The organism is Priestia endophytica (assembly GCF_026790145.1).
Taxonomy (GTDB): Bacteria; Bacillota; Bacilli; order Bacillales; family Bacillaceae_H; genus Bacillus_I; species Bacillus_I endophytica_A.
This window is the reverse complement of the sequence record NZ_JALAMS010000030.1, coordinates 1-52,484: the sequence shown is the minus strand read 5'-3', so window position 1 is coordinate 52,484 and position 52,484 is coordinate 1. Positions and strand designations below refer to the sequence as shown.

Below are 52,484 nucleotides of genomic sequence, written 5' to 3'. Positions count from 1 at the left end.
ATGGGTTGTGGTGACTTAATTCTACAAGAAAAGGTCTTCCTTTTTGTATTTATTCATTTACACAAGATATTTTACGCTCTCGTATAGTAAGGAATAAATATAAAACATTCATAAAACTAATGTAATAATAGTTTTAATATTTATAATTTTTTGATAGTTTTTATTCTAAAATACTATTTCATCTATCTAAGAAACATAAAAAATGTTGGCAGAAGTAAAAAAGCGAAAACCGTTCAATAACAACGCGTTCTCGCTTTTTCTTTACCCTGAGGTATCCTTTTAAGGGTGGTCCTTTCTTAACATCAAGAAAGAATATAGTTCAGAAAGTACTCTAGATGTAAAATCTATATTTGGCTCTCTTATAACAAAACAAATCCATAAAAATCAAGTTTAAGAAATAGATAAAAAGCATTTTAACTTACCTTCCTATAACGTAACTATACTTACTAAAGGAAAAGGAGAGATTACTTAGTATAGTCATCTCTTTTTATTCTAAGAATTACTTATTATAATGTAGGATCTTTTGTGGTTGGAGTTACTGGCATATGAACCTGTTGTCCTGGCTTTACAAATATCATAGATACCATTCCAACTATCACAGCAAAAGCAGCAGCAGTAAACATAGCATTATATCCGTGAGATGCAACGAGACTGCCTGTTAACGTCGGGGCAATAATAGTAGCTAAATTTGCAATAAAGTGAGTTACCCCACCAAAAGTTCCTGCTTTATTTGGCTCTGTATCAAGAATAACTGTCCAATATATAGAGTTTGGTAGGTAATTAAATGCGTTACCTATACACATTAATGAAAGTACTGCTGTAGCACTTTCAACTGTTGGAATTAACATAAAACAAATGGCTGTACAAAACAAGCAAACTACCGTAAACCAAGATCTAGCTATGCGCAAATTTCCAGTTTTTTCACGCAACTTATCTGAAATTTTACCACCTAACAGTCCCGTAATAATAGCTCCTATCCATGGAATCATACCTATATATGAAAGAGATGCTAAGGAATAATTAAATTCATCCTGTAAATATTTTGGGGTCCAAGTAAGTAATAAGATATTCACATATAAAAATGCAAAATATCCGATAGCATTCATTGTTAAGGTAAAATTTTTAAAAAAATAGTACCATGGTACATTGTTTGATATTGTTTCTTCTAATTTTGTTTCACCTTTTAGTAAATCATTCGTACTTCGAATTTTCTGAAGTTCAATTTTCGAGACTTTTGGATGGTCTTCAGGTAAATTTGTAAATACTTTTCTCCATATTAATACCCAAATAAAACCTAGTAAGCCAAGAATAACAAATGTTACTTTCCAATTAGTGAATGTTAAAAGACCCACTACGACGGGGGCGGTAATTAATGCTCCAATGGGAGTACCAACTAAACCAAGTGCTACTGAGAAACCTTTTTCCTTTGGGGACACCCAGTTTGCCATTGTTCGGTTCATTGTAGATAATGTAGGACCTTCAGCTAACCCAAATAAAACACGAAATACCGCAAAACCTGCCAACGCAGAACCACCAAAAAATGTTGCACCTAAGTGACCAGCGAATATCGTTCCTATTTCAAAAATAGACCATGTGGTTCCCGCAAGAATCCACATAAATTTAGGTCCTTTCTTATCTGCTAAAGCACCACCAAATAGTGCTCCAAAAATATAGCCATATCCAAAATAACCTAGAATTGCTCCCCAGCTTATTGGATCTAAATTGAATTCTTGTATAATCTCAGCTTGTGCATATGATAGGGCACCTCTATCTATGTAATTTATAACTGTTATAATAACAATCATGAAGATAATAAAGTAACGATAATTATTTTTCATTAATTATCTCTCTCCTCGCTCTCATAATCTAATTTTTCCTGCTGAGATAGAAATCTTATAATAAACTACTACGTGTTTTTTACTTTCAAAAGGATAGGAAAAAGTGGATGATTACCATTTTATTTTCTTTCTACAAGGCGAACGGAAAGTTTCCAGATTACATGAACTCCTGATTTAACAGTGATACTAGATCTATTACGTAAAGAATCTAAACATACAATATCTATTGCCTGTACTAAAGAATATGAATCTGTAATGTATACGCATTCAAATAATTCATCTGTTCTTATTAATCCTGTGTTTTTTGCCGGAACTTTAGGTACATAAGCACTATCAAGAACATCCATATCTACTGTCAGATAGGTAACATCTATTTTTTTAGCTAAATCATCCAAGGCTCTTTCAACTGTAGCAGAAATTCCTTCTTTTCTTGAAATAAGGTCATATAATTAACTTTGCATCAGAGCCGGGAATTTTGCATTTTATACCCATCCTCGGAAATGCGAGGCTTCAGCCGATTTTCTGATTCCGACCATATATGCAGCTAAACGCATATCAACTTCATGGGTCTGTGACATTTGATAAATAGTTTCAAAGGAATTGATCATTACTTTTCGCAACTTTTTAGCTACTTCTTCTTCTGACCAATAATATCCTTGATTGTTTTGGACCCATTCAAAGTACGAAACAGTCACACCACCTGCACTAGCCAGTATATCTGGCACAAGGAGGATACCTCTTTCATCTAAAATTTTGGTAGCTTCTAGGGTTGTAGGTCCATTTGCTGCTTCTACCACAATGGATGCATGAATGCGATTGGCATTTTCTAACGTAATTTGATTAGAAATAGCGGCTGGAACAAGAATTTCACATTCTTGCTCAAGTAATTCTTGATTTGTCATAACATTAGTAAATAAATTGGTTACCGTCCCAAAACTATCTCGTCGATCAAGTAAATAATCAATATCAAGCCCTGTTGGATCATAAAGAGCACCATGTGCATCTGAAATCCCAATCACTTTGGCTCCTGCCTCATGCATAAATTTAGCCAGAAAGCTTCCGGCATTCCCAAAGCCCTGAATCACAATGCGTGCCCCCTGTAATTCAATACCTTTTTTCTTGACGGCTTCTTCAATGCAAATTGTTACACCGCGCGCCGTTGCCGTTTCGCGACCTTGTGATCCCCCTAATACAATCGGTTTTCCTGTAATAAATCCAGGAGAGTCAAATTCACGAAGGCGGCTGTACTCATCCATCATCCACGCCATAATTTGAGAGTTCGTATAAACATCAGGGGCTGGAATATCTTTTGTCGGACCAACGATTTGGCTAATGGCCCGAACATATCCGCGACTTAATCTCTCTAATTCCCCAAGTGACATGTTCCTTGGATCGCAAATAATTCCTCCTTTTCCTCCTCCGTAAGGAAGATTAGCAATGCCACACTTTAAACTCATCCAAATAGACAAGGCTTTGACCTCTTCTTCATTTACTTCAGGATGGAATCGGACACCTCCCTTTGTAGGACCCACAGCGTCGTTATGTTGAGAACGATAGCCGGTGAAAATTTTAATAGAGCCGTTATCCATTCGAACTGGAATACGCACCGTTAAGGTTCTAATTGGTTCTTTTAATAATTCATACATCTTATTGTTATAACCTAACTTCCGAACCGCTTCTTTTATAATAAGTTGGGTTGAATTTAATAAATCTAACGTTCCACTTTGCTTATGGTCCTTATGGTCCAGCTCTTGAATTTGATCACTTTTAACGGGGGATCCCACTTTCATTTGTTACACCTCTTATCTTATAAGTTGTTTAAATTGATTGTTCTGAAGCGTTATTTTTATAAAAAAAGGCAATTGCTGTAACAATTGCTCTAATTTCTTATTATCAATCGATTTTATTTTCCAATCCATTACTTTGGCTAAGGCAAGAAGAGGATGAGATATTTCTTCTTGCCTAACATATACTTTCAGATTAATCTGGATTTATATTCACCTTAGTCTTTTTTTCTTTCCTTACTAAATTGTCTATCACTTTATCTAGACCGTAAAACATAGCCAGTTATAAACTGCAGCCATGCGTATACCCCGATTTTGACTGTTTCAGCACCTGGTGAATCTTTGGTGGGGTCTAGACAAACAAAATCAATATGCTGAACAATTGGATGCTTACCAATTTCTAATAATGCATCAAACAGCTCAGTTGATGTCATGCCGCCGGGGGTGGATGCTGGTACCCCTGGTGCAACGGAAATATCGAGTACATCCATGTCGACTGTGACATAAACAAGATCGACTTTTGCTGACAGACGTTCGAGCGCTTCTTGAATGGTATTGATAAGGCCCTTTCTGCGTGCTTGTTTTAATGTTACCACCTGAATGTTGTGTTTCTCGGCATAATCGATAAGTGGCTTCGCATTAAAATAACCATGCAAACCGATATTGATGACATCCTGGCCTTTAACAATATTGCCATCAATTAATTGGCGAATTGGAGTTCCATTTGCAGGTCCTAATTCCTCCGGATCTCGCACATCAAGATGCGTGTCAAGTTGTAAAATCCCAATGGTTTTTTGCTCACAAACTTCTTTGATTCCTCGAACAGCGCAAGCCGTTGTAGAATGATCACCGCCAATCATGCATGTGATGGTGTGAGGATAGCGTTCCACAAGATATGCTGATGTCTCTTGAATACGTTGATGTGATAAAGGGATATCTGTCGTATGCATTACAATATCCCCTGCATCCGCTACTTGTAGCGCTGTTAAATCGATATTTTCATCCAAGTTGTAGGTGGAAAATCTTTTCCACATTCTCCGAAATTCCGTTGGATACAGGGAAGCCCCAGACACACTAATTGATGATCTCGAAATTGGCGCTCCGTAAATAATCAGGTTAGGCAGACTTCTTAGTTCATTAAGTGGCTGAATCCACTGATGAACGTAAGCTGTTTCTTCTTTCGATGTATTCCAAGACCATTCAGGTGCTTGAAGCCATTTTTCACTCACCCTATCCCACCACCTTTACACCTTTTTTCCATACAGCCTTGACATGATTAACTCCGAATAAATATTGTAATTCTTGATAGTTTTTAACATCCCATAAGACAATATCTGCTTGCTTTCCTACCTCCAGTGACCCTACTTTTTCTTGACGATTAATGGCGCAGGCTGCATTATATGTTGCTGCCGTCAAGGCTTCTGCTGGAGTAAGTCTCATCGAAATACAAGCTAGATTCATAACAAGAGGCATAGAAGTCGTCGGTGATGACCCAGGATTGCAGTCGGTGGAAATAGCTACAGGTACACCTGCATCAATCATCTTTCTTCCTGCCGCAGCTTCTTCACGTAGATATAATGCTGTAGCTGGTAATAAGCAAGCAATAGTCCCGGCTTTCGCCATAGCATGTATACCTTCATCTGATGCTTTTAATAAATGCTCAGCTGAGACCGCTCCTACTTTTGCAGCCAACTCAGCTCCCCCATAAGGTTCAATTTCATCGGCATGTATTTTAGGCACTAACCCATATTCTTTTCCGGCTTCTAGTATCCGTTTCGACTGCTCAGGGGTAAAAACACCTTTCTCACAAAAAACATCGTTAAACTCAGCCAAGTTTTCCTCAGCTACTATTGGCAGCATCTTATCAATTAAATAATCAACAAATTCATTTTCTTTTCCTTTAAATTCTGGAGGTACAGCATGAGCTCCCATAAAAGTAGGTACAAGATCAATTGCATGTTTTTGTTGCAATTCTTTCATTACACGCAATTGTTTAAGCTCAGTTTCCAGGTTCATGCCATAGCCGCTTTTACTTTCTACCATCGTAACTCCATGAGCAAGAAATGAATCGAGACGACTCATTGTTTGTTCTAGTAATTCTTCTTCTATTGCCTCTCGTGTCATACGGGCTGTTGCATGAATCCCTCCACCCGCGTTCATAATATCCATATATGTCGCACCTTCAAGGCGCATTTCAAACTCATGTTCACGACTTCCCCCATACACAACATGTGTATGAGGATCCACAAGCCCAGGCGTAACTAAATGATTAGAAGCCTCCACAACGTCCGCTGTATGCAATTTCTCTGCATAGCGTTTTTCCAGATCATTTGTTGTACCAACAGCCTGAATGGTTCCATCTTCTATCCACAAACTACCATCTTCGATGAGTCCAAGCTCTGACATAGCTTCTTGTGAGCGCGGACCTTTTCCTTTACCTGCAAGCGTAGCAAGCTGAGTCGCATGTTTAATCCAAATTGGTTTTGTCATTACTGATCAGTCCCTTTATCAAGCATTGGAATGTTAATCCCTTTTTCACGAGCTGTTTTCTTTGCTAATTCATATCCCGCATCAGCGTGACGTACTACCCCCATACCTGGATCAGTTGTCAGAACTCGCTCAATACGTGTTTCCGCTTCCTTCGTACCATCTGCCACAATAACTACTCCTGCATGTAAAGAATAGCCCATTCCGACACCGCCTCCATGGTGTACAGATACCCAAGTAGCACCGCCCACTGCGTTTATCATCGCATTTAAAATTGGCCAGTCTGAAACTACATCTGATCCATCTTTCATAGCTTCTGTTTCACGGTTTGGTGAAGCAACAGAGCCAGAATCCAAGTGGTCACGTCCAATCACAACTGGTGCTTTTAACTCACCACTAGCCACCATATCATTTAGAATTTTTCCAAAACGAGCACGCTCTCCATAGCCCAACCAACAAATACGAGAAGGGAGACCCTGGAATTGAATTTTTTCCTGTGCCATACGAATCCAGTTACATAAATGTTCATTATCACTAAATTCACGTAAGATAGCCTGATCCGTTTTATAAATATCTTCAGGATCCCCTGACAATGCTACCCAACGAAAAGGACCTTTTCCTTCACAGAATTGCGGACGGATATAGGCTGGAACGAATCCAGGAAAGTCAAAGGCATTATCTACGCCCTCATCTTTTGCAACCTGACGAATATTGTTACCATAATCGAACGTCACGGCACCTTTTTCCATCATCTCAAGCATTTCTTTCACATGTGTTGCCATTGAAGCTTTTGAACGTTTCACGTACTCTTCAGGGTTAGATTTTCGTAATTCTGCTGCTTCTTCGAGCGACATTCCTGAAGGGATGTATCCATTCAATGGATCGTGTGCTGATGTTTGATCTGTTAATACATCCGGGATAAAATTGCGTACAATCATTTCCGGTAAAAGTTCAGAGGCATTGCCTAATAGACCGATTGATAAAGCTCTTCCTTCTTTTTTTGCTTCTTTAGCTAAATGGATTGCTTCATCTAGCGAGTCCGTTTTCACATCTGTATAACGAGTCTCAATTCGTCGGTCAATCCTTGTCTCATCAACATCAATACCAATGCAGACACCACCATTCATCGTGACAGCAAGAGGTTGAGCTCCACCCATACCGCCAAGACCCGCGGTTACCGTGATAGTACCTTTGAGTGTATTATTGAAATGTTGTTTCGCAAGCTCTGCAAATGTTTCATACGTTCCTTGCACAATTCCTTGAGAACCAATATAAATCCAGCTACCTGCTGTCATTTGTCCATACATCATTAACCCTTTTTTATCAAGCTCATGAAATGTGTCCCAATTTGCGTAAGCTGGTACAATATTTGAATTTGCAATCAGTACGCGTGGTGCATCTGAATGGGTTTTAAAGATAACTACCGGTTTTCCTGACTGAACAAGTAGGGTTTCATCTTCTTCTAGCTTTTTCAAAGATTGAACAATTGCATCAAATGATTCCCAATTTCGGGCTGCCTTCCCAATTCCTCCGTATACAACAAGTTCCTCTGGATGCTCAGCTACATCAGGATCTAAATTGTTCATTAACATCCGAAGTACGGCCTCTTGTTGCCATCCTTTTGTATGTAATTCAGTACCTTCATAACGTATCACTTTGTTCTTTGTAAACGTATTCATTTTTCTTACCTCCTTATTTGCTTATATTCAGTTTATAATAAAAATTCTAATAATTTATTATAATTTAATGATTTTTTTATAAAATATTTCTAAATAATTCTTTTTAACTCTCATTTTTATAAATAGTTTCAAAATGCATTTACTTATAATCCAATTAAAAACGATTCAGTATATACTGAATCGTTTTTTTATAATCCAGATCGGTAAGCTGATGGGATGCATGCCTCAATCTGTTTGAATTTAGTATTAAAATAAGTTTGGTGAGAATAGCCCGTTAATCGTGCAACTTCCTCCAATGATAAATCCGTTTCCCGCAATAGACGTTTAGCCTCTCGAATCCGTACTTGATGTAACGTCTTGCGAAAAGACTGGCCGGATTCGGCTGCAAAGCGGCGGCTGAGGGTACTCTTATTGATACGGAGTGCATCAGCACATGCCGCTAAATTCCACTGAGCATCCCAATAGTTAGACTCTATCAATTCTTTTGCTTTCTCAACCAGTGTTCGTGATCCTTCCTGTACTTGCTCATGATTCTTCTGAAGTAAATGAGTTATAAACGTAAGCAGTCCTTGGACAATTTGATAAATGACTGGCTTATGGACAATTTGCTGAAAAACTTCATGATAGAGTGTTTCCCAGTCTGCACTCTGGAGGTTGTGTGACTTCATATATCGGCGAATCTGCGCGAGCACACTCGTAAGACGAACACGAACGTTTTCTGGATCGGGATATGGCTGCTGAAAGGTCAAAAATTCACGCTCCACCCAATCCCGAATGGCTTTTATATTTCTTTTTTCAAGCATTTCAATCCACTGCCTTTGTTCCAAAGGAGTAAGGAAGGGGTCCATTTCCTGAGGGAACATTTGTTCATTTTCCACCAAAACAATATCATAGCCTTCGAAAAAAACTAGCCTTGTTAACTGACGTATTTGCTGATAGGCTTTTTTTAACGAATCACCTGAGGAAGTTTCCTTAATTACAATAGCAAGGGGCTCACTCATAAGGTCTTTCCAATATGCAAGAAAGGCATGGTATTCCTCCTTGAATACTTCAATCCCTTGGGTTTCCCTCACACATACAATAAAATCAGATAGAGCAAATATGCGATGCTTTCCGGTAAAAGAATAACGTTGCAATGCATCATATACTAATGGAAGTGTTTCTGGATGGGGAGTTAAAAGTGCGACCATTGTTATCGGACTAACGTGCTTTCGCTCTGTTAGGAAAAGGTCAGGATAATCGATGGGAAGTGAACTTCCTTCTCCTGTTGCTCTATTCTCAAAGTAACGACGATCATTACGCAATTGGTAGCGCAGTTGTTGAATACGTTTGATTAAATCTGACGGAGAAAACGGGCGGAATAAAACATCTTCTGCACGAAAACGGAGCGCACGATAAGCAGTTTGGAAAATTCGCTCAGATGAAATCCCTAACCAGCGAATTCTATTTTGTTGCATCACCTTACCAAATCGTTCACTTTCATGCTTCCATCCGTCCATATCCAGAATAACAAGCTCAGGTTTCTGCTTTTTTATATCACTTTCAAATTCCTCCATTGTATTCCACAGAACCAATCGAACTCCAGTAAAATGTGACTCTACCAACCACCTAATCCCTTGAGCTTCTAACTCATCTTTTGCTATCAAATGAATTTCCATGCTGTTACACCTTCTTTTATCCTTTTCTTTCATCATAGCAAATGTACTCGTATGTTGACCTCATTTTATATTTCTAGAGAATAATTAATATATGTCCTTTCCGTTTTTATAAATAAGAAGACAGGAGATATGATATATTTACATGAATGAACACAAGGTTTGATACTGAATCGGTAATAACTAATTGATGTATCTATGAAATACAAGATTATACTTTTTGATGTTAATGACCCATTGTTTGACTTTAGTATCTTTTTAAAAAAAGGAACTATATAAAACTTTTATGAAATTCAGGTTTTCTATGGGATTAATGGATTATGAAGTCAGCTATTAAGAAATTAGTAAGGTTTTATGAAAAAAATCAAATGGTAGAATTATCACTTTATCAAAACTAGGGATAGAGAAATTTAAAACGGGCTCCCTTAAAAAATACGTTTTTTTAAGGGAGTCCGTTTTCTATGAAACTCCTATTCAAAGTAAAAGAGATATTCATCTTTTTTAATTATTATAGTATTGATAACAAAACAGACAGATCTGTTTTGAAGTACGAGTTTGTTTTGATTAAAGCACCATTGCAGCAATAATACCGAAAATCATCAAAGGGATGTTAAAATGTAAAAAGGTTGGCACACATGTGTCCCAGATATGGTGATGCTTTCCATCTGCATTTAGCCCTGACGTTGGGCCAAGAGTGCTATCTGATGCCGGTGAACCTGCATCCCCAAGTGCACCAGCAGTACCGATTAATGCGGCGGTTGCCAATGGAGAAAAACCCACTGTTGCGCAGATTGGAACAAATAAGGCAGCAATAATTGGAATTGTGCCAAACGAGGAACCAATTCCTATTGTAATTAACAGACCAACAAGAAGCATTGCAATAGCAATAACTAACTTATTGTCACCCAATATTCCAGTTGTAGACTTCACTAGGTCCTCAACGGCGCCAGTCTCTTTCAAAATTGTTGCATACCCTGAAGCAATTAACATCACAAATGCAATCATCCCCATCATAATAATACCTTCATGGACAACCTTCTCGCCTTCTTTAAAAGGGACAATCGTAAACAGAAACATGAGAATAATTCCTGTGAGTGCCCCTAGAATAAGTGAACCAGTTACAAGTTGCACGATAAGTGCCCCTACAATTGCAATAATAGTGAGAAAATGACGCAATGTGAATGACAATTCTATCTCTTCCGTCATCGCTACCTCACTAATAACATCCTCATTGCCACTGGATAGTTCACGATCTTTACGATAAGAAATAAAAATGGCAAAAAACAATCCGATAACCATTCCAAGCCCTGGGATTAACATTGCGTATGTCACAGATGAAGGAGCAATATTCATACCACTCGCTTTCATTTCATCAGCAATAATTCCGTGGAATATTAACCCAAAACCAGCTGGAATCATAATATACGGTGTTTTTAACCCAAATGTTAATGCTACAGCGATTCCTCTACGGTCAACCTTCATTTTATCAAATAAATAGAGCAAAGGAGGAATTAGAATTGGAATAAACGCAATATGTATTGGAACAGCGTTTTGAGATAAACAAGCGACTCCCGCAATCGTCAACAACATAATTGCACGCTTTCTTTTTAAAGCGCTTACAAGTCTTTTTACAAGGAATCCCGTAATTCCCGAATATCCAACCATAACGGCAAATATGCCAAGTAGAATATAACTTAATGCTGTATTTGCCTGTCCTCCCATCCCAGATATGAGCATATTTGTTGCTTCAGTTAGTGTTAACCCTTCCATCAAACCAGAAATACCGGCGGCAAGCAGAATTGCCAGCATCACATTAACACGAAAAAGACTCAGTACTACCATAACAATGACTGAAACCACTACAGCATTGAATATCAACATCAAATCGCCCTTTCTTTTTTAAAGTCCTTATCTTTTAGAAATTAAGAATTATTTTTTAAAAATTCAGTTAATTACAAGTGAAGTGGGAACTGCACGTCTTCGGTGTATTAAACATAAACACCGAATGATGCTGTCCCCTTGGTAACTTACTTTCTCGGACTTTTAACTCTAATTATAAATATGAAAGTTTTTGCTTATTCTATTTAATTTGACGTTTGCTTCTTTCTTGTTAAATTCTTTCCTTAACAATTGCCTCATTTTCACAATTTTTTATTCCAACGATTGAAAATGAATTCTTCAGCCAGCTTTCAGCTTCTGTAATATCACGTGAAAACACACGGTCCTTTTCAATGAATGGAATTCGCTTACGTCCTTCTTTTAGAACGTTTTTCGTTGCTGGTGCCATATCATCTATACCTCTAATCTCAACTGCCTGCATCGCACAAATGGATTCAATTGCGAGTACCCGTCTTGTATTAGATACAATTTGATAGGCATGACGTGCACCAATTGTTCCCATACTCACATGATCCTCTTGGTTTGCTGAAGAAGGGATTGAATCAACGCTTGCTGGATGAGCGAGTGTTTTATTTTCTGATACGAGTGAAGCAGCGCAATATTGCATAATCATAGCTCCAGACTGAAGTCCCGGTTCGGCACTTAAGAACGGTGGTAAATCATTCAGTTGCGGATTCACAAGTCGCTCAATTCGACGCTCAGAAATATTAGCTAATTCAGCTATTGCGATGCCAAGAAAATCCATTGCCAATGCAATCGGCTGACCGTGGAAATTTCCACCGGAGATAACTTTTTTCCCTCCATCAAAAATCAATGGATTATCTGTTGCCGCATTCATTTCGATTTCTAATTTTTCTTTTACATAGTTCAGCGTTTGCCATGTTGCCCCATGAACTTGTGGAATACAACGCAGTGAATAGGCATCCTGGACACGGATTTCACCCTGTTTGGTTGTTAATTTGCTGTCTTCCAAAAGCCCCCGTATCCGTTTCGCGACTGTAACCTGTTCCGGGTAACCACGTGCAATATGAACATCCTCATCAAACGCATCAATAATTCCTCTTAATCCTTCGATTGTCATTGCCGCAATCGCTTCTGATTGATAGGCTAGCTTTTCCGCCTCTAAATACGTTACCACACCCATTGCTGTCATCGCTTGTGTCCCATTGATTAATGCAAGACCTTCTTTTGCAGACAGAGTAATCGGAAAAATACCCTCTTTCGTCAGCGCTTTGAGAGCATTCGTCCGCTCCCCTTTATAAAATACTTCTCCTTCCCCAAGAAGAGGGAGAACAAGGTGAGATAATGGCGCCAAATCACCACTAGCTCCGAGAGAACCCTGTTGTGGAATGACAGGGTGAATCCCAGCATTTACAAACTGAAGCAAGCGCTCTATCACTATCCCTCTTATACCTGAAAACCCTTTCAATAATGCGTTCGCTCTTAATACTAACATTGCTCTTGAGACAAGTTCCGGAAATGGATCTCCAACCCCGCAGGCATGTGAGTGAATCAAATTCAATTGCAACGCTTCGACATCTTTTGGATTAATTAATACATCACTGAACTTTCCAAACCCAGTTGTTATCCCATAAACAACACGGTTTTCTTTAACGATTTGTTCCACCGCTTTACGGCTTTCTTCAACTCGCTTCCAACTATCGTCCGAAGCAGTTACTTTTTCATAGTTAAAAAGAATGTTGCTCATTTCTTCTAATTTAAGAGAATTTCCTGTCAATACTACCATAACGACACCTTCCTTCTTTGTACTTTACTTTACTGAAGCAAAAAGAAAATAGGGAACCATACTAAAGAAATCATATGATTTCTTCAGTACAGCCCCCTATTCACTAAATGCTCTGGGCTAAAAAACTAATAAGCTATTTAAATGTGATTAATACCAAGACCTAACGTCTCGTGTTCCAATCCTTTAACTGGTGCCCCAATCGTTCCATAGATTGCGACAGCCAACCATTCTCCCTCTGTTTCATCCTCATAAGGATTACCACGTACAACAGCAAAGCGTAATCCCACAGTCCGCATAACCGAACCTAATTGCATTTGCCCTCGAGTAATGCCGTAAAGCGCTTCCATAATTGCGTGATATAGGGAATGGGTTTCTCGGTAAACATTATCTTTGATAATCCTATTCTGCTTGGCAGCAGTTTCTATAGCTGCAACGACTTTTTGCGACTCCATTGAACCTACTCTCCCGCTACAGCTCTTCCAGTTTAGTTGATTTGTAATCTCTTGCTGTTCGCTCCTATCGTCCATCAATACAAGCAATGTGGCATGACGTCCGATACGGTGTTCTTTGTTTAATGCCATAAGCTACAACTCACTATTCCTAATTATCTGTCTACTTAACTAATGACTAATCTCTATTTGCATAATAGAGCAAATTCTTGAGGTTGTCAATGAATAGTTTTTTTTGGATTATCTATTCACTTCTTTAATTTCAAGTCATCCCTCTTACTTTATATAAATGGAATGTAACCTTTAGGCATACAACAGGCCATGTAGGTCCTGAACTTGCCAATATTTATTGGACACTAAGTTAGTTCTCATAATGTGCATTATAAGAAGTGAAAAAGACCGCCTTATATACTGGACGGTCTTTTCCACTCTAAGAAAGAAATGTGTTACATAAGGTTTATTTTTTTATGTTATTAATTCATAAAGCAACTTAGTCAGCTTGTGTGGTTATTAGTTTATTTCCTAGAAGATAGGTCTTTTATTCCATCTATAATCGCATATGGAAGTAAAGTGGTACCAAAAAATACGGCGAATAAGTTAAACTTTGGTTTGTTATAGAGAGTGAACCATTCCGTAAAGAATTTAGAATTAGAAAGCCTAGCAAAAAATATTCCTCCACTCTTACCTTTAACATTTAATGATTATTATTTGTAAATAAAGGCGGATTTCAAGAAGTACTGATAGATATACTTGCCTTATAACACTCTTTAGTTACATTAGAGAGAATTTCTATGCCTCTCATGATCTCATCATCTGTAGCTGTAAGACTTATTCTAATACACTCCCTAGCATGTGTAGAAACATCATAACTATCATGAAAAAAAGAACTACCAGGTACAACAATTAAGTTCTGTTCCTTTAATTTATTATAAAATTCCTTGTCCTCCAATGGAAGATTTTCTAACCATAGCCAACTGAAAAGTGAGCCCTCTGCACAATGTAGAAACCAAGGTATATTATCAGGCATAAATATAGTTAAAGCTTGTTTCAGAGTTAAATACTTTTGTATATAGTGTTCCCGTATATACTTAACAGAGATAACAGGGAGTTGACCATTTTGAAGTGAATCAGCAACCATTTTTTGTCCTAATCTGGAGGAATGAATTGATATATTTGATTGAAATGCTTCCATCACCTTTATATATTGTGGTTTTCCTATAGCAATCCCAATTCTTTCCCCTGGTAAACCTGCTTTTGAAACACTCATACAATGGATAATATTGTCCGTTAGTATAGGGTTCATATCCACAAAATTAATCGCTGGGAAAGGAGGAGCATATGCAGAATCAATCAATAATGGAATATTTAATTCACTGCATACATTTGAAATAAATAAAATATCTTCCTCTGATAGAACATTTCCACATGGATTGTTAGGGCGCGATAATACCATAGCTCCAATGTCTCTATTATTCATGATCCTTTCTAAGAAACTTTCTTTATTTAACTCGTAACGAAATGTATGATTATCTATTTTTGAGATAAGAGGAGGAATCCCCTCAATAATACTTTTTTCTAATGCAACACCACTATAGCCAGCATAATCGGGTAACATAGGTATTAGAGCACGTTTTAAATCATTCTTATTATTAGTGCCACAAAATGAGTTTAGAGCTAAGAAGAATAAATTTTGACTACCAGAGGTTATGAGAATATTTTCACGTTCCAATTTAACGTCATAGTTATTATAAAAATATTCTCTAATACAATCTATCAGTTCATAAGTCCCATAACTAGAACCATATTTACTAACCATATTCTCTAATTCGCCGCTATTGAGAATACTTTTTAAAGAATCCTCCCACATCTTATAAACTTCAGGTAAAAGTGTTGGATTTCCAGCACTTAGATTGATATATTTACTAGGATCTGAGTTAAGAACTTCTTGAATATCATGCATAATTGCCCTAACCCCTACTTTATCCATCATTTTCTGTCCAATTTTACTAAGTTTTAAATCTGACAAGTCTACACCAGCTTTCTAGATTGTACCTGCACTAAATTTCAAATAAGGCACATTAACTTTTTGGTTTTCTTGATAAATAAAGTAGTTTTCAGGAATAATGAATTTATCATTATTATTGGTAGGAAGTAGATGTTTTCTAACATATTGTTCAGCTTGCTCCTTGTACTCTATATCATTTTGAATAGTTTCGAGCTCTTCAATTTCTGAAACTAATATTTTTAACTCTTCAATACATTTTGGTAAATCTAAATGGGTATGTTCATGATCTCTATAAATCGATTGACCGTTTTCTATTAGCCAACTGAATAGGAAAAAACCTGTTCCCGAATCAAAGTTTCTAGGAGCATTATGTTGACTTGGATACCTCAAGAGACGTTCAAATAAGACAAACTCAGTAATCTCCTCCCAATAAGGATATTTATGTTCATTAAGAGTAATGATTGTTTGGCAGTCAACTTTAATCTCCTCAAGAATTCCAGCAAAAAAGTTCATTTTAGCTTGGATATTTTGATCAAATGGTTTATTTCCACAATGATGGTAGTAATCATGTAGATAACCCCATATAACTCTTGCCTCATAAGTTATCTCTCTATTCATATCTTTAGATTTAAATTTGAATTTCGGAAATATAATATTCGCTCTCTTTAATGTATCGTCATTATAAATGTCATGGAATTTATTAAAGAAAAATATAGCAAAGTTCTGGCTAGTTACTTTTTCTTTAGTTTTTACGTTTTCAGGAAAGAAAACGATACACTTTTCTTCCATAAATCCTTGTGTACCTGCTAAAATCTTTAGAGATTCACACCCGTTTTTAGGATGAGGTAGTTCCTTTTCAATAGGTTTCATTATTTCTGGTTCATCACGAAGGGCTAGAAATGCCTCAAAATAAAAACCCCTCTTATTCGGTCCATTTGGTGTAACAATAGGGCCTAAAAAAAATGTAACCTCGCCATTAACAGGTGGACGATATGCAATAAGTGTGTTATCAAAATATGGGGCTTCATCTAGCCCTCTCTTTATCCAATTTAATACGTCTTCTTTAAATGCAACTCCAACTTCTTTTAAGTTGAGGGAATTATAAATCTCCTCGGTATTTTTAATTAAATCCATTAAAATTTCTTTTGCTCTTTGTTTATTCTCTACAATTTGCCCTTGCGTACCTTGATATTTTCTTAGTTCATCTATCTCAGGTAAAATTTTATCTCGTAAAATAGTTAATAGCTGATCCGTATCGGTTTTAGTTAACATAAAGGAAATCCTCCTAAAATTATTTATAAGAGAACATATAGCATTCTCTTAGACTTTTCAGATTAAACGTCATTATCATAAAAGAGTCACTCTTACACAAGGAGTTTGCTCTTTTTTGAAAATAAAAGGAACATGCTTATTTTGGTAAAGAACTGCTAGATGTCTCTTTAATTTCTTTGGTGGAGTGATCCACCTCTTTTCTTTTTAAATTAATGAATATAACACCTATAAGAACAAAAATGGTTCCTAGATAGATTTGGTTGTTTAAAGTTTCGTCTAGAAAAATAAAACCTACGTATAAAGCAATAATGGGAGAAATAAATAAATGTGCAGTTGCCTTTGATATATGCCACTGCTTTAGTAAATAGATATTAATCCAAAAGCCTAATACTGAGCCAACAATGGCCAGATATAGTAAGGAAAAAAGACTGGAACCAGAAAAAGTTCGATTACCATCCTCTAGAATTAGACTCAATATTAGTAAGATTGTGCCCCCACTAAACATAGATAGAGAGTTAAAGGTCATAATTGGTAAGGATTTAATTCTCATTTGTACTTGAATAGTAATTAAAGCAGAGCCAAACATTGCGACTAGGATGACCGCCATGGCAATGAGCTCAATTAAATCTCCTTTAATCAGTAATTGATTTCCAAATACAAAAATAATTCCAAATAAAGATAGTATTACACCCATTTTTTGTCCTTTGGAAGCGGGAGTACCTTTAAATAGACGATTAATTAAAAGGGCGAAAACAGAAATACTAGCAGCTAATACAGAAACCAGTCCACTTGGTAAATAAAGTGAAGCCCAATAAACTGAGCCGAATGGTATAGCAAAATACATAAAACCATTAAGAATAGAAATAATCAGAACTTCTTTTGAAACAGAAAGCTTTCTATTTAAAAATAAATAACCTGCAATTAATATACTCGCAATCAAAAACCTCATACCGGCCGACCAGAAGGGAAGGCTACCTTCTAGACCTGTTTTTTGGAAGGCCCACGTGGTCCCTCCTATCAAGCATAAAAGCCCAAATAGGAGGGGAACATGGATACGAAATAATTTGGAACTCATAATACGTCACCTTGTTTCCTTTATGTCTATTAGCAAAAAAATTCCACTTAAAGTCTTATTTTCTAGCATGCACGGTAAAACACATAGGTACCTCACCGAAGTCTTTAACGATAAATAAATTGTGCTGTTCAGCAGCTTTAATTGTAGTAATACAGGAATCTACTATCCCCAATGAACAGTCGAGTGCTGCTTGAGCATTACTGTCCACTAGCCTTATATTACTGCTAAATGCTTGAGCAAGATTAGCTGGGGCTGGGTGAGAAGCGATTACGGTATCCTTAGAAAAATCAACCTCTTCTTTTGCTGCAAGAACCATATTGTATGTTGGCATGATAAAGCTATCTATAAGCTCTAAATTAGATAAATTCTTAAATACTATGTCATGAAGATAAGGATAAACAGCGCAACCTATAAGTATAGAATTTTCAGTCTCTTTAACATGGGGTAATGCTTCTTCTAGCGTTTTATGTAGAACAACTTCCCCTTTTATTTTTTGTTTCTCAAGCCATAATAAACCAGCCTTCTCACAATTTGTTCCTGCTGGACCTAATGTGTGAACAACTTTCACCTTTTGATTTAATTCCTGAACATTTTGCGTAATAGTCGCCATAATTTGAGCCCCCTAAATTGTTATATTATTTTTATAAGTGATTTTAATCTTTTCATCTAAATTCTTGTAATAGTTTTCACAATCATCATAAGACTGATGACTTGTCAAAATAAAACCAGGGTACCCCGAAAAATACGGGTAAGGTAAGATTTCAGTCCCTTTGTCAATAAATTGGAGAATCCTTTTTACTCGTGAATCTTTTTGTAAAGATTCAATTCCTTGAATTTCTTCAACAACACCAGATCCTTGAACTGGAATAATATAGTTACCTGCTACATTTTTAGCAACAATATTATGTGAAATACGATTGGAATCTAAAACTCCAACTGCATTTTGAATAGCTAACTGCATATAGTTAATACCTGTACTTTCTTTTACGATATAATGGGAGACACCTGAACCTCCAATTCGGGCTCCCACTTCGATTACATAAGGTACTCCATCCTGATTTAATCGTAATTCAGTATGAGCAGGACCATTTTCAATTCCTAATGCTTTTACAGCATGGGATGCTTCATTAGCTATGGTACTTTTTAATTTTTCATCTAACTGGGCTGGGGCTATATAAACTCCTTCCTCAAAGAATGGGCCTTTACAATCTCCCTTATATCCAATTGATAAAACATAAACTTCTCCTTTTATCGAGAAGGTTTCAATAGCGAATTCCGGTCCATCTATAAACTGTTCAATAACAATTCCACTCTTATTTTGCGTAAATTTACCGAGTTCGTCTTTGTTAATCTTTTTTACCTTATTTATACTTTCCACTAGCTCTTCTCTATTATTTACTCGGGTGACACCTTGACTCGAAAATCCATTAGTAGGTTTTACAACCAAAGGAAATTCAAATAATAATTCATCTAGAATTTCATCTGATGATAATTCATAGAAAGTAGGTGTATTAAGGTTGTTTTCTTTCAAAATTCTCCTCATTTCATTTTTATTTCGGCAATTTTCTATTACGGAAATAGGAAGGTATGGGAGCTTTAACTCTTCTGCTACTTTTGCTACAAAGTCTAATGCTGGTTCAAATAGTGTCATTACTCCATCAAAAGGAATTTCTTGATATGCCTGTTTAACAATGTTAAGTGCCTCTTCCTGCTGATCAAATAAACGGATAGGAATATATCTGTTAATACCAGAAAGATTCTTAGGTCTAGTATCATTGGCATTATAAAAGAAAGTTACTTCTACACCTAAATCTTGTGCCTCCTCAAAAACAAAAGGTAAATGTTTATTTTGGCAAATAATTGCTAAGTGTTTGTTTGATATCTTCAATAGTCTCACTTCCTTCATTTTCAAATTAAGGGATCCAGAGCAAAAAATACGAACTTTGTATGCTAAATAATCGCTGAGAACACCTATTATCAGAAATAGTAGTGCTTTGTTAACAATGAGTTTTGGAATCAAATTCGATGAATTTTAGATGTTGTTGCATCTTAGCATACATTTTTTGTTTTTTAGGCTTGCTGTCCCTTTATAAAGTTATTTAAATAACCTTAGTAATATACTAATCTGTCACTACAGAATGTTATTAATATTCAATTAATCTTTTATTACTAAATTTTATTAAAATTCAATTAATTACATTACTAATAAATTTTAGTAAAACTTAACTAGTTATGTCAATGTAATTATTAATAAATCTTTGTAAAATATTTGTAAAATAGATCTTGGAAATGCTTTAAATCTGTATTTTGTTCGGCTCCCCTTATTATCAGCAATTTAAAAAATGTATACTCTATACAAAATAAAAAATCTAAGGATCCTTATACTTCCTTAGATTTTTTAGTTATATAGAGTTCGACAGTAGCTATACCTAGTGAGACACCAAATGCTGTTGAAAATGCTGTTAAGAAATTGATTTGAGGCTTGAACAGTATATTGCTGATTAAATTACCGATTAAAAAGATTGGAAAATATATAAGGAATTTTAAAATAGCTTTTTTCAAAAATGCACCTTCTCTAACCTAATATCTATAAACGTTATACTTTGTAACTTTTTTAGAATTCGGATAATCACTCTAAAATTTAATAAGAACCGTTTTATAAATTCAGACAGGACGAATAAAGATAAGCTAATACAGATTTTGATATTAATGACCTGTAGGGAAAAGTAACGTAAGGGATACATCATCCTTTTTTAAATTAAAATGATTAATCTTAACTCTCATATTACTATGATTCATCTTCATATTTTGTAATTCAATATAAACCATCTTATTATCAGGTTGGATAATTATCCATTCTGGGAGATTTAATGAGCTTCTCACAAGCTTTAACACCATAGAGACAGGCAGATGTAACTTACCCAAAGAAAGTGTTTTTTGTATTAAAATTAACTCTCCATTGTTTGAAGTCTTTGGTGTAAACGTCATTTTTACATGAATATGTTTTGTGAATACAGGTATAGGCCCATTAAATTCAACAATATCATGCTTTAAAATCACATTATATTCAGTAAATCGGTTTAAATATTGGTTAAGTATTTTATTGATATCCTTTTTATGAGTACTAATGCTAAATTGCACAAACTTATCATTATCTAGGGACGTTCTTGGTAATGAAACTGATTGAGTTGGTGAAAATATCATACCACCAATAATAACTATGATGAAAAGGATAACTCCCAAAAGAGTCAGAAAGGCAACTTTCCATCGATTTTTCATATTTATTATTATATTCCTCTCATTTTTATTCTTTTAATAGTTTTGGAAGTTTTTTTAAAAACATATTTACATATCATATACAAATTTAATTTACATAAAACATGTTCGAATAGATAAGAAAAGCGATCTTCTTTATATACAAAGAAGATCTTTTTAAGTATGTGAACAATTAAAAGAGTTTAAGTATAAAATGCCTCTATTTTATAGATTCTAAAAGAGAAATCAATTATAAAGAGATGAAGGGAAAATCAGAGTAAAAATGATATTAAAAACACTTGGAGCTCTTTTGCTTTTATACCTTATATACACGATCATAACGGCGGTTGTCCTTTTTTATCTGCCAGTGAAGAAAGAGAAAACAAGCCCAACAAATGTTAAACATTTCTTAGGAACAAAAAAATCAACAGACCGAGTTCTCTTACTTGAAGATGGCTATAACTCAGGAGTTGCTCGTATAAAAATGATTCAGGAAGCGAGACATTCTATTGATATTGCGTACTATGCTTTAGGAAAGGGAGAATCGACAGAATTAATTTTAGGAGCCCTTATTGAAGCAGCGGACAGAGGCATTCATGTTCGTGTTCTCTTAGACGGAATCTCTCATAATTTAAGAGGAAAACGAAGTGATGTTCGTTATGCTTTAGCATCCCATCCAAACATTGAATTTAAATATTATGAACCATTCACTCTTCTGAAACCATGGACCTGGAACAATCGACTTCATGACAAGATTATGATTGCTGATACAAATATTTCTATTAGTGGCGGAAGAAACATTGCAGATAAGTATTTAGCACGTACTCCTTCTAAAGATTTTGTTTATGATCGAGATGTTGTTGTTTTTAATGAGAAACAACAGAAGGATAGTATTATTTTTACAATGAAAGACTATATCAATATGTTATGGAATCATCGATATACAGCTACTGTATTCAAAAATCTATCAAAGAGCGAAAGAGAAAAAGGAGAAAAAGTAAGAGAAGAGTTAAAAGGAAAATATGAGAAAGCAAAATATTTAGAAAAGGACTTTGTTAACCCTATTTTCCAATGGAAAACGTCTACTGTCCCTACTAATCAAGTGACTTTTATTCATAACCCAATTGAACGTTTGCGAAAAAAACCTATTGTTTGGCAGAAGCTTCTTGCACTTGGCGAACAAGCAAAAGAGTCTATTTTTATACAAAGTCCTTATGTTATTCCAACAAAGAATATGGAAAAATATATACCAAATAAAGAACGGGAAGGAGTCATTCCGACGATTCTTACCAATTCACTAACATCTACACCTAATCCGCTTGCTTTTGCTGGATATATAGAATCAAGAGATGAAATTGTTCAGTCTGGTGTACGTCTTTATGAATATGAAGGACCCCATTCCATTCATGGTAAATCCATTATTTATGATAAAAGGTTAAGTGCTGTAGGTTCATTTAATATTGATTCACGTTCTACTTTTTTGAACACTGAATCCATGCTTTTAATTGATAGTGAAGAATTTTCAGCTATTCTAATGGAAGCAATAGATGATCAACTTTCAAAAAGTACACTTATTGCTAAAGATAAAGAGTATGTTCAATATCCTAAAGATCAAAAACCACACGAACCAGCCTTAAAATCGTTTCTATTGCAAGCTGTTTCTAAAATAACAGTGTTGTGGAGAGAGTTAATTTAACAAATATAATATTTATCTTGAGATCCCATAACTTACATTAAAAGAAGTAATAAAAGCGCATCCCCCTCAGTAACAACTAGTTTGCGCTTTTTATTTTCTTTTATATACTTTTACGGACGTGTGTTAAAACATGTCTCCATTTTTTTACGTGTTCAAATAGAAAATAACGATTATTTAACATTGGATACTAAAACAACATGTAGCAAATACACTACATGTTGTTTAGATATTTAAAAGGCTTCTACGTCATCTTCTACCCAATTTGTCCTCCGCATACTTATAAACGTCCGGTCTCAGGTTTTTGAATATTGGGATGTTTTGTTGTTGTTCTGCTACTTTCTGTATATTGATTTCTGCTGTTATGATCTCTTCTTGGTTGCCCGCTTCTTCTACAATGTTTCCATTTGGATCGATGACAATTGAATGTCCTGCGTATGTGTTGCCGACATGATTTTTATTATTCACGTCCCCCACGCTGTTACAAGCAATGACATAGACGCCATTTTCTATGGCTCTTGCTTTCAATAGTGTTCTCCAATGATTTACGTTTTTTGTAGTCCACTGTGCAACATAGAAAATGATTTTGGCACCTTGAGACGCTGGGTAGCGTGTAAGTTCTGGAAAACGCAAGTCGTAACATATAATTTGGCTCGCTTTGATACCGTTAATTTCAAATACTTCTGGAACTTCCTCTCCACCTCTTAAATACTGATGTTCATCTAACATCGGCACGAGATGTATTTTATCTTTTTGATAGAGCAACTCACCCGTTTTTGATACCGCAAAAGCTGTATTATAAATGTTGCCATCGCGTTTATTTGAAACTGAACCTGCAATAATATCCACATGATGTTTGGTTGTTAAACTCTGGATAAAAGGAAGACTTCTTGTTAAATCGATATCTGCTTTTTCTGCTAAATGTTGTAAATCATAACCGTTATTCCACATTTCCGGGATCACAACAATCTCAGTATCCGCTTCGAGTTTTTCTTCAAACAAGGCTTTAATACGGCTTTCGTTTTGCTCAACTTCTCCTTCTATAATCTCAATTTGAAATAATTGTATTTTCATTTTTCTCCCTCCTATTCATATCTAAATTTATAAATGGCATATAACTCATCATTGTATTTAACATCTTCGCCATGTGATGAAGATATAATAGAAGGTTTAATTTCATCTATAATTCGCCCGCTATTAATATTTTCATCCATATCAACTGTGAATTTTTGAATCGGTGGATGTAAGGTTTCAGCATGAGAAATGAATAAGTCTCCAGTTAGCAACACATTGTCATCTTTATGATGATATATCACATGTCCCGGTGTATGACCGGGTGTTAAATATACGTCTAAGGGTAACGTTTTAATGATATTGTCACTTAAACCTTCAACTTGATATTCAACACCTGTTGTTTCCTCTTCTGCTTTGTTTGGATATGGCTTTTCACCATTAATAAACGGAATTTCAATTTCGTGCGAGTAAATAGGAATATTTAATTTCTCTTGTAGATACTTGGCACCATTAATGTGATCGAGATGACCATGTGTCAGTAAAATACTTTTAGGCACACCTAAAGATTTTGCTGCATTCAGCTGAGTATGTGCATAATCTTCCATTCCAGTATCAATGATATAAACATCTTCACCATCCACCACGTACCATGTATTGATTTTGACTGGAATGCCGACAACGATTTTATAAGTGAGTCTATAAATATGTTCAGAAATTTGAACAAATTCCAATTCATACACCTTCTTTTCATTTATTTGATATCATAAGTTTAATAAGAAAAAAAAGGTGTAACAAGAAGGCACAATTTTGTTACTACCCGTTGAGGTGAGAAAATGTCAGGCTTTAAAAGCGATCAATATGGTACTTGTACGTTAACTGTGAAACATGCTTGTCCAATTGAATTAACGATGCATATTATTGGTGGTAAATGGAAAGGCATCATTTTATCCCTATTGTCGCAATCACCAATGTATTACAATGCAATGCGCCGTGAAATACCAGGTATTACCCAACGAATCCTTACCCTACAACTTAGAGACCTCGAAAAAGATGGTATCATTGAAAGAGAAGAAACAAACGATAACCCTAAGAAAGTTTTATATTATTTAACAGCTCTTGGAGAAGAACTTGTCCCAATACTTAAATCCATAGAGAAATGGGGCAATGCTTATATGAGTAAGCAATAAGAAGGGTTAATTATTCGTTTCCCCATTTGTTTTTGGAGCTTATTTTGTGACAGTAGGATTGATTTATTCATCGAAATTAAAGCTGTTTGATATGCTATTCAGTTCTATATGGTTATGTTATTTGTAATTCCATGTGTATTAATTGGACTAGTAATTCAAAAAATCATGATTTACACTTCATAAAAAAGAATGCTGTTTTCAGAAGAAAACAGCATTCTTTTTTTCATTGGTAAATAATCAAGCCTTTATTGTACTAAATTCTAAATTAAACAACTTTGGAGACATGAATTGAAACAAATCTCACTTCCCTCGATATGAGCGAGTTTGTATTTTTTATTTCTATGCAGCCGGCGTCATTGTTTTCACACTACTATATATTAAGAAACAGTTGATGGAATACATGCACCATTTTAACAACGTTAAGCTTTTCAACCAAATTAACTCTTTGAAAAAGCTTGTTCCCCTTTAACTAACTCATCCAATGTTATTTGATATAATTCACTCATCTTAACCAAGTTATCAAGAGTAGGATAGGCTTTGTTTTTTTCCCATTTAAAAACAGTTTGTCTAGATACAATCATTTTTTGAGCTAGTTTTTCTCGACTCATATTGTGTTGTTCCCTTAAACCTTTTAACTGTTCACCTAAATTCATTTTTTCACTCCTTACTTCAGTTAATGAATTTACTTTATTATAATAAAAACATAAATACACTAAGTTATATTGCTTATAAACTTAACAGTATTGCTGTAAAAGGGAACGTTTTCAAAATCATCCATTAGAACGAGAACTTTAGGAAGCTTTTAGAAAGAGTGTACTAAACTAATCTGAAAGTTTCTTTCATCTATATATACTGCAGATTCTTCTCTTAAATTATAAAAAACGTATATAATCTTCGTAAAATTGATTTTCAGGCACTTATCCATAAAAAAGAAGAACATCTAATCTTAGGAGGCTATATCTTCACATATAATCTATTTAGTAAAGAAAAAAAGTACCTCCATTAACAGAGGTACCTTTAGCAATCTAACCTATTTTGAAGCTGGAGCTAGCGTAACTTCAGGTGAAGTTACTTTGTCATAAAAATCTACAAATTTGTCACGATCGGCGCTATCACGGTAAGCCATAGCAACACGTGGATGTTCATTAAGTACACCAGAAATCATATAAGGAATGATATAGCCCCACTCCCACTTTTGACGCATTTCTAGCATGTGCTTTTCAATGATGCCAAGAACTGGCTTAAGCTCATAGCTTGGTTTTGGTATGTAGCTAACGAGTAGCTCCGTGTTGCAGTTACCCGCTGCACGACCCATACCATAAACAGACGAATCAAGAAATGCAACCCCATTTCGCATCGCAGTTAATGTATTAGCAAATGCTAACTGCATGTTGTTATGCGTATGGATTCCAAGCTGTTTGTTAGGAATCATCGCCTGGAACTTTTTCACTTGATGCTCAATATCCGCATGATCTAAGCTTCCAAAAGAGTCAACGATATATACAACATCTACAGGACTTTCCTTCACCATCTCGAACGCTTCAATAAGCTGTTTTTCCGGTACACTAGATAGAGCCATGATATTAAGTGAAGTCTCATAGCCCAAATCGTGAAACATTTGCACAAGCTCTAAGCCTTTATCTACTTCGCGAATATAGCATGCCACTCGAATCATATCTAAAACACTTTGCTCACGTGGTAGAATGTCATTTGGATCTACACGTCCAATATCTACTAGAGCAGATAGCTTCGTGAACTTTTTCTCAGGGATAATTTCTTTTAAGAAATTATCGTCAAGAAATCTCCATGGATTGGGCTCAGTCGTTTGAAGAAGCTTTGCGGAATTTTTATAGCCGATCTCCATGTATTCAACACCCGCTGCACTTAAACCATTATATAAGTCTTGGACAAATTCGATGCTGAAATCCCAATTGTTAACTAATCCTCCATCACGAATGGTGCAGTCTATAATTTTGCTATTATGTTCCATGATAATAATTTCCTCCTGTTTATCCTGCTTTTATTAATATTATTTTTAACTTTTACGCTTTTATGTACTAAAGTTTCCTATTGTGTTTATACCACGACTCATTTGAAGGTGTCAATCTATTTTCTAAACACACTGATTTCTACTGTACACATATAATCCACCCTTTTTTCTTTATAATTACATTCCAACATAAAATTCAAGCTAAATATGACATTCATATTTAGCTACCATAATGTGAGTTATAGGGGGAAAAAAGCCTTTACTTCACAGACACAAAGCTTTATCATTCTCACCAATTTCCAAGAATTTATATAAATTCATTTTCAAACTGTGCTAGTGTTTAAATTCGTAAGGAAAACATGATAATTCAAGTTTAAAACGCCCTCATTGAGATAATATAATAAGTAAGCTAGGCTTAATTATAACCTGGTGTATTTTTTATATTCTAGGAGGCAATATTATGGAACAAGGTACAGTGAAATGGTTTAATGCAGACAAAGGATTTGGTTTTATCGAAGTTGAAGGCGGAGACGATGTATTCGTACATTTTAGCGCAATTCAAGGCGAAGGTTTTAAATCGTTAGACGAAGGCCAAAAAGTAACGTTTGATATTGAACAAGGTCAACGTGGCCCACAAGCGACAAACGTCCGTAAAGTATAAAGGATCATAATAAAAACAGACTCTATTTTCAGAGTCTGTTTTTACTTAAAAAGATTTTCATATCAAAACTTACTCATTATTTTTCATGTTTACTTAATTCTTCTTCAAAGAAAAAAGTACTGGGGTATTTATTGACCACATAAGAGTATCTTTTCATATTTTCCACATAATGACTTTTTAAGATTGTTACTAATTCATTTGTCCCTCTTATATTTACTATTTCTCCATCATGAAATATTTTCTCCCTCATAGTCCTCATCCTCTCGAGTATCAAACATAATAAAACTTTTAATTTTATTTATCGTGAGATCTAGTTTAAATCTCACACGGTACTTTATTTTATCTCGTTCTTTCGCCTGATATTTTTTAGTTCTCCCTAATTATAAGGGTTAACCATTAGAGTTGCCGTATTATTCTTATAATAGAGTTGAGAAAGGTTTACATCACTCCGTGTAGGTTTTCTTCCTATAGATGTGTACAAAAAGTAAGCAACCTTTCTTCAATAGTTGATCCAGCAAAAGTTAGCTGTTTTTAACACTTTACGGGGGATAAAGCTCGATACCTACTAGGAAAGTATACAGTCAGAAAACAATAAGGGCTTATTTTCTATAAGTTTTTTTACGTCCTGTTGTTTTTTTACGGCCTGTTGTTTCTTTTCTACCTCTACTTCTCTTGCGTTCTGTTTTTGCCTTTTTATTACGAAGCGGTGCCACTTCAGTTAATCGGACAGGAGTCGTATTCGATTCTTTTGTTAAGAGCTTTAAAGTGGCTGACAATAAGGTAACAGAATCCACTTCTTCTAATAACTTTTCCGCCATAGGTTTATATTCCCCTAACTCTGTTTTGTCAATGGCGGTCAAAACACGGTGAATCACTGCTTCCTGATTTCCTGCCATTACTTCACTAGAAGTGGGAGGCGATTGTCTAGACATGCTTGTTTTCGTGACATCTTCAATTACTTTTAAGTGATGACGTTCTCTCGTAGTTATAAATGTAACCGCCAATCCCTTAGTACCTGCTCGCCCTGTTCGACCAATACGATGAACATAGCTTTCAGGATCCTGAGGAATATCAAAATTATAGACATGGCTAACGCCTGTAATATCAAGTCCTCTTGCTGCAACATCGGTTGCGACCATAACCTCAATAGTATGCTCCTTGAATTGACGAATCACATCGGCTCGTTTTGATTGTGTAAGATCTCCATGAATACCTTCTGCTGCATACCCACGTTTTTTCAGCCCTTCGGCAAGTTCATCCACACGTCTTTTTGTACGCCCAAACACAATAGCAAGGTCTGGTGCTTGAAGATCTAAAAGATTACAAAGAACATCAAATTTTTGATTTTCTGGAATTTCCACATACTGTTGCTCAATGTTCTTTACTGTTAACCCCTTCGCTTTTACTTTCACGAGTTCAGGAGTGTTCATAAACTTCTGTGCTAAACTTTGTACCTGCTTGGACATGGTTGCTGAGAATAATAAGGTTTGATGTGGAGAAGAAATGCTACCAAGAATCGTTTGGATATCTTCAATAAAGCCCATGTTTAACATCTCATCTGCTTCATCTAGAACAGCCGTACGAATATGATCTAAACGAATGGTTCTTCTTTTCATATGATCCATAAGACGTCCTGGCGTTGCCGAGATAATATGCGGTCTTTTCTTAAGCGCCTTGATTTGGCGATTAATATCCTGTCCCCCATAAATAGGGAACGTGTGAACACCTTTTACCTGTCCAATTCGATTTAACTCCTCAGCTACTTGAATAGCCAGTTCACGTGTCGGTGCTAGAACAATTCCCTGAATCGTTTCTTCACCAAGCTCAACCCGCTCTATAAGGGGTATACCAAAAGCTGTTGTCTTTCCAGTACCTGTTTGAGCTTGTCCAATTAGATCTTTACCCGTCATAGCTATCGGAATAGCTTCAGATTGAATCGGCGTAGCCTCTTCAAAACCCAAGTTATGAACGGCCTTTTCAATGTCCTTACTTAAATGAAAATCAGAAAATTTTTTCAAGTGTTTCGTACTCCTTCTTTTACTTAAATTCAGAAATGAGAAAAGTACTCTTCAAACAGAGGTGTTGCTTATTCATTCCTGTGTATTGTAAACCAATGTTACTATCAACTAATATCTTGTTTTAAGGTATCTGTACAAGACGAATTCAAGCCTTATTTTATCCACGCTTACATGTATTTATAAATTCTTATAGTATCTATAAAGAGTATTTTAATTTAGAAAGATATGGTTCTTAATATTTCCTTTTTAAAAGGTATACTATTTAGGAGGAAGGATGATGTAGTGATGTATTATAACCATAGGAAGAAAAATACAGAACCCTTACCTAGAGAACACACAGAGATTTGGGACTGCGAATTATAAGAGTGGAATGATTAGATGAGAAAAAATTTCTCTTATCAAAATCATCAAAAGTGTCCTTTGTGTGACTATAAAATGCGAGTTGGAGAACGGCTTTTAGACGCGTCTCCTAATCCCCATCAAAAATAATTCATGCTCGCCTTTTGTATAAATCCCCAAAAAACTTCTAGCACTTTTTTAACTAAAATTAAATTTCTTACCAAACAAACATGCCATATTTGCTTTATATTTCTAATGTATGATATAACTAGTCCATACCTTGTTCTATTGGTTTTACCCAAAAACCAGACTTAAAACTCTGGTTTTTTCATTATACCGAGATTTTAAAAGTAGATATAATATGTTTTTTGCTAGGTAGTGAAATCAAAAGTAAAAAAGACTCCCAGTGGAGTCTTTTTTACTTTTGATTATGCTACTTTATGAACGTTAGCAGCTTGTGCTCCACGTTGCCCTTGTTCGATATCAAACGTTACTTTTTGACCTTCGTCTAACGATTTAAAACCTTCGCCTTGAATTGCGCTGAAATGTACGAATACATCGTCTCCGCCTTCAACTTCGATAAAACCGAATCCTTTGTCTGCATTAAACCATTTCACTGTACCTTGTTCCATAATATTGCCTCCTGTTGTGGGATGCCCCACACTTGTATTACTACCCTTGTTCAACCATACTATCTCAAGATGAAAATTTCTATTGAAGAGACTTCTCTTCCCGCAATCTTACACCGAACAAAAATAATTAAGTTAATCGTAACATATAGAACTGAACATAGCAAATACAGGAAAGTAGATGAATCTTTAAAAGGGAGCCTAACTATACGGTCTCCCTTGTCTCACCCTATACCTTTTCGTTTATAATTTTGTTTACTATGTAACTATTGACGTTTAATTAGAGTATCGTTCTGAAAGTTTAGCCTTATGTATTTTAAAAATTTCTTCTAGTGGGATATCATATTTATTAGCAATGACAATGAGGTTACCAAGTACATCTCCTAATTCCTCCGTTAATTCTTTTTTATGTTCCTCCCATGTTCCATCTCCTTCATCCGGTCTATCTCTTCCAATTTCTAAAGAGCGGATGGCTCGGGCTACTTCTCCCGTTTCCTCAGCTAAGAAGCCAATTCTAATAAAGATGTCTAAATCTGACCATCCTCTCATTTGGTAGTACTCTTTTACCCATTCCTGAAACTCTGTCACATTCATTGAATCATTCCCCTTCCATTTTATGACTTCATCTAAGTTTAACAAATGATTCCTTATTATGTATAATCAATAACAGTGACTTACATAGGAGGAGATACTTTTGAAACGAATAGCTGTATTCTGCGGATCTAGTAATGGAGCAACCGATCTTTATATCAAAGAAGCCAAAAAATTAGGAGAAGAACTTGCTAGACGGAACATTTCTCTTGTATACGGAGGAGCAAGTGTTGGGGTGATGGGAGCTATTGCAGATTCTGTATTAGAATCAGGTGGCCATGTTATTGGAGTCATGCCTGCTTTTCTTGAAGAACGAGAAATTGCTCATAAAAACGTATCAGAGCTTATTGTGGTAGAATCGATGCATGAAAGAAAAGCAAAGATGGCCGAACTTGCAGATGGATTTATTGCATTACCAGGTGGACCAGGGACATTAGAAGAGTTTTTTGAGATTTTTACATGGGCTCAATTAGGATTACATCAAAAGCCGTGTGGACTCTTAAACATTAATGAGTATTACACCCCTCTTGTCTCCTTATTTAATCACATGACAGAAGAACAATTCTTACAAGAAAAATATCGGGCTATGGCTCTTGTAGATACGGAACCACAAGGTTTGCTCGATCAATTTAATACATATCAACCACCATCTGTTAAGACATACATTACAGAAGCTCAGAGTTAATTAGAAAACAGGATTAGACCGTAACTAATCCTGTTCTAGATTCTTTACAATTAAACTTAGCATCATCTACATTATAAGAATAAAAAACCTTTATAATTCCTTTATAAACATTTATTTCTAATGTAAAATTATCTTTATGATTTAAATATTGGATATAGAAAGGGAATTTTATGAAATCTTTTTTAAAAGTAACAGGCACGGCATTCATACTTACAAGCTTAATGACAGCCTGTAGTGAAGAAAAAGAAACTGCTCAAGTTGAACCTTCAAAAGAAGTTGAACGTACTCTATCTCCTGAAGAGCAGCAACAGCAGTTAGAGATAGAGAAATTAGAAAAAGGAATTCTTTTCTACGGAGAAGGTGCAAAAGGCGGAGATTATGGTGTCTCTGTTTTAGATGGAACATACGAAAAAGCCAATGAAGGTTCAGGTATCATTAAGGCTCAAGTTGAAGTAAAGAATGTTCATGACGACGGTACAGCTGTTACTCTTTTACCTTTAGAATTTTGGGTAGAAAATGAGAAAACAAACCAAAAAGTTATAGGAAAAGCCATTCCTAACGATGCTGAGAAATTTACAAATCTCCCTCAAGGACAATCTATAGTTTTTGATGTTTCCTTTTCAATTAAAGATACAGAGGAATTAGAAAACTTCTATTTATACATAGATAGTAAAAATGATCCGTTTGCAAATGCTCATTGGAAACTCGATAATTTAGATTCCTCACAATCATAAATTGATGAATATGATTTGTGAATGCTAGTTAATATAAAATCTATTAAAGGAAGTAATAAAAGCGCAAACCTGCTTAGTAACAACAAGTCTGCGCTTTTATTTTCGTTTATATATACTTTTACGGACCGATTTTAAATTATACAAAACTCATCTTAAGTTGTTGCTTTTCCTTACCGATCACCCATCTTTTGTAGATGACTAGGATTAGTATATCGGAGTTTTAGAGATTGCTTACAAGTGAATGGATGTTTTTGCACCAAAACTATTCGATTAAAAACCTCTCCTAAGTGACAGGAGAGGTTTTTAAAAATCACTCTTTAGCTATTTTCCCAAACATCTTGAGCAATTTTAATGACGTGACTGATTTTATTCCATTGCTCTTCTTCTGTTAACTCGTTTCCTTCTTCAGTACTTGCAAATCCACATTGAGGACTTAATGATAAGTTTTCTAGAGGTATGTATTGGCCTGCCTCTTGAATTCTTTCTTTAATTGTTTCAGGATCTTCTAGTTTAGCAAATTTAGATGTTATTAATCCTAGTACAACAGTTTGGTCATTACGAGTAAAGTTTTTTAATGGTTCAAAATCACCTGAACGGTTGTCATCATATTCAAGGAAAAGTCCGTCTACCTTTAAGTTAGCAAAGATTGCATCCGAGATGTTATCGTAGCCGCCACTTGTGATATAAGTGGATCTGAAATTCCCACGGCAAATATGCATTGTGATTAGCATATCCGCAGGCTTCTTAGAGATAGCATCATTTAAGCAGCTTACTCTCGTATCAATAATATCCTGTACATCCATGCCAAGCTTTTCAACAACTGCTTTTATACGTTCTTCCGAAACAAAATCAATCCAAGAAGTATCATCTAATTGTAGATAACGGCATCCCGCATCATAAAAAGCTTGAATGGCTTTTTGATAAGCAGCTACTGTATCATTATAAAACTGCTCACGGTTCCCCCCATAATATGAATCCTCTTGAATTCTAGTGAATAACATGTTAGGGCTTGGAATGGAGAATTTAGCAACTTGGCTTCCATCACCATATTGTTCGACAGCTTCTTTTAAAAACGTGAAGTGTTCTAGCATATAATGATGATTGAAATTCACTTTACCAACTACTCTAATAGCCTTATTTTTTGTTTTTGCCCCTTTAAATTGACTGATATATTCTGTTTCAAACTCCTCTACACCTTCTAAACCTGATAAAAAGTCTAAATGCCACCAAGAGCGTCTAAATTCACCATCTGTAATGGATTTAAGGCCTGTTTCAATTTGTTTTTGGACAAGCTTTTCAATTTCTTTATCTTCTACAGCTTTTAAGGCATCCTTATCGATCTCTCCATTTGCGTAAGCTGTTCTTGCTTCTTTAAGAGGTGCTGTTCTTAAAAAACTGCCTACGTGATCTGCTTTAAATGGAGCTTTTACTAATGTCTTTGTCATAATTTCATTTCCTTCTTTCTTTCAAAATTAAAAAACCTCTTCTTAAAAATAAGAAGAGGGTAATTGTCATAATGTGTACTCTTCTTATCTTCAAGCAAATCGCTACTGGAATTGGCACAGTACTTTAATAGTCCGCTGCCGAGGTTTCCTAGGGCCAGTCCCTCCACCTCTCGAGATAAGAATATTCAAATTATTTAACTTAAAAATAGGTTACACCTGTTTTATTGCTTTGTCAAATAAAAATTTATTTCTCATTGATTTTAATGTTGACTTTCATCTTATATTTAAATTCCTTTTATTTCCTGCGGAATTAAATCATACTCTTCATTTGCCAAGATTAAATACAAGTACCAAAACTGTTTGAAGATATGAATAACAGACTAAAAATCTTTGCTTATTATGTATTCTACCCTCAGTTTTGCGTCCCTATTGTATTAACTGAAAAAGCTATGTGGCTTAGGCTAAATGAAGTATTAATTTGAAGTTAACATACCCCCAATTATAAGGAGTTTGCTTTATTTGTGACTACACTATAATTTAAGATGTAAAAAAATCCACACAATATAAAGAGGAAACACTAGAATAAGCAACCAACTAGATCATCATTCCATATTTATTTTACATACTGTTCGTTAACAGAAGTAATAAAAGCGCAAACCTGCTTAGTACCAACAAGTTTGCACTTTTTATTTTCGTATATATACCTTTAAGATCAATCTGTTCTCCACATAGTTATTTAAGTATATAGCTTGATAAATTAGCTGATTAACTGTGAACACTTTGCTTCCATTTATCACAAGGTATAATGTCATGCCTACTCATTTACACTATTTGGACTGTATTTTTTGATACCACTTTCCTGCAGCTTCTACCTCTTCGATTGTTAATTGGTGACCTTTATTCTCCCAATGAAGTTCTACATGTGCATTAGCCTTTTCTAATAAAGATTGAAGCTCATTCGATTCCATTGGCGAGCAAATCGGATCATTTGTCCCAGCAGCAATAAACACGAACTTACCTGATAAGTCCGGAAGCTCAATCCCTTTTCTCGGTACCATAGGGTGATGAAGAATAGCACCCTTTAAAGCATTTTGGTAGTGAAATAATAAACTAGCTGCTATATTCGCTCCATTTGAGTAGCCAATGGCGATAATATTATCGCGATCAAAACTATATTTTTCTGCTGCCTCATCAAGAAATTCATTTAATTCTTTTGTTCGGAAAATAAGGTCTTCTTCATCAAATACCCCTTCAGCCAATCTTCTGAAGAATCGAGGCATTCCATTTTCTAATACATTTCCTCGAACACTTAAGACAGAAGCCTCATCATCAATTCTTCCTGCAATAGGCAACAAATCTAATTCATTTCCACCAGTACCATGTAGTAATAATAATGTTGGTTTTGTTGAATCTTTCCCTTTATTGAAAATATGCTTCATTATTTATCCCCTTCCAGAACACGAACCTCTACTTGCGGTAAGGTTTCTTCTAATTCTTCTCTTTTTGACTCTAACCAAGATGGCAACATCAGTTTTTTTCCAAGTTCATGGATAGGTTCATCCATGGGATTTTATAAAGATTTATTTAGGTCTTTTGATTTCAAAGATTTCACCAATTTTCGCATAATCATTTCCAGCTAATCGACTTACTGCAGTCAATCCATGAGGATCGATTCTTCCATTTTTATAGATATCCTGTTCAATATGAAATTGAACGACTTTTCCTATAATCAGATCGCATCCAGGGGAATCTGAACCTCCCAATTCTAAGGAATGCTCTAATGAACATTCCATTCGAATTTTCGCTTCCTTTACACTGGGTACCGAAATCTTTACACTCTCTATGGGAGTTAAATTAGCTAACTCAATCTCACTTTGATTAGCAGGAAGACTTGCAGCTGTTTTATTTATTTTCTCAACATTTTGTTCGTCAACAATATGCACAACAAATTGCTTAGACTCGATGATATTTCTCGCTGTATCCTTTTGTTTCCCCGCAGAGCGTTGAATAGATAGAGAAATCATAGGAGGGTTCGATGATACAATATTAAAGTAACTAAATGGAGCACCATTCAAAATACCGTCTTTTGAAATCGTAGTGACGAAAGCAATAGGTCTAGGTATAATGCTCCCTATTAGAAATTTATAAATTTCTCTTTCAGACATAGAACCTGGCTCAATTGAAAGCAAAGAAATCATCCCTTTCGCAACATTAGTCTAATTCTCTTACTTCAAACGGCAGTAACACTTGTTCAATTTTCTCTCTCTGAGGCTCATATTGTAATGGAAGCATCAAATTTTCGCCCATTGTCTCTTGTGATTCATCATGAGCAAATCCTGGAGGATCCGTTGCAATTTCAAATAGGATTTCGCCATGTTCTTTGAAGTAAATGGCATTAAAATAATTTCTGTCTCGTACAGGTGTGACACCATATCCATTTGTTGCAATATATTCTTGCCAATCTAGTTGATCTTTATCGTCAATAGCTCGCCATGCAATATGGTGTACGGTACCGACACCCATTTGTCCACGTCCAATAGTAGTCAATTTAAGATCAATAATATTTCCTAGATCAGCTGTAGAACGGTAACGAGCGAAATCTCCTTCTTTACCGACTAATTCAAGACCCATTACCTTTTCTAATAATTCTGCTGTTTTATTAGGCTGAGTTGATAGTAAAGTTGCTCCCCCAAACCCTTTAATAGCGACTTCAGGTGTTACATCACCAAAACTCCATGTATTGAGTTCGCCTTCTTCTCTTTCAACAATCTCCAAGTGAAGACCATGAGGGTCATCAAATTCTAAATATTGTTCTCCAAAGCGTTCCATTCTAGTAAACACAACATTGAACTTTTCTAGCCTTTTTTCCCAGAATTCCATAGCACCTTTAGGAACTACATAAGAAGTGACACCTACTTGACCCGCTCCTATCGTACCTTGGCGAGCACCTGCCCATGGAAAGAAAGTGATAATGGTTCCCGGCTTACCACCTTCATCTCCAAAATAAAGATGATACGTACCTGGGTCATCAAAATTGACGGTTTGCTTAACTAAACGTAACCCTAAAACACCTGCATAGAAATCGACATTCTCCTGTGGATGCCCTACGATTGCTGTAATGTGGTGAATACCCATTGTTTTTTTACTCATTTTTAACACTCCTTTGTTATATAAAATCTAGTTATTAAAACAACTTGATACTTTATTTTATACCGGCTTATAAGCTAAGAATCTAATAATATTCATTTCAAACCCAAAAATCTCTACTTCCATATAATTTAGAATAAAAATACATCAAGAGCATATTGACCAGGACCTGTTAAAGCTACGCCTATCGCAACAACAAGTAAAGTTAGATTATATTCATATCCATTATCTGTTGCCCATAATCCATTTGGACCATGCACCTTTACAATAGCCATTACCATTGTGCCTGCAATGATGATTCCTGCAAGTGGAGTTAAAAGTCCTAATACAAACAAAATTCCTCCAATAAGTTCTGCTAATCCTGCAAAAAGAGCTATTTTTACTCCTGGCTTCATCCCAATGGATTCAAACCAACCTCCTGTACCTTTCAAACCATGACCGCCGAACCAACCAAATAATTTTTGAGCACCGTGGCCAACAAACAGTAAACCAATTACCAAACGAATGATCAGTAAACCAACATTTATCATGTCAAACCCTCCTAAATAATTTTTATCTCGAATTCGAGATAATATACTAAAAAAATAATGTCTAAACTTTATCTTTTACTTTTTTCAAAAGATGGACCAGTGTTTCTGCTTCGTCAGGATTTAATGAATCAAACATATCGTCGACTACCTTATGATGTTTCAGCATGGTTTCTTGCATTAATTCATTTCCATCATGTGTTAATGAAACATGTGTTACACGACGATCCTCTTGACAGGCGTTTCGACTTAATAAACCTTTTTGTTCTAGTTTATCGATAACATAGGTCATCGAACTACTTGAAACTAATATATGATCTCCAATTTGGCGAATCGTTTGTTTCCCTTTTTGGTAAAGCACCTCTAAAACAGAGAACTCCATTATATTTAGCTTATTTTTCGACATCTCTTCCTTCATTCTCTCATGAACTGCTTTAGATGTTTGCATTAATACCAAAAAGGGCAAATTCGTGCATCTCCGCTGCATTTGGTTTCCTCCTTTCAAAATAACTTTAATTAAATTATCTCAAATTAAAATATCTTGAATATGAGATAATTGTAATACTTATATTTTTTTCTGTCAACGTTTTTTGCTAATAAATTTTTGATAAAAGTTCTGTCCGATTTTTATTGTTTTTTACGATTAACAACTTGCTTATATTTATTCTTTTTCATGATGTAAAACCATCCCATAATCCTACATCTTGGATATTTTAAACTTACGATTTTATAGAAAAGGCGTAAATGGTTTCTACCCTTACGAACAAAATAAAGACAATGTCCCTTTTTTAGAAAAGGAGAGAACTAAATATACTATACAAAGCGAGTTCACCTAATGCAGCTTATAGGAAAAAGACCTTGGTACTGTTTGACCAAGATCTTTTGTTATTGTGAATTAAAGCTTTTTTTGAAGCCTATAATTATGTGAAATATATGCTTCTTCAATTTTTTTGGAAAACAGACAATTAGAGTTCCTAAGATATTTAAAATTACAAAAAAGATGGATAAACCAAAGAGTAAATCAAGGAAAAAACCAAAAAAGATGATTGCCATTCCTATATAAAACAAAGTATTCGAAATATTTTCTTCTCTTTTATCAATCGTTTCCTCCATTTGCGAGGTTAAGAAATTAACCTTAATTAGTTTAACAACTGTTGTTTCATATATCTCACTTAACCTTAAAAGGTTTTGACTATTAGGATAACATTCGCTATTTTCCCACTTATAAACTGTTTCTCTAGATACATTCATTTTTTTAGCGAGATCCTCTCGAGACATATTTTTTGATTCTCTTAAATTCTGTAATCGCTCACCTAAATCCAATTCCATCATTCCTCCTGTAATACCACTTTATAACATTCATGCAAAATAATCTATAAGCAATTTAGGAGATGGGAACTTATGATTAACAGGATTAATAGGGTACATTTTATTTTTAGAAAGACATTGACTATATTTTAATGTTCTTATAAACCATACTTTTCTGGATAGATAAGGCGACAATCATTGTAGCCAAATACTCTATCAATAAATGCAAAGGCCGCTCTATTACATACTCTTAAACCTTCTTTTTATTCAATCCGTTATACTCGTTTAGTACAATGAAAGAGGAGTTGCTGTAGCAACTCCTCCTTTTAAACTCTTGCCACTCCTTCTTGAAAAAAGAACTCAAAATAGTTTCTATGAATTTGCTGCAATGTTCGAATCTTCAACATTAATCCACCGTTTTTCCTCTGAAGTCAATTGAATGTCTAGAGCTTCGATACTTGAGTTTAACTCCTCTATGCTTTGTGGTCCTATTACAGCACAAGAAGGAAACGACTGATTTAATACAAATGCCAAAGCAATATGATTGGCATTATATCTAGGCCCTTTTTGTTTAGCTAACTCGTTGGTTCTTCGTAAACGTTCCCAGTTAGTATCATTATAGTAGACTCGAACGATATCTTTGTTTGATTTGTCCTCAGGTGAAAAGCGTCCTGTGAAAAAACCGCTTGCCTGGGAAGCCCATGAAAAAAGTGGGAAGTTCGTTTTTTTATACCACTTAAGATCAGTCTCGTCCACATATACAGTTCCTGGCCAACGAGGTTCGTTGATTTGGGCTAAACTAAACGATGGGCTATTTACAAGTAAACGATTATACCCTTTTTCATCAGCATATTTATTCGCTTCTTCGATACGTTCAGTTGACCAATTGGATACCCCAAATGATTTTATATGACTCCTATTTTTAAAATCTTGTAGCATATCCATAAGGATCTCCACTGGTACGGATGGATCATCACGATGAAGCAAGTACAGATCTATATAATCCGTTTTAAGTCTCTCAAGACTTATCATCAAATCATGCGTAATATCTTTAGGATTGACTCTTTTTTTCCGCCCATCATGAAGGCCATTTTCATTTACAAAATGATGACCACCTTTACTAATAATGATTATATCTTTACGGTTCTGTCTTTCTTCTAGCCACATACCTAACGTAAGCTCAGCATTACCCTGGCCATAAAGATATGCTGTATCTATCGTGTTTCCTCCTTGTCCTACAAATGCGTCTAACATCTTAAACGAAAGAGCCCTACGGTCCGGTGAAAAGCTCGAGGTCCCTAAAATAAGTTGTGAGCACCCACGATCCATTCCTCCGATTTCTATATATTTCATTTTTGTTCACTCCTATTTTATCATTTGTTGGAGCATGAAAGTTTTACTTAACTAAATGATTGTAAAATCACAATAAGGTATGGATGCATCCTGAATTTTCAGCCATCTTTCGCTCATCTGATAAATTTAAAACACACTTGTCTTCTGACACGTCAATGATTCAAAAGCTTGTCCTTTAAGACATTTTATCTATTATTTTTTCATCACCCTTGTCAAACGCTATTTCCCTATGTCCCTCAACTAACTTTCTATAACGGTAAAAAACAAATAACGCACACACCAAACCAATGACTGACAAAAATGCATCAAAAATAAAAATGAATTTAATATTACCACTTTTCGACATAAATCCTGTCACAAGTGGCATAACGACAGAAGCTAGTCCTCCTGCTGTAGCAAGAATTCCTGTCGCGGTTCCTTTCTTTTTCCAGAATAGTTCATTAATCGTTGCAATTGACAATTGGAAAATACCAGCAGTTGAAAAGCCGACAAAAAAGGAAGCTACCGATACGATTTCAGGTGACCTAATTGTTAAAATAGTTACAATTGAAGTAAATGTAATGATGGGATAAATCACAAGGACTGTGACAGGACGCAGGAATTTTTTCAATAATACAGCTAGTGATAAAACAGATACGAACATCCCGACACTGTAATAGCTGAGTAGTTTAATGGATTGAACTTCTGTCATTCCTAGTACTTGCTGACCAAAAGAAGGCAGCCAAATTTGAGCCACAGTAAATAGACCGGTAGAAGTGAAGCCAATAACCACAAGGGCAAGCCCCTCTTTCTTAAAATTTGGTTCAGAGAGAAACTTGGTGCTTCCATTAGACTGGTCCATTTCAGGAGTTTGCTCTGTACGATGATTTGGAAAAGGAACCGTAATCAAAAACAACATATTTAGAAAATAAACAGCAGCGGGTATAAAAAAAGCATAGCCGTAAAACATTCCCTTACTTGCAATAAACGAAATCATTAATGGCAAAAGTCCTGTGCCAACTGCCATAAAAGCTTTGACCATTACACTAGCAGATCCGGCCGACTTTGGAAAAATCTCAACTAAACCTGGATACGCGCCTGCATCAAGTGCTGAATTGGCGCATCCAGCCAATAGTGCAAGAGCAAATGCAATTTGATAGCTTGGCGCCAACGGAATTCCTGCCAGAAAAATGCCTAATCCAAGAGCTCCAAAAATAACCAATGGCTTTCTGCCAAACTTATCTGATAGACGCCCTGATAACGCATAAGTAAGCAACTTTCCAATCCCAATTGCAGAAATAATATAACTAATCCCAGCGCTGTCCGTACTCCACTGACCCGTTAACGAAGTCATATTTGAAATCAGTATGATATTCACCATACCTAGTAAAAGATAACTTGTATACATGCTTAGTGCTGTCTTTATATACATTTCCAACAACCCCTATCTACCAGAAAAAGTTTTCGAAAAGACCGGTTAATTTAGATCATACAGATATTTATACAATTGGAATCGTTAATACTTACAGGCTGAAACACGAATTACTTAAATCGACCTCATTAAAGTTAAGAAACAAAAGTGTTTTAGCGTCCTATCTTCTTAGGACTTTATTATATAGAAAGAAATTTTTTAAAAAACTAAGTTATTTTTGTAACCGCTATCAATTTATTGATCTATTGTATTTGTTTTCATAACATTTTCTTTCTCTTATCCATCGCTTTTCTTTCTTAGACTACCGTTATTATACTAAATATTCAGATTTTTAATTAACTTGAATATCGTATATAAATTTCACCAGTTCCCAAACAAAGGAGGAACATGCCGATACTGATAGGCCGCCCCTCTATGATTAGACTACTTTATCGCCGCTACAGCTGCTCTTAAACCAAGAAGATAGCTTTCCACCCCAAATCCGCAAATTTGACCTTTTGCAATTTCAGCAAAAACCGAATGATGCCGAAACTCTTCTCTTGCGTGAATATTGGACATATGAATCTCAATAATTGGTGCAGTAAGAATTGCAAGCGCATCACGCAGCCCATAACTATAATGAGTCCATGCACCGGCATTGATGATAATGGCATCCTTATTCTCTAGAAAGGCTTGATGAATTCTTTCACACATCTCTCCTTCATGATTAGTCTGAAAACATTCTATTTCAACATCTAACTTATTCGCTAGTTCGTTTAGTTGCTCGTTGATCTGCTCAAGGGTGATTGTACCATATTGAACAGGGTCCCTTTTTCCAAACATATCATGATTGATTCCATGTAACATCAGAATTTTTTTCATATTATCTCCCCCTTTGTTTTTATAGAATGGGCATTCCCATCCTTCTATAACAATAAGCAAATATCTTGCAAATACAAATAAACGTTATCTCCCTATTCAATATCATTTTTAGTTGATTTCACGTAATATTGTTCAATAGATTAAGTTGATGTTATATTTATAGAAACAATTTTCATCTTCAGACTCATCACGTTTTTGTGAGGTGAGACCACGTTTTCAAAATTCATGTACATTTACTCGACCTGCGTTTACTAACGCTTCTGAAAAGAGTAAGCTTCGAAATACGCCTTTGCAGTCTGCAAGCAACGCCGCGCATGTTCCTCATATCCTAACTCTTGAGCGCGTTTATTATGTGGCAGCTCAATTGAGTAAGGAATCTCAGGAATACGCTCCACGATACTCGCAATATCAATACACCCCTCTCCTATGTACAAACGTTCCTCACGAAGAATCTTGATCATCTCTTCTTTTGATGCCGGAATTTTCGCAGGTGCATCGCAAAGATGAAGAAAACGGAACCATTCACGTGGTACTGCGTCCAAATCCTCAATCTTATCCCCTGCACGATGGAAATGATGGATATCGATCATAAGACCAGCATTTTCCTGATTTGCTGCACGTAGAACATCAAGAGTTTCCGCAAGATTTGTCACACTTGCAATAGGAACATACTCTAATTCTATAGTTAGTCCGAACGGTTTAGCCAGCTCGCAAAGTTCAATAAAACGCTCCATATATAAATCGCGATCATTCGTCCAGATACTACTAAGAACATGGCGCCCGCCAAGTTCAGCCGCAACTTCCATAGCAGGTACATACTTCTTTGGATCAACGTCATCACAGATACGTGCTAGCTCAATGTCTAGAAGCTGTATGCCTGTTTCAGCAAGTGCCTCTTTCGTTTCCCGCATCATCTGTTTATTTTCAGCTAACGCATAGTTAGGCTCGCCAGGTAGACCCATATAAATGGGTCTAAGGCTGACGAAATCATAACCGGCTCTCGCGGCAAGGTAAGTCATCTCTGGTGGTGTGCAACCAAGTGTTGTAAGGTGGGCTAAGGAAAATCGATTTGTCATCTTCTTTTATCCCTCCAAGTGTAGAGTGTTTTTTAGATTTATACAGATACGTGATGAACCTTCTTATCCGGAGAATAAATATCCATTATATTCCAGTGTCCAGAAGTTGGAACAGGATTGTTTAACATAGCGACATCGATGACAACTGGTTTATTTGACTCAATGGCCCGTTGTAAAGCAGGTTTAAATTCTTCCGCTGCTTCAATTTTAATTCCTTCCACCCCATAAGCCTTTGCGATAGCTGCATAGTCAGGAGAGTAAGGGTTTCCATCTCTTTCAAACAACGTACCAAGAGTTGTTCCATAATGGGCTTTTTGCAATCCTGCAATCGTACCGAATGCATAATTATTCATGATAATCCACACAACTGGGATATTTTCTTCAGCCGCTGTTGCAAGTAAGGCAGGGTTCTGCCCAAAACCGCCGTCACCTACCAACGAAACAACCACTTTGTCCGGTTGAGCAATTTTTGCTCCTAGAGCCGCTGGAGCACCAAACCCCATTGTAGCGAAACCTCCAGGTGTTAAAATACTGCCTGCTTCATATATTGGAAACTGCTGTCCTACTCCATTTTTATTCCAGCCTACATCTGTTGTAATGTACGCATCTTTCGGAAGGACTTCGCGCACTTCTTCTAAGATGCGCTGAGGCTGCATTGGAAAAGAATTATCTGTAATAAATTTTTGATTACTTTTTTTGAATTCTTCTCGATAAGAAGCAATTTCTTGTTTAAGCTCCTCATTTTGTAATCCTGCTGGAATTAATTCTTTTGCCACACGATTTAGCACAGTTAACGCTTGTTTTAAATCTGCTACCGCTCCAATTTCGACTGGGTAGTTCCGGCCAATTTCGCTTGGATCAATGTCAATTTGAATCAATTTCGTAGGCGGGAAGTTAAAGGTATATTCTGATTCCCATGAACTGCTATCCGCTTCAGCAAAACGAGTGCCTAAGGCAAAAATATAATCCGCTTCTTTACATTTATCATTAATAAACTTCGTTCCCCAGAAGCCTGTCATCCCTAATGTAAATGGATGGTCATCGGAAACAGCGCCTTTACCCATAAGAGAATGAGCAACTGGAATATTCAAATGGTCGACTAGTTCTCTCAGTTCCTGAGCTGCATCTGCTAGCAAAATCCCTCCACCAACATACAAGAGAGGATTTTGGGCATTTACAAGAGTTTCGATGATCTTTCTCGCTGTAACCTCATCAATTGAAGGCTTATTAAGCATTTTCGTATTATGGTTTAACTTCTCAAATAACGCCGGATCCACTTCTTTCGAGAAAATATCCATTGGTACTGATACTAAGACAGGACCCGGATTTCCGCTTTCGGCCAATTGAAAAGCCTTCTCCATAATTTCAGGAAATAAATCAGGACGATCTACACGCCATGCACGCTTAACAAACGGACGATAAATTTCATATTGTGAAGCATCAGCATGTAAGTTAACTTCCTGATGAGGATGTTTACCATAGTAGTGACTTGGAACATCCCCTGCGATCACGACCATTGGAATCGAATCTAAAGCTGCGTTAGCAACTCCTGTAGCAGCATTCGTTAAGCCAGGTCCTAAATGGCTTAATAAAACAGCCGTTTGCTTTTTTACTCTCGCATACCCATCAGCCATATGAGCAGAGATTTGTTCATGTCTAACATTGACGAATTTGATTGAACTATTTTCCAAAGCTGTTAAAACCGCGATATTTGTATGTCCGCAAAGACCAAAGATATGTTCGACTCCTCTATCTTCTAAATACTTGACTAATTGATGAGAGATGAGATTGTTCATTGTTTTTGTTCCTCCTTAAAATTCATAATCATCTTTCATGCTTTTCTGAAACAGCCTCTTCAAAGGCCTATTTATACTCCGCGAAAGGAAGAATCATAGAAGCAATTAATTACTGACACCCTTCATTATTCTTCCCCCCGTCCTTGTTAACGCTTACAATACGCTACCTAATGTTCACTATTCGTTAATAGGAAGCTGTAATACTATCATTTTTGTTTCTGTCATATCCTCAATCGCGTAACGAGGACCTTCACGCCCAATTCCACTATTCTTCACACCGCCATAAGGCCAATGATCTAGTCTGAAATTCGACGTCCCATTAATCACGACACCACCAACTTCTAGTGAGTGGGCAACTTTATAAGCCAAATCCATTTTATTTGTAAACAGTCCTGTCTGGAGTCCAAAGGAAGAATCATTAGTCTCTGCAATGGCATCTTCAATAGTTTCGTAAGGAATAATACTTACTATCGGTCCAAACACTTCCTGACAAACGACTTTACTATGTTTAGGAGGATTTAATAAAATCGTTGGTTCTACTGTTGCACCATATTGTTTGCCTCCGCATACAACAGTCGCTCCTAGCTGAACAGATTCATTGATCCAATTCATCACCCGTTTCGCTGCATTTTCATCAACTAAGCAGCCAACATCTGTATCTGGTAATGAAGGATCTCCAATTTTAAGTTTTAATACCTCTTCTTTTAACAGGTCCGTAAATGTTGGAATAATTGATTGATGTACATAAATTCGTTGGACAGAAATACAGCTTTGTCCTGAATTACTGAAACCTGTTCTTGCGCACAAAGTGGCAGCACGCTTTAAATTCGCATCTTCATGGACAATAGTAGAAGCGTTTCCACCAAGCTCAAGAAGTACTTTTTTCATATTAGCTAATTCACATATATTCCTAGCTGCCACTACCCCGCCTGTAAAAGAAATCACATTAATGCGGTCATCTTTTACAACTTGTTGTCCAATTTCCACTCCACCAAGCACCATATTGATAGCGTTTTTAGGAAGCCCAGCCTCTAATAATAACTTTAATAATTTAGTCGCGATCAGCGCTGTTTGAGGAGCCGGCTTCAAAATCACACTATTGCCTGCTGCAAATGCTGGGCCAACCTTATGGCAAACAAGATTTAGAGGAGCATTAAATGGTGTAATAGCAGCAACAACTCCAACAGGTACCCGAAAAGTAGAAGCAATCGCTTTTGTTCCTCTTTCAGAAGCATCACCAGGCAATGTTTCTCCTATTAAGCGTTTTGCCTCTTCACCTGATAGTTCTAATGTTTCAATGGAGCGGGATACTTCATCAAGCGTATTTTTTAAAGGTTTTCCTAATTCAAGAGAAATAAGTCCAGCAAATCTCTCTTTCTCTTGTTCTAGTAAGCAAGCTGCCCGCTTTAAAATTTTTGCTCGTTCATAAGAAGGAATATTAGCAATTTGTTTTTTTGATGCGTAAGCAGAGGCCAAAGCATTTTCTACATCTTCCTGTGTTGCGAGTACCTGCTCACCAACTACGTCTCCGGAGTAAGGACTTTTAATTAAAACACTTTCACGATTTGTTTCAACCCATTCCCCGTTAATATAAGGCTGTGCTTTTTTTACAGTTGTTTTTATCATCTTTTATCACCTATCTTTCTAAATGATAGTTTGTCAATTATTTTGGATTTAAATAAAACAGTATAAACGCTTTCATTTTTGTTTTTTTTCGACAACTAATTACAGATAATTAATGGTCTCCCCTTTTTTGTTTATTTATACTCATCAAACTTCGCATCTATATTCCACTGAGTGGAATACGATTACATTCTATGAAACCTCAAAGTGATTGTATATCAATTTTTTTATTTTTTCAATAGTTTATTAATATAAAATTTTCAAAAAACTATCTATAAAGTTCTTAATTATTGAGTTATAGTCACTTTTAATGGGGAAGGGATGACATCTAAAAAAACTTGATTGCAAATAAAATTCAGTGTAGGATGTAAACAAGTTCCAACTAGTGGAATTCATTTTAATCAACAAACCATTTTATTAAACATAAAAGGATGATGAAAAGATGCCATTAGAAAAAGAAAATGGAGGACAAAGCATACGAACCGTTCAAAGAGCATTGGATATTCTTGCTTGCTTTGATGAAGAACAACCCCAATTAAATTTAACTCAAATTTCAGAAAAGATAGGATTAGCCAAATCTACAACAACTAGACTTTTGGCAACCCTAGAACAAAATGGATATGTAGAAAAAGATTTATCAACACTTAAATATAAACTTGGTAAACAAATTTATTATTTGGGTCATATAGCTGGTAAATCCATTGAGTTAAAAACTATTGCAAAACCTATTATGGAAAAATTACGAGATGAAACAAAAGAAACCATTAACTTACATACTTTAGAAGGAATCTATAGAGTATGTATTGAGCAATCTCTAGGCCTTAATACTATAAGTCATAGTATTAAAATTGGAGTAAAGCACCCTTTATGGGCAGGTGCTGGAGGAAAGTCAATACTTGCTTTTAAAAATGAGGAGTTTGTCCAAATGGTTTTAGAAACTGCAGTTAATCCGAGACCACAGTTAATGAGCGAATTGGAAGAAATAAAAACAGTCTATTTTTGTAGTAGTATTGATGAAGAAGAAGTCGGCTCTTCAGCTGTTTCAGCACCCATTTTCGATATAAACGGAGTGGTCAAGGCATCTCTTTCGATTTCTGGACCAACGAGTAGATTTTCTCAGGAAAACATAACAAATTACCAAAAACTCGTTAAAGATGCTGCTTTTTTAATTTCTTCTAAAATGGGTTACGTTCATCAAGAAAAAGTACTATAAGTATATTCTAAAAAACTTCTTAACCAATCATTATTTTCTAGAAAATCTACATCTAAATGACCTGCCAAATTACAGATAATAATAGTACCACGTTGACAATCCCACAGCTCAGCTCTGAGCGGTGGGATTATTTTCCGTAAACTTATAATATTTATCTTTTACAAGAAAGTGACTATATTTTAGATGCACCTTATTTAATAAGAAAATGGAGAAGGCTATATGTATTAAATAAACACCCTTAAAATAAAAAGGTATTAAAAATGGACGTATGTGTATTCCTAGGTACAATTAACTAAAGATGATATTTATTTAATATAAGGATCCTTTAGAACATATGAAAGACTTTAGCCTCTCATAAATAATAGTCATGGTCATAGCAAAGACCGCCTCATATCCATTGGTATATAAGGCGGTCTTACGTATATATGATTTATAGCTAATTAGTTGTTTACATAAAATGCATAGCTTATCTGTTCTAAATTTTCTCTTATACATTAATATAAATAGGTTCTCTCTAATATGTATGAAAGGTAGCTATCTTATTACTTATTAAGGGAGGAAAACAATGAATAGTAGCTATACTCAAAATGCAATTTTTGAACATACATTTTGGATTCAAGTTTTAAAAGACCATTCACAATTTATCTTAGATTCTTTAGCAGAAAAAGAGAAGGAAGAAATACAAATAGCTAAAACGTTCATTCAATCGTTTAGTACTTTGTTAGACAGCGTCAAGGGTCCATCTCATAATATAGAAAAGCTTACAATGGAGGCTAAAGCCCAAGCATTAGCACTTAAAGAATTTAAATTATCCTTATTAAAAAAGCACTTAACAACTGACTTTACTATTCATCTTACACCTACTTTCCTAAACCATATGGTCAATGAACTTGATGAGTATTTATTAATTCTTGGCTACTTAGAAAAGAAACAAGTTCCACCTGTCTTTCATGAACTTCACCATCATTTACTATGGACTTTAGATGCTGCAGGGCATGCTGGAGCTATTTCCGATAGTCTTGACGCAGTAGAAAAGAAGATGAAGCAAAAGAGTATGCAGTTCTCTACCCACTTTGAACATTTTTATCTGAAAGCTGTAGAGTTGACCGGATATTTAAGAACAAATCTCGAATCCTTTCCCGCATTAAAGAAAATGAACAAAGACGTTAGGTTAGAAATAGAATTATTTCAAGTATTTCTTCATGAGATCGAAGAATTGGAACTATCAAACGAAATGCTCAGTACATTTTCTGCTCTAATGGCAGATCACATGATGAGAGAAGAATGCTACTATTTAACGAAATTAGCACAATCAACGAATACAGAAAATCCATCTTGTAGTCCTACCTCCTCCAACTATAAGTAGGTATGAACTTTCTCCTATGCATTTCTAAGATTTTAAGTAACCTATAATTACACAAATAACGTTAAGATAAAACTTTATTTGTTAAATAATCTAATCTGTTCCGTTATATAGAAGATCATATGGTGTTTTAGTCAGCATAATGTAAGCTATCGGTATATGAATTAAAGAAAGCCATGTCCTATCATAAGTAGGACATGGCTTTTACACTATATTGAATCATTATCTGTATCGTCTAAATGAGAAAAACTGAATGATATGAACTTATCATACATAGTCCCATCCTAAAGATAAAGAATAAACGATAACGCTAGAAGTTAATTTTTCACAGGATTCTCTATAATCATAAAGAATTGCTCAACTACCATATTAAAAAATAATACAAAACATAACGTGACATATTTTGAGAAGGAGATAGTAGAATGAACAAAAATCAACAAAGAAAATCATCAAAATCTGTTCATCCTAAATTGAATACAATTCATACAACGTTTAAACAAGCTTTTATAATAAAAAAGAACCCTTTCCCCTGGATAAAAGCTTTAAATGCTGGAATAGCTGCTGCTTTACCTATAGTTATTGGATTTTTTGGGGGATATCTAGAGTATGGTTTGCTAGCTAGTATTGGAGCGTTCACCTATCTTTATGTATTTAACCAACCCTATGTACAAAGAGCTAAAAGAATTTTTTGTGTAGCGCTAGGAATGTCTTTATCTATGGTCCTTGGCTCCCTTTTAGCTCCCTATCCGCTCGGAACTGCTATAGTTATGGGACTCATTGGAGCCATAGCTATATTTATTTTTGGGGCTTTAAAGATTACCGGACCCTCTGCTCTATTTTTTGTCTTAAGTTTTGCAATGGCTACTGGTATGCCTAGTGACCCATCACTTGCTCTTTTGCTTGGGGGATTTGTCTTTTTAGGAGGTGGACTATCTTGGATAATTTGCATGGCGGGTTGGTTTATATCTCCTCATGGACCCGAGACAGTTGCCATAAAAAGAGTATACGTAGAATTAGCCTATTTCTTAGATTCAATTGGTAAAGTAAATTTTGATACTGCAAGACATCAAACAGTTTTAGTGATGAAACAAGCAGAAAATATGTTATTAGCAGGTTATTCTTCTAAGAGGAAGACAGACACATTTACAAGGTTGTTTCTATTAAATGAACAGGCTAACCGAATATTTTTAGAGGCTCTCGATTTATCCGTGGAGAAAAATCTCACAATACCGTCTGAATTAGCACAATCTGTCCGAAATTTAGCTCATGCTATTGGATCTAAAAAGAGAAAGACAGTTAACATTTCAAAGTTACATGGAGTGGATAAAGAAATAGAAAACTTATCCGTGAAAATTCATAATGCCAGCAGGATACTAAATGAACCTATTGATAAAATACAACAAGAAGTAAGAATTTCAAAGCCTTCTCTCAAAACCATTTTTCTAAATGCTTTTGATAAAAATTCCATCGTGTTTCTCTCTGCTATAAAATTTGGAATCACCCTTATGCTTACTGCTATTATTGCCTATTCGTTCGGTTTTGATCGATCATACTGGGTCCCTTTATCTTGTGCTGCGGTCATGTCTGGACCAACAGTTATAGCAACGTTCCACCGTGCTGTTCAACGAACTTTTGGAACCATTATTGGCGTACTATTAGCAAGTGTAATTCTTGTATCTGTACACAATGGATACATGGTTGCTTTTATTATTTTGTGTTTAACGTTTCTTACAGAACTTTTTATCGTTCGAAATTATGGAATAGCTGCTATGTTTTTTACGCCATCAGCTTTGGTTATGGCAGAATACTCAAGTAAAGTATATGATTTTCCCTTCTTTGCTACTGTAAGAATCACAGATATTATAGTAGGTATTATTATTGGGCTCATTGGCATATTTTTAGTTGGAAGAAAATCAGCTTCTAGTGTGCTTAATCATTTTACTGCTGCTACAATTCGAAGCCAAGGACAGTTTTTATTGAGTTTATTCTCAAAAAATAATCAAAGTCTACATTTGGAAGAGTGCAGAGAAAGAGACAGAATGCAAACAAATTTAGTTAATTTATTAACAGTCTATGATACAGCTTTAGGTGAACTATTTAGTAATAAGGACAAATTAGAATCGCTATGGCCTGTTATATTTTCAGTAAACCAATTAGGATATTATCTTGAATCTAGCTTCAAATATTATGAGAGACGAACTCTTCCAGATAAGGACCTTGCTCAATTGCTTTATGTTTTTGAAACAATGGCTCTTGCTGTAGAGAACAATCAATACCCAACTGAGAAACATGTACCTGAAATAGAAGGATTCTCAAATATTCAAAATCAAATCCTCAATCTTCAGAAAGCTCTTCGATTTGAGAAATCGTTTTAATTGATGAATGAACTTCACTTAATTTTGGACAAACTGGTTCTTTAAAACGTGTTGTGCTTTTGTAAGAATATGTATCGTTTCTATTCCCGAAATAAAAGAGAGAGATTAGTTCCTCTACCTTTGATCATCTAATTTAAAATCATGTAAAGGATCAACATATGGGGCTATATAATTTGCCACTTTGTTAGGAGTGACTATGAAAGATTAAAGTTCATTTACTTCATCCTTTTATATATCATACTCTAAATACAAAGAAGTGAAAAAAAGCGCAAATTCATTGTGAAGTGACCCCTGTCAAGT

48 protein-coding genes and 1 riboswitch are annotated in these 52,484 nt (G+C 35.5%); of the genes, 9 read left to right on the top strand and 39 right to left on the bottom strand.

Features of this window, described 5'->3' with window-relative positions; all coding sequences use genetic code 11:
* Window positions 1-506: 506 nt before the first annotated feature.
* The 18 genes from MOC86_RS20075 to MOC86_RS19990 all read right to left on the bottom strand — a co-directional run bounded on the left by MOC86_RS20075 (window position 507) and on the right by MOC86_RS19990 (window position 21,169).
* Window positions 507-1,838, bottom strand: a complete 1,332-nt coding sequence (locus tag MOC86_RS20075) for an MFS transporter (RefSeq protein WP_268585771.1) — start codon at window positions 1,836-1,838, stop codon at window positions 507-509.
* A gap of 119 nt (window positions 1,839-1,957) precedes the next feature.
* Entirely contained in the window at window positions 1,958-2,257 is a 300-nt protein-coding gene (locus tag MOC86_RS20070; protein ID WP_268585780.1) for an arginase family protein, read from the bottom strand.
* A 63-nt stretch (window positions 2,258-2,320) separates the two neighbouring features.
* A complete protein-coding gene (locus tag MOC86_RS20065; RefSeq protein WP_268585769.1) occupies window positions 2,321-3,628 on the bottom strand; it encodes a Glu/Leu/Phe/Val family dehydrogenase in 1,308 nt (435 codons plus the stop codon).
* Window positions 3,629-3,879: 251 nt separating this feature from the next.
* The gene (locus MOC86_RS20060) at window positions 3,880-4,851 is read right to left on the bottom strand and encodes an agmatinase family protein (protein WP_268585768.1); all 972 of its coding nucleotides are present in this window, start codon (window positions 4,849-4,851) and stop codon (window positions 3,880-3,882) included.
* A 1-nt stretch (window position 4,852) separates the two neighbouring features.
* Window positions 4,853-6,112 (bottom strand): imidazolonepropionase, encoded by a 1,260-nt coding sequence (hutI, locus tag MOC86_RS20055; RefSeq protein ID WP_268585767.1) that lies wholly within the window; start codon window positions 6,110-6,112, stop codon window positions 4,853-4,855.
* On the bottom strand, window positions 6,112-7,788 hold the full coding sequence (gene hutU / locus MOC86_RS20050) for a urocanate hydratase (protein WP_268585766.1): 1,677 nt from the start codon (window positions 7,786-7,788) through the stop codon (window positions 6,112-6,114). The genes hutI and hutU overlap by 1 nt, the downstream gene beginning before the upstream one ends.
* 188 nt (window positions 7,789-7,976) lie before the next feature.
* The gene (locus MOC86_RS20045) at window positions 7,977-9,446 is read right to left on the bottom strand and encodes a response regulator transcription factor (protein WP_268585765.1); all 1,470 of its coding nucleotides are present in this window, start codon (window positions 9,444-9,446) and stop codon (window positions 7,977-7,979) included.
* A 561-nt stretch (window positions 9,447-10,007) separates the two neighbouring features.
* Window positions 10,008-11,324, bottom strand: coding sequence for a Na+/H+ antiporter family protein (locus MOC86_RS20040; RefSeq protein ID WP_419146664.1), 1,317 nt, complete (start codon window positions 11,322-11,324; stop codon window positions 10,008-10,010).
* A 229-nt stretch (window positions 11,325-11,553) separates the two neighbouring features.
* Window positions 11,554-13,089, bottom strand: coding sequence for a histidine ammonia-lyase (gene hutH / locus MOC86_RS20035; protein WP_268585764.1), 1,536 nt, complete (start codon window positions 13,087-13,089; stop codon window positions 11,554-11,556).
* A gap of 137 nt (window positions 13,090-13,226) precedes the next feature.
* A complete protein-coding gene (gene hutP, locus MOC86_RS20030) occupies window positions 13,227-13,670 on the bottom strand; it encodes a hut operon transcriptional regulator HutP (protein WP_268585763.1) in 444 nt (147 codons plus the stop codon).
* A 383-nt stretch (window positions 13,671-14,053) separates the two neighbouring features.
* Entirely contained in the window at window positions 14,054-14,209 is a 156-nt protein-coding gene (locus MOC86_RS20025) for a YfzA family protein (RefSeq protein WP_268585777.1), read from the bottom strand.
* A 56-nt stretch (window positions 14,210-14,265) separates the two neighbouring features.
* Window positions 14,266-15,564 (bottom strand): valine--pyruvate transaminase, encoded by a 1,299-nt coding sequence (locus tag MOC86_RS20020; RefSeq protein WP_268585762.1) that lies wholly within the window; start codon window positions 15,562-15,564, stop codon window positions 14,266-14,268.
* A 15-nt stretch (window positions 15,565-15,579) separates the two neighbouring features.
* Window positions 15,580-16,815 (bottom strand): DUF6421 family protein, encoded by a 1,236-nt coding sequence (locus MOC86_RS20015; RefSeq protein WP_268585761.1) that lies wholly within the window; start codon window positions 16,813-16,815, stop codon window positions 15,580-15,582.
* A gap of 136 nt (window positions 16,816-16,951) precedes the next feature.
* The gene (locus MOC86_RS20010) at window positions 16,952-17,890 is read right to left on the bottom strand and encodes a DMT family transporter (protein WP_268585760.1); all 939 of its coding nucleotides are present in this window, start codon (window positions 17,888-17,890) and stop codon (window positions 16,952-16,954) included.
* A gap of 55 nt (window positions 17,891-17,945) precedes the next feature.
* Complete coding sequence (locus MOC86_RS20005) at window positions 17,946-18,500, bottom strand: hypothetical protein (RefSeq protein ID WP_268585758.1); 555 nt, start codon at window positions 18,498-18,500, stop codon at window positions 17,946-17,948.
* 12 nt (window positions 18,501-18,512) lie between these two features.
* Complete coding sequence (locus tag MOC86_RS20000) at window positions 18,513-19,778, bottom strand: ATP-grasp domain-containing protein (RefSeq protein ID WP_326847749.1); 1,266 nt, start codon at window positions 19,776-19,778, stop codon at window positions 18,513-18,515.
* A 491-nt stretch (window positions 19,779-20,269) separates the two neighbouring features.
* The gene (locus tag MOC86_RS19995) at window positions 20,270-20,452 is read right to left on the bottom strand and encodes a hypothetical protein (RefSeq protein WP_268585757.1); all 183 of its coding nucleotides are present in this window, start codon (window positions 20,450-20,452) and stop codon (window positions 20,270-20,272) included.
* A gap of 144 nt (window positions 20,453-20,596) precedes the next feature.
* Window positions 20,597-21,169 (bottom strand): YpmS family protein, encoded by a 573-nt coding sequence (locus MOC86_RS19990; RefSeq protein ID WP_268585756.1) that lies wholly within the window; start codon window positions 21,167-21,169, stop codon window positions 20,597-20,599.
* A 259-nt stretch (window positions 21,170-21,428) separates the two neighbouring features.
* Here MOC86_RS19990 and MOC86_RS19985 point away from each other — a divergent pair, with 259 nt between their 5' ends.
* On the top strand, window positions 21,429-22,841 hold the full coding sequence (locus MOC86_RS19985) for a phospholipase D-like domain-containing protein (RefSeq protein WP_268585755.1): 1,413 nt from the start codon (window positions 21,429-21,431) through the stop codon (window positions 22,839-22,841).
* A 246-nt stretch (window positions 22,842-23,087) separates the two neighbouring features.
* Here the strand turns inward: MOC86_RS19985 and MOC86_RS19980 are convergent, their stop codons facing one another.
* Window positions 23,088-23,912, bottom strand: coding sequence for a carbon-nitrogen family hydrolase (locus MOC86_RS19980; RefSeq protein ID WP_268585754.1), 825 nt, complete (start codon window positions 23,910-23,912; stop codon window positions 23,088-23,090).
* A gap of 11 nt (window positions 23,913-23,923) precedes the next feature.
* Entirely contained in the window at window positions 23,924-24,583 is a 660-nt protein-coding gene (locus MOC86_RS19975) for an MBL fold metallo-hydrolase (RefSeq protein WP_268585752.1), read from the bottom strand.
* Between the two features lie 102 nt (window positions 24,584-24,685).
* Here MOC86_RS19975 and MOC86_RS19970 point away from each other — a divergent pair, with 102 nt between their 5' ends.
* On the top strand, window positions 24,686-25,039 hold the full coding sequence (locus MOC86_RS19970) for a winged helix-turn-helix transcriptional regulator (RefSeq protein ID WP_268585751.1): 354 nt from the start codon (window positions 24,686-24,688) through the stop codon (window positions 25,037-25,039).
* Between the two features lie 437 nt (window positions 25,040-25,476).
* On the opposite strand, the gene MOC86_RS19965 is transcribed toward MOC86_RS19970, so the two are convergent.
* Window positions 25,477-25,692, bottom strand: coding sequence for a helix-turn-helix domain-containing protein (locus MOC86_RS19965; protein WP_268585750.1), 216 nt, complete (start codon window positions 25,690-25,692; stop codon window positions 25,477-25,479).
* Between the two features lie 377 nt (window positions 25,693-26,069).
* Entirely contained in the window at window positions 26,070-27,029 is a 960-nt protein-coding gene (locus tag MOC86_RS19960) for an aldolase catalytic domain-containing protein (protein ID WP_268585749.1), read from the bottom strand.
* A gap of 460 nt (window positions 27,030-27,489) precedes the next feature.
* Between MOC86_RS19960 and MOC86_RS19955 the strand changes: the two genes are divergently transcribed.
* Entirely contained in the window at window positions 27,490-27,690 is a 201-nt protein-coding gene (locus MOC86_RS19955; protein WP_243512368.1) for a cold-shock protein, read from the top strand.
* 76 nt (window positions 27,691-27,766) lie between these two features.
* Here MOC86_RS19955 and MOC86_RS19950 read toward each other — a convergent pair whose 3' ends face one another.
* Together MOC86_RS19950 and MOC86_RS19945 are read right to left on the bottom strand one after the other, a co-directional pair.
* Window positions 27,767-27,940, bottom strand: coding sequence for a hypothetical protein (locus tag MOC86_RS19950; protein ID WP_268585748.1), 174 nt, complete (start codon window positions 27,938-27,940; stop codon window positions 27,767-27,769).
* A gap of 349 nt (window positions 27,941-28,289) precedes the next feature.
* A complete protein-coding gene (locus tag MOC86_RS19945; RefSeq protein WP_268585747.1) occupies window positions 28,290-29,708 on the bottom strand; it encodes a DEAD/DEAH box helicase in 1,419 nt (472 codons plus the stop codon).
* Window positions 29,709-30,086: 378 nt separating this feature from the next.
* Here MOC86_RS19945 and MOC86_RS19940 point away from each other — a divergent pair, with 378 nt between their 5' ends.
* Entirely contained in the window at window positions 30,087-30,197 is a 111-nt protein-coding gene (locus MOC86_RS19940) for a cold-inducible protein YdjO-related protein (RefSeq protein ID WP_268585746.1), read from the top strand.
* Between the two features lie 278 nt (window positions 30,198-30,475).
* Here the strand turns inward: MOC86_RS19940 and MOC86_RS19935 are convergent, their stop codons facing one another.
* Entirely contained in the window at window positions 30,476-30,679 is a 204-nt protein-coding gene (locus MOC86_RS19935) for a cold-shock protein (RefSeq protein ID WP_243512382.1), read from the bottom strand.
* A 273-nt stretch (window positions 30,680-30,952) separates the two neighbouring features.
* The gene (locus MOC86_RS19930) at window positions 30,953-31,270 is read right to left on the bottom strand and encodes a MazG-like family protein (protein ID WP_268585745.1); all 318 of its coding nucleotides are present in this window, start codon (window positions 31,268-31,270) and stop codon (window positions 30,953-30,955) included.
* Between the two features lie 100 nt (window positions 31,271-31,370).
* Here MOC86_RS19930 and MOC86_RS19925 point away from each other — a divergent pair, with 100 nt between their 5' ends.
* Both MOC86_RS19925 and MOC86_RS19920 read left to right on the top strand, forming a co-directional pair.
* Window positions 31,371-31,952: a TIGR00730 family Rossman fold protein gene (locus MOC86_RS19925; protein ID WP_268585744.1), complete on the top strand. Its 582-nt coding sequence runs from the start codon at window positions 31,371-31,373 to the stop codon at window positions 31,950-31,952.
* Between the two features lie 170 nt (window positions 31,953-32,122).
* Complete coding sequence (locus tag MOC86_RS19920; RefSeq protein ID WP_268585742.1) at window positions 32,123-32,686, top strand: hypothetical protein; 564 nt, start codon at window positions 32,123-32,125, stop codon at window positions 32,684-32,686.
* Window positions 32,687-33,003: 317 nt separating this feature from the next.
* Here the strand turns inward: MOC86_RS19920 and MOC86_RS19915 are convergent, their stop codons facing one another.
* The 13 genes from MOC86_RS19915 to MOC86_RS19855 form a co-directional block, all read right to left on the bottom strand.
* The gene (locus MOC86_RS19915; RefSeq protein WP_268585741.1) at window positions 33,004-34,131 is read right to left on the bottom strand and encodes a 5-methyltetrahydropteroyltriglutamate--homocysteine S-methyltransferase; all 1,128 of its coding nucleotides are present in this window, start codon (window positions 34,129-34,131) and stop codon (window positions 33,004-33,006) included.
* Window positions 34,132-34,212: 81 nt separating this feature from the next.
* Window positions 34,213-34,313, bottom strand: a riboswitch (SAM riboswitch).
* A gap of 645 nt (window positions 34,314-34,958) precedes the next feature.
* Complete coding sequence (locus tag MOC86_RS19910; RefSeq protein ID WP_268585740.1) at window positions 34,959-35,570, bottom strand: alpha/beta hydrolase; 612 nt, start codon at window positions 35,568-35,570, stop codon at window positions 34,959-34,961.
* A gap of 141 nt (window positions 35,571-35,711) precedes the next feature.
* A complete protein-coding gene (locus MOC86_RS19905) occupies window positions 35,712-36,320 on the bottom strand; it encodes a flavin reductase family protein (protein ID WP_268585739.1) in 609 nt (202 codons plus the stop codon).
* Between the two features lie 22 nt (window positions 36,321-36,342).
* On the bottom strand, window positions 36,343-37,281 hold the full coding sequence (locus tag MOC86_RS19900) for a ring-cleaving dioxygenase (RefSeq protein WP_268585738.1): 939 nt from the start codon (window positions 37,279-37,281) through the stop codon (window positions 36,343-36,345).
* A gap of 128 nt (window positions 37,282-37,409) precedes the next feature.
* Window positions 37,410-37,808: a DoxX family protein gene (locus tag MOC86_RS19895; RefSeq protein ID WP_243512411.1), complete on the bottom strand. Its 399-nt coding sequence runs from the start codon at window positions 37,806-37,808 to the stop codon at window positions 37,410-37,412.
* Window positions 37,809-37,869: 61 nt separating this feature from the next.
* Complete coding sequence (locus tag MOC86_RS19890) at window positions 37,870-38,292, bottom strand: MarR family winged helix-turn-helix transcriptional regulator (protein ID WP_268585735.1); 423 nt, start codon at window positions 38,290-38,292, stop codon at window positions 37,870-37,872.
* Window positions 38,293-38,690: 398 nt separating this feature from the next.
* Entirely contained in the window at window positions 38,691-39,134 is a 444-nt protein-coding gene (locus MOC86_RS19885; protein ID WP_268585734.1) for a helix-turn-helix domain-containing protein, read from the bottom strand.
* A gap of 351 nt (window positions 39,135-39,485) precedes the next feature.
* Entirely contained in the window at window positions 39,486-40,466 is a 981-nt protein-coding gene (locus MOC86_RS19880) for an aldo/keto reductase (RefSeq protein ID WP_268585733.1), read from the bottom strand.
* Window positions 40,467-40,641: 175 nt separating this feature from the next.
* Window positions 40,642-41,877 (bottom strand): MFS transporter, encoded by a 1,236-nt coding sequence (locus tag MOC86_RS19875; protein ID WP_268585732.1) that lies wholly within the window; start codon window positions 41,875-41,877, stop codon window positions 40,642-40,644.
* Window positions 41,878-42,300: 423 nt separating this feature from the next.
* Entirely contained in the window at window positions 42,301-42,738 is a 438-nt protein-coding gene (gene aroQ, locus MOC86_RS19870; protein WP_268585730.1) for a type II 3-dehydroquinate dehydratase, read from the bottom strand.
* A 251-nt stretch (window positions 42,739-42,989) separates the two neighbouring features.
* Window positions 42,990-43,814 (bottom strand): sugar phosphate isomerase/epimerase family protein, encoded by an 825-nt coding sequence (locus MOC86_RS19865; protein ID WP_268585728.1) that lies wholly within the window; start codon window positions 43,812-43,814, stop codon window positions 42,990-42,992.
* 38 nt (window positions 43,815-43,852) lie between these two features.
* Entirely contained in the window at window positions 43,853-45,610 is a 1,758-nt protein-coding gene (locus MOC86_RS19860) for a thiamine pyrophosphate-binding protein (RefSeq protein ID WP_268585727.1), read from the bottom strand.
* A gap of 177 nt (window positions 45,611-45,787) precedes the next feature.
* Complete coding sequence (locus MOC86_RS19855; protein ID WP_268585726.1) at window positions 45,788-47,236, bottom strand: aldehyde dehydrogenase family protein; 1,449 nt, start codon at window positions 47,234-47,236, stop codon at window positions 45,788-45,790.
* A 439-nt stretch (window positions 47,237-47,675) separates the two neighbouring features.
* On the opposite strand from MOC86_RS19855, the gene MOC86_RS19850 reads away from it, so the two are divergent.
* From MOC86_RS19850 to MOC86_RS19840, 3 genes are all read left to right on the top strand, one after another.
* Window positions 47,676-48,446: an IclR family transcriptional regulator gene (locus MOC86_RS19850; RefSeq protein WP_268585725.1), complete on the top strand. Its 771-nt coding sequence runs from the start codon at window positions 47,676-47,678 to the stop codon at window positions 48,444-48,446.
* A gap of 565 nt (window positions 48,447-49,011) precedes the next feature.
* Complete coding sequence (locus tag MOC86_RS19845; RefSeq protein WP_268585724.1) at window positions 49,012-49,812, top strand: DUF2935 domain-containing protein; 801 nt, start codon at window positions 49,012-49,014, stop codon at window positions 49,810-49,812.
* Between the two features lie 419 nt (window positions 49,813-50,231).
* Entirely contained in the window at window positions 50,232-52,184 is a 1,953-nt protein-coding gene (locus MOC86_RS19840) for an FUSC family protein (RefSeq protein ID WP_268585723.1), read from the top strand.
* The last annotated feature ends 300 nt before the right edge of the window (window positions 52,185-52,484 follow it).

Coding starts and splice junctions, on each gene's coding strand:
- MOC86_RS19985 (WP_268585755.1), top strand. CDS start 21,429: ATGATATTAAAAACACTTGGAGCTCTTTTGCTTTTATACCTTATATAC.
- MOC86_RS19990 (WP_268585756.1), bottom strand. CDS start 21,169: ATGAAAAATCGATGGAAAGTTGCCTTTCTGACTCTTTTGGGAGTTATC.
- MOC86_RS20010 (WP_268585760.1), bottom strand. CDS start 17,890: ATGAGTTCCAAATTATTTCGTATCCATGTTCCCCTCCTATTTGGGCTT.
- MOC86_RS19860 (WP_268585727.1), bottom strand. CDS start 45,610: ATGAACAATCTCATCTCTCATCAATTAGTCAAGTATTTAGAAGATAGA.
- MOC86_RS19930 (WP_268585745.1), bottom strand. CDS start 31,270: ATGAATGTGACAGAGTTTCAGGAATGGGTAAAAGAGTACTACCAAATG.
- MOC86_RS19965 (WP_268585750.1), bottom strand. CDS start 25,692: ATGAATTTAGGTGAACAGTTAAAAGGTTTAAGGGAACAACACAATATG.
- hutH (WP_268585764.1), bottom strand. CDS start 13,089: ATGGTAGTATTGACAGGAAATTCTCTTAAATTAGAAGAAATGAGCAAC.
- MOC86_RS20045 (WP_268585765.1), bottom strand. CDS start 9,446: ATGGAAATTCATTTGATAGCAAAAGATGAGTTAGAAGCTCAAGGGATT.
- MOC86_RS19960 (WP_268585749.1), bottom strand. CDS start 27,029: ATGGAACATAATAGCAAAATTATAGACTGCACCATTCGTGATGGAGGA.
- MOC86_RS19855 (WP_268585726.1), bottom strand. CDS start 47,236: ATGATAAAAACAACTGTAAAAAAAGCACAGCCTTATATTAACGGGGAA.
- MOC86_RS19895 (WP_243512411.1), bottom strand. CDS start 37,808: ATGATAAATGTTGGTTTACTGATCATTCGTTTGGTAATTGGTTTACTG.
- MOC86_RS19840 (WP_268585723.1), top strand. CDS start 50,232: ATGAACAAAAATCAACAAAGAAAATCATCAAAATCTGTTCATCCTAAA.
- MOC86_RS19890 (WP_268585735.1), bottom strand. CDS start 38,292: ATGCAGCGGAGATGCACGAATTTGCCCTTTTTGGTATTAATGCAAACA.
- MOC86_RS19940 (WP_268585746.1), top strand. CDS start 30,087: ATGAGAAAAAATTTCTCTTATCAAAATCATCAAAAGTGTCCTTTGTGT.
- MOC86_RS19915 (WP_268585741.1), bottom strand. CDS start 34,131: ATGACAAAGACATTAGTAAAAGCTCCATTTAAAGCAGATCACGTAGGC.
- MOC86_RS19875 (WP_268585732.1), bottom strand. CDS start 41,877: ATGTATATAAAGACAGCACTAAGCATGTATACAAGTTATCTTTTACTA.
- MOC86_RS19980 (WP_268585754.1), bottom strand. CDS start 23,912: ATGAAAATACAATTATTTCAAATTGAGATTATAGAAGGAGAAGTTGAG.
- MOC86_RS19865 (WP_268585728.1), bottom strand. CDS start 43,814: ATGACAAATCGATTTTCCTTAGCCCACCTTACAACACTTGGTTGCACA.
- MOC86_RS19845 (WP_268585724.1), top strand. CDS start 49,012: ATGAATAGTAGCTATACTCAAAATGCAATTTTTGAACATACATTTTGG.
- MOC86_RS19955 (WP_243512368.1), top strand. CDS start 27,490: ATGGAACAAGGTACAGTGAAATGGTTTAATGCAGACAAAGGATTTGGT.
- MOC86_RS19950 (WP_268585748.1), bottom strand. CDS start 27,940: ATGAGGGAGAAAATATTTCATGATGGAGAAATAGTAAATATAAGAGGG.
- MOC86_RS19970 (WP_268585751.1), top strand. CDS start 24,686: ATGTCAGGCTTTAAAAGCGATCAATATGGTACTTGTACGTTAACTGTG.
- aroQ (WP_268585730.1), bottom strand. CDS start 42,738: ATGAAAAAAATTCTGATGTTACATGGAATCAATCATGATATGTTTGGA.
- MOC86_RS19850 (WP_268585725.1), top strand. CDS start 47,676: ATGCCATTAGAAAAAGAAAATGGAGGACAAAGCATACGAACCGTTCAA.
- MOC86_RS19880 (WP_268585733.1), bottom strand. CDS start 40,466: ATGAAATATATAGAAATCGGAGGAATGGATCGTGGGTGCTCACAACTT.
- MOC86_RS19885 (WP_268585734.1), bottom strand. CDS start 39,134: ATGGAATTGGATTTAGGTGAGCGATTACAGAATTTAAGAGAATCAAAA.
- MOC86_RS20005 (WP_268585758.1), bottom strand. CDS start 18,500: ATGGCGACTATTACGCAAAATGTTCAGGAATTAAATCAAAAGGTGAAA.
- hutP (WP_268585763.1), bottom strand. CDS start 13,670: ATGGCATTAAACAAAGAACACCGTATCGGACGTCATGCCACATTGCTT.
- MOC86_RS20065 (WP_268585769.1), bottom strand. CDS start 3,628: ATGAAAGTGGGATCCCCCGTTAAAAGTGATCAAATTCAAGAGCTGGAC.
- MOC86_RS19910 (WP_268585740.1), bottom strand. CDS start 35,570: ATGAAGCATATTTTCAATAAAGGGAAAGATTCAACAAAACCAACATTA.
- MOC86_RS19900 (WP_268585738.1), bottom strand. CDS start 37,281: ATGAGTAAAAAAACAATGGGTATTCACCACATTACAGCAATCGTAGGG.
- MOC86_RS19920 (WP_268585742.1), top strand. CDS start 32,123: ATGAAATCTTTTTTAAAAGTAACAGGCACGGCATTCATACTTACAAGC.
- hutI (WP_268585767.1), bottom strand. CDS start 6,112: ATGACAAAACCAATTTGGATTAAACATGCGACTCAGCTTGCTACGCTT.
- hutU (WP_268585766.1), bottom strand. CDS start 7,788: ATGAATACGTTTACAAAGAACAAAGTGATACGTTATGAAGGTACTGAA.
- MOC86_RS20075 (WP_268585771.1), bottom strand. CDS start 1,838: ATGAAAAATAATTATCGTTACTTTATTATCTTCATGATTGTTATTATA.
- MOC86_RS20040 (WP_419146664.1), bottom strand. CDS start 11,324: ATGTTGATATTCAATGCTGTAGTGGTTTCAGTCATTGTTATGGTAGTA.
- MOC86_RS19935 (WP_243512382.1), bottom strand. CDS start 30,679: ATGGAACAAGGTACAGTGAAATGGTTTAATGCAGACAAAGGATTCGGT.
- MOC86_RS20015 (WP_268585761.1), bottom strand. CDS start 16,815: ATGTTAACTAAAACCGATACGGATCAGCTATTAACTATTTTACGAGAT.